Source organism: Granulicatella sp. 20925_1_28 (assembly GCF_041433575.1).
GTDB lineage: Bacteria > Bacillota > Bacilli > Lactobacillales > Aerococcaceae > Granulicatella.
In genome coordinates this window covers 1-48,026 of record NZ_JAPWBS010000011.1, presented here as the reverse complement: position 1 = coordinate 48,026, position 48,026 = coordinate 1, and the positions used below count along the sequence as shown (strand labels likewise).

Sequence of the window (48,026 nt, the reverse complement as noted above, 5' to 3'; positions counted from 1 at the left end):
GAAAAGTGATTCACGTAAACAGGACAGATTTAGAACACTAAAAGTAACAAATGTTCACAGGGTTGTAGTTGACTTTCCGTACATTTGAATATACTATGAGGGCAAGTTGGAAGAGATAGCTTTTCCAGACTAAATGTTATAGATGATAGAGACCTGCACGCGATTCGAGCATGGCTTGAATAGGGTGCTTTTTTACTAAAGGAGATCTAATGAAATATTTTAAGCAGTTTGGCTGGATTATGATTGTGACCTGTATTGGTGAAATCATGAAATATTACATCCCTCTTCCAATTCCAGCAAGCATCTATGGACTTGTCTTAATGATGGCTTTATTAATGACGGGTGTTGTTAAAATTGAAAAAGTATATCAAGCAGGAACGTTTTTAATCGAGATTATGTCGTTAATGTTTATTCCGGCTGCCGTTGGAATTATCGAGTCGTGGGATCAATTGCATCGTATTATTGTGCCAGTATCCATCATCACGATTATTACAACATTTGTAGTGATGATTGTTTCGGGGAAAGTAACGCAATACGTCCTCGAGAAAGGAGCCCAAGATGGTGAATCAACTCGTTCTTAATACAGCAACAATCGGGCTCGTGATTAGTATTATCGGTTTTGAAATTGGCGTATTTTTACGTGACCGATACAAATGGCCGATCTTCAATCCGCTACTTGTAGCGATTGTTTTCGTCATTATTGTATTAAATGTCTTTAATATTGACTATGATAGCTATTATGCGAGTGCGGATAACTTAAGCTATCTCTTGACGCCCGCAACGGTCTGCTTAGCGATTCCGTTGTACCAGCAAATTGAACAATTGAAAAAGCATAAAGGTGCCATCTTTGCAGGGATTACGGCAGGGGTGTTGACGAGTCTTTGCACGGTTTGGGTGTTATCAATGCTTTTCCAATTAACGCACGAAGAATACGTAACCTTATTGCCAAAATCCATTACGACTGCCATTGGAATGGGCTTGTCTCAAGAGGCAGGTGGCTATGTGACAATTACTGTAGCGGTGATTATCCTGACAGGGGTTCTAGGAAATATGTTCTGTGAAATCATCTGTAAAGTAACAGGCATTACGCATCCAGTCGCAAAAGGGATTGCGATTGGAACGTCTTCCCATGCGATTGGGACAGCACGTGCCATGCAATTAGGGGAAGTCGAAGGTGCGATGAGTGGTTTATCCATCGTAATTTCGGGAATGATTACTCTCATTGGCACACAAATTTTTGCAGGATTTATTTAAGAAGTGGAGAAAGAGCAGAATTTCTGTTTTTTCTCCTTTTTATTTTGACTTTTGTCATACAAATTTAATGGAATAGTATTCGAAAACGTATAGTATTTATGCGGATTTAGGGCTATGATGGAGATGAACATACTTCATATAGAAAAGAGCGAGCGTTATGGAAAAACATTGGTGGCAAGAAGTCGTCGTTTATCAAATTTATCCACGTAGTTTTAAGGATTCAAACGGGGATGGAATTGGTGATTTAAGAGGGATTATTGAGAAGCTCGATTATTTACACACGCTAGGAATTGGAGCAATTTGGCTCTCTCCAGTATACAAGTCACCTAATGATGATAATGGTTATGATATTTCTGACTATGAAGACATCATGGACGAGTTCGGAACGATGGCGGATATGGAAGAATTGATTGCCGAAGCCGATAAACGCGGGATTAAAATCGTGATGGACCTCGTTGTGAACCATACGTCTGATGAACATCATTGGTTTATTGAGTCAAGAAAAGGAAAAGACAATCCATACCGTGATTACTATGTGTGGGCTGACCCTGCTGAAGATGGCGGTGTGCCGACGGAATTACAGTCAGTCTTTTTAGGTAGTGCATGGAAATACGATGAAGCAAGTGGTCAATATTTCTTGCATTTATTTAGTCAAAGACAACCTGATTTAAACTGGGAAAATGAAAAAGTGCGTCATGAAGTTTATGACATGATGAATTTCTGGATTGACAAGGGCGTTGGCGGATTCCGTATGGACGTAATTGATTTAATTGGGAAAATTCCATTAGAAGGGATTACTTCAAACGGACCAAAATTGCATGAATATTTACAAGAAATGAATGAGGCGACCTTCGGAGATAAAGATTTATTGACGGTTGGGGAAACATGGGGAGCGACACCAGAAATCGCGAAACTCTATTCAAACCCAGAGCGTCATGAATTATCGATGGTCTTCCAATTTGAACATTCACTCTTAGACAATGAGCCAGGGAAAGAAAAGTGGGACCTTAAACCGCTCGATGTAAGTGAATTAAAGGCGGTTCTTTCAAAATGGCAAACGGAACTTGGAAACGAAGGTTGGAATTCACTATTCTGGAACAACCATGATCTACCAAGAATCGTGTCACGCTGGGGAAATGATAAGGAATATCGTGTTCGCAGTGCCAAGGCATTCGCCATTCTGCTACATATGATGAAAGGAACTCCTTATATTTATCAAGGCGAGGAGCTTGGACTGACGAATACTCCAGTTTCTAGCATAGAAGAGTTGGATGATATTGAGTCCATTAATATGTATCATGATCGTATTGCTAGAGGATTTAGCGTTGAGTCGATTATGGAATCTCTAAATGCAAAGGGGAGAGACAATGCGCGTAGACCAATTCCGTGGACTGCCGAAGCGAACGGGGGATTTACAACGGGGACACCTTGGTTAGCTCTCAACCCAAACTACAAAGAGATTAATGTAGAAGCAGAGCTACAAAATCCAGACTCTGTATTCCATACGTATCGAAAACTCATTCATCTTAGAAAAGACCATCCAATCGTGGTTTGGGGCGATTATGAGCTTCTTGAAACGTCTTCTAATGTGTTCGCATATTATCGCACGCTTGGGGAAGAAAGATGGTTAACGGTCGTGAATTTATCAGATTCCGAGGAAGAAATCTCTGTAGATGCCCGATTTAATAAGGTTTTGGTGGCTAATACAGAAAATGAGGTTACAGATTTACACGCTTACAAACTTTCTCCATGGCAAGCCTTTGTAGTGGAATTGTCTGGCAATTGAAACAATTTTCATATATAATGTAAGTGCATAAAAATAGGTAAAATAAATTGTGAAATTTTTGTTAATAACTTTTCACAAACAAAGTTGCTAGATACTGTTGCAATAATAATTAAATTTGTGATAATATATATTTTTCATTCTACAAATGTGAAAAAATATGGTATAATAGTTTGAATAAAAATAAAAGGAGAAAGGGGATGGACGATGAAAGCATTTTTAGTGAAAATACAAGAAGGTTTTAAATCATTAGGTTTAGCGAGTCAATTGGGAATTACGTTAGGCCTATCTTTAGCGATGCTAGCAGGTGTATATGGTATTTCACAAGCGATGAGTCCGATGCAAAAAGTCACTCAAGTCGTAGAAGTACAAACAAGTGCGCCGACAAATTCGTCAACTCCTTCAAGTAGTACTGAAAAGAAAGAAGTCGCCGAGAAAAAGAAAGAGACAACTCAAGCGCCAACAACTGAATCTGTAACCACAGAAAAACAAGTGGTCACTGAAGAAGAAAAGAACACAAGAGAAGTTCAAGGAAATGTTGCTCAGGCAACTCCAAGCCAAGAACGCAGAAGAGAAGAGTCAGAAAATGGTCCTCAGACAAGAGAAGCAACTCCAACTGAAGCACCTACAGTTACTTCAAGTTCAGAAACAGTAGCAACACCACCACAACGATTGAAACCGTTAGGGAATACGGGACAAGAATTTGCAACGTTGGAACAAGCTTTAGCGTGGATGAAAGATCAATTGGACCAATCTTCAAAAGCACAAGAAGCTGGAAAACAAAATTGGGTTTACTCTGGAAGAGCGTATGAAATTCCATGGAGTGACGGGTCTACGACAGCAACCGTTGATTTAACGAAAATTGAGTCTTACACACCAGCTCCTACACCAACAGAAACAACTTCTGCACAGACGTTCGAAACGCCTGGAACAGATCATTTATAAAATTGAGCACTTTGGTAGCAATGCCGAAGTGCTTTTTTGGTGCTTATAGGATAGGAAACAAAGCAGGTTTATGATAAAATAAGCTTATCTTATTATAGGAGTGAATATAAGTGGATAATAAAGGACGTCGTATTTTAAGCGCTATTATCTCGATTGTGATTATTGCAGTGTATGCATTTTTACGTTTCCAACGTTTTCAAGCAAAACAGGAACGCCAAAAAGCGCAGCAAGAGCAAGTGAAAAATTCTCAAGTGGTGCAACAAGCCTTGCAAGATAACCAAAATAAATTAAACGAAGCTGCTGCTAAAATTAAACAAGCAGCGGATAGCGTTAAAGACAAAAACTCAACAACTGAATCAGAAGAGTTGAAGAGTGCTGAAATGAATAAAGAAATCGGAGAAGGATATAATATCGTCAAAAAAGATGGTAAATTCTATATTGTTAAAAACAATGATTTCTCAAAAGCAGTTGAATTAACAGGAGTAACAGAAGCACTTGTAATTCCTACTACAGAAGAAGAGAAAAACTTAAAATATAATGTGCTAGTTGTTAAAAAAGACGGCGAATATCGAGTTGTTGATGAAACAAAAGATGGAAAAGACGTCTTAGTCTTAACAGGTGAAACTATCACTGAAGATACAACATTTGTGTTAAAAGGTGACACGCTGTATATCAAATAACAGGATGCGAGGCAGAAAGACAGAAGACAAAAAAGAGCTCACAGTGTGAGCTCTTTTTGCTTCGTTGTCTTTCGCCCACACAGTTTATTAGACATTCTTGAATCACGAGTGATGAAAAGAATGTCAATAAACCACTGCGTTGAAGTGGATGCGTATAAACATGGAATTGTATAGCAAGTACAAATAACTTCTATGGAAGTCGTTTCTGCCTTTTCGAGTTCAACTATAGGATGTGAGCAATCGCGCTCAGAAATGGAACGTTGGACCGGAACACCGGAAGGGACGTGAAACGTTCCGCGGATGTTTCGGGAAACGCACGCCATTTCTGCGATTGCGAGCTCAACTACACCAGGATGTGAGTCTTCCCATCCAACTACACAAGATAAAAGAAAGGACATCAGCAAATTTGCTGATGTCCTTTTTCGTATTTTATTTAGTATATTGTGATTGCTCACATCTTTATTTTTGCGCCAACATGGTCACAAATCTCATTTTAATACGATTGCCGTTTTCGTCCGTTTTATGCAGTTGGCCAAAGTTTTCATTATATTTATGCAATGTCCAGCCTGTGTAGTAGTCTTTCAATTCGCCGCTTGCAAAAGTCTTAGGGAAGTTCACTGGACATGGCGCGTCTTCTGTCGACATGGCCGCTACGATGAGGTTGAACCCGCCAGGTGCCGTATGGGATTGCATATTTTCAATCACATCAGGAATTGTATACGGATCTACAAACATCAAGACCACTGTTGAAATAATGACGTCATAGAGTCCTCCTGGAATATCTGCGCTCTCAATATTATAAGGTTGAATATCGATATTAAGCCCTTCTGCTTCCGCAATCTGAGATAATTTCGCAAGACTCATCGAGTTGATATCGAGCGAAGTCACATCGAAGCCTTTCTTCGCCAAGTATAAGCTATTTCTTCCTTCGCCACTTCCAAGATCGAGCACCTTTCCTTTAGGAAACTTCGGTGTTGCCTCAATCACTTCTGAGTGTGTACGCGTGAGGTCGTATTTTTTCGAAAAATAATCTTCAGGAGCGCAATAGAAAGTCAGATAACATTTCAAGTCATCACTTGCTGGAGAAACGCGGTGCCATGCTTGAGGTTCGACAAATGGGATTTCAGAATCTTTTGTAAAGAGATGCTGGGATAAAATATTTCCGTCTTCGTCTAGTTCATAGAAGGTAAGCGCGCCTTCTAAAATCGTGAGGTGTGCCCAAGTCCCTACTTTGGTATTATGCATTTTTTGGAAGGGCTCGGGTAAAGTTGTCGCCGTCCAAGTCGGCATTGTTTTATAAGGAATTAATTCGTGCTCCATAAGAAAGCTCCTTTCGAGGTTGTCATTCTCATTGTACAAGAAAATGAAAGGCTAGAAAAATATTAGCTATTATATAGTAGTTTTAAAACTGATATAACCAATAGTTATAACCGGCAATAAAAAAGTGTTAATTGACTAGAAGGTGGTTTGTTGGTATCCTATTAACATGTTTATAAGACACGTTGATGAGAAGAGTAAAAGTGGAACTTTTCAGTAGAGAGTCTCGGGTGGTGAAAAGAGACATGAGTGGAAGCTTTGAAGATGGCCTCGGAGTGTTAATCGTTGAATGATTAGGCGATTACGGGTAAGCCCGATACAGCTTTCTGTTTTGATTGAAACAGACGGAGATAGTATTTGTGAGAATACTATAAACAAAGGTGGTAACACGAGAATTTGACTCGTCCTTTTGCTAACCCATGTTAGCGAGGGACGATTTTTGTTTGAAGAAAAGAAAGGAGAACACATGATTAAATTAGAAAATATCGACGTGACCTTTACGCAAGGCAAGAAAGTCGTAAAAGCCGTTCGAAATGTTTCTGTCGATGTGGAAGACGGGGATATCTATGGAATTATCGGATATAGTGGCGCTGGTAAAAGTACTCTAGTTCGTACTATTAACTTACTGCAACGTCCTACTAGTGGAAATGTGGAAGTCAATGGCGTAGATTTATTGAAATTGAAACCAAATGAATTGCGTGATGCACGTAAGAAAATTGGGATGATTTTCCAACACTTCAACTTAATGAATACGTTAAGCGTCTTTGACAATGTGGCTTTCCCGCTGAAAAAAGCGAAGAAACCGCTAGTGGAAGAAGGAGAAACAGCTGTTGATCCAACCGCGGAACCAAAATTGGTGAAGTTAACGAAGAAAGAAATTAAAGAGAAAGTTGATTCTCTACTGCAATTGGTTGGTCTTGAAGATAAGGCAAATAGCTATCCAAGTCAACTCTCTGGGGGACAAAAACAACGTGTGGCGATCGCCCGTGCGTTAGCTAATGACCCAGACGTATTGCTCTGTGATGAAGCGACAAGTGCGCTTGACCCTAAAACAACATACTCAATCTTAGAGTTATTGAAGAAAGTTAATGAGCAATTAGGAATTACGATTGTGATTATCACGCATGAGATGCAAGTTGTTAAAGAAATCTGTAATAAGGTTGCCGTAATGGAAGACGGTGAAGTGATTGAGCAAGGAACAGTGCTTGATATCTTCACAAATCCACAACGCAACTTAACAAAAGACTTTATCGATACAGCAACGCATATCAACCAAGGAATTGAAACAGTTATCTCACACGAACAGTTATTGAATCTGAAAGATGGAGATTACTTAGTGAAAATTTCATTCGTCGGTGCTTCAACAGGGGAACCGTTGATTACGAAATTATCGACTCAATTCCAAGTAGCAGCGAACATCTTATTCGCGAACGTGGAAATCATCCAAGAGACTCCAGTTGGGACATTATTGGTTGGTCTCTCTGGTGAAAAAGAAAGCATCGAAAATGCACTTTCTTACATTAAAGGACAAGGTGTGTCTGTTGATGTTTTAGAAGAAGCAAAGGGAGGTGCCTAAGATGAATTTATTAGCCTTTATTGATTTTAAAACTTGGTTTCCAAACATCGATGCCAAAGTATGGGCGGAAATTCAAAAAGCCACATTTGATACATTAATCATGGTTGGTTTAACAGGTTTAATCGCCGGAATCTTAGGAATTGCCTTAGGGGTGACACTAGTTGTAACACGTGAAGGAAACATCCTTGAAAACAAACCATTGTACTTGATACTTGATAAAGTCGTGAACTTATTCCGTTCAATTCCATTTATCATTCTTGCCATGTTACTGATTCCAGTAACTCGTGCAATCGTAGGAACAACCATTGGTATTCCAGGAGCGATTGTTCCGCTAGTATTCGCAACCGTTCCATTCTATTCTCGTCAAGTGCAATTAGCGTTGACCGAAGTAGATAAAGGGGTTATCGAAGCGAGTGAAGCAATGGGATGTACACCGCTAGAAATTATCTTCCGTGTGTACTTAAAAGAAGGCTTGCCAAGCTTAATCCGTGCAAGCTCACTAACAATTATCAGCTTAATTGGTTTAACAACCATGGCCGGAGCGTTTGGTGCCGGCGGTATCGGTAACGTAGCCATCTCACGAGGTTATAACCGATTCCAAGGAGACGTAATCGTGGTAGCTACAATTATCATGTTAATCATCGTCTTCATCACCCAAGCAATCGGTGACTATTTAGAGAAAAAAACCACTAAATAACAGGATGTGAGTCTTCGCGGTTAGAAATCGACCACTGGACCAAACCAACGCAAGCATCGTTAAAAACGATGTGCGTATGGTTTGGGAAGTGGACGCGATTTCTGCGAAGACGAACTCAACTACACAGGATGTGAGCTTTCGAGCCCAACAGCCCGAGTTCAACTACACCAGGATGTGAGACATCTCATCCAAAAACAAAAAATCAAACCAACACAAAAAGGGGAAAAACAAAATGAACATTAAAAAATTATTCGTAGCTGCAGCGGCAGCATTAACATTAGCAGCATGTGGAGCTGCACAAACATCAAACTCATCAAGCTCAGCTTCATCAGAAGCAAAACAAGAAAACAAACACGTTAAAATCGGGGTTAACGCAGGGAACCACGAAGTTTGGGACGATGTAATTGCTCGCTTGAAAGAAAAAGAAGGTATTGAAGTTGAATTAGTAGAATTCACTGACTACGTACAACCTAACCAAGCGTTAGAAAACGGCGACGTTGACTTGAACTCATTCCAAACAATTATTTACTTAGAACGTTTCAACAAAGAACAAGGAACACACATCAAACCAATCGGATACACAGTTATTGCTCCAATGGGTGTTTACTCTAAGAAAATCAAAAACGTAAGTGAATTAAAAGATGGTGATACAATTGCTATTCCTGAAGATACTTCAAACAACTCACGTGCATTACGTTTACTACACGCAGCTGGCGTAATCAAATTAAAAGATCCTAACAACACTTTAGCAACTAAAGATGACATCGTTGAAAATCCTAAAAACATCCAAATCAAAGAATTACCTGCTGGACAAACAGCTCGTGCTTTAGATGATGTTGCTGCTTCATTAATCAACAATGGTTTCGCTGTTGAAGCTGGATTCCAACCAACAAAAGACTCTATCTTTATTGAACAAATTACTGATTCTTCACAACCTTACTACAACGTAATCGCTGCTAAAGAAGGTAACGAAAACAATGAAGTTTACAAAAAAATCGTAGAATACTACCAATCACCAGAAACAGCTAAGAAAATCGAAGAAGTTTCAAAAGGTGCTAACGTACCAGTTTGGGAAAAAGCTAAATTAAACAACTAGGATGCGAGAAAAAGCAAAATGTAACATATATGTTACATTTAGAAAAAACAAACCTTAAGAGGCGTGCTTAGCATGCCTCTTTATTCAATGAAAGAAGGCAAAGACGATGAGCGAAATTAAACAAAAAGCACAAGCGTTAAACGAATATCTTGTCGCAACAAGAAGACATTTTCACGAAAACCCAGAATCAAGCTTAAAAGAGTACGATACTGCTGCCTACATTCAAAAAGAATTAACTGCATTTGGAATCCCATTTGAAAAAGTGGCCGAAACAGGGACGTTAGCTATTATTAAAGGTGGTAAAGGAGAAGGAAAGACCGTTTTACTTCGTGCCGATATCGATGCACTAGAACTTCCTGACTGCACTGGTAAACCTTATGCGTCTAAACGTCCAGGATTAAACCATGCTTGTGGACATGATGCGCATACGACAATGGGTCTAGGGACGGCTAGAGTCTTGAATGAATTGAAAGATTCGTTTGCAGGAACTGTCTTAATCGCGTTCCAACCTGCAGAAGAAATCGGTGCGGGAGCGAAGCAATTTGTCGCTTCTGGAAAAATCGATAATATCGATGAATCTTTTGCGATTCACGTCAATTCAGGACTACCCGTTGGATCGTTTGCGGTGGAAGGTGGACCAGTGAATGCTTCGTGTGATATTTTCAAAATCAAAATCACAGGAAAGAGCGCTCACGTAGGTCGTCCTCATTTAGGACATGACGCGCTAGTAACAGCCAGTGAAGTTGTTGTTGCATTGCAAACCATCGTCGCTCGCGAAGTAAATCCAATCGACCGTGCTGTTGTCGGCATCGGTAAATTAAATGCGGGAACTCGCTACAATATCGTAGCAAACGACGCTGAAATCGAAGGGACGATTCGTGCATTTAGCCACGAAACACGTGCTCATTTGAAAGAAGCGGTAACGCGTATCGCTAAAGGAATTGCTGAACTCAATCGTTGCGAATTTGAAATCGATTGGTATGATGCGGCAGCTCCAGTGATTAACACACCAGAGTTAGCAGAAGAATTCCAAAAGGTAGTTGCAAAAGTAGAAGGAATCGACAACCTGATTACAAAATACGAATCATCTATGGGTGCCGATGATTTTGCGGACTACGTAGTGAATAAACCTGGTGTTTATGGCTTACTTGGTAGCCAATCTGGAGAAGAGACAGCTTATGGACACCACCATGAAAAATTCGATATCGATGAGCGTGTATTAGCGCTTGGTGTTGAAATTGAAGTGAAGTATTTCTTAAGCAGACTTGCTTAAAAATGAGTGGGAAGGGGCGAAATGGTTTTCGGCCTCTTTTTCATTTTAAAACGTTAAAAAACTATAATATTTCTTGAAATGTAATAGGCAAGAAAGAAGCCGTATGCTATAATTCTTTTGTGTCTGAAAATAGAACAGTTGTTTTTCAGAAAGAGATTTTAAAAAGGTGCTCGGGAGCGGATTATGAAACCATTATTAGAACAATTAGAACTAAATACGAAACAAGATAAAGTTGTTTACCGACACGATTTAATGCCGGAAGAAGAGTTGACAGCAAGCCTTGTCTGGGAGTATTCAGATAAGCTAGCGGCATACTTGCATGAGACATACAAAGGGGATAAATCTCCAATCGTAGTCTATGGTCATAAGCATCCGTTTATGTTGGTGTACTTTTTGGCTTGTGTAAAATCAGGTCATGCCTATTGCCCAGTTGATGTAAATACACCAATCGACCGCGTTGAAGATATTATCGCAACAGTGAAGAGTCCAGTCGTGCTCGTGAGTGAAGATATTTCACTAGATGCATCAACGTTGACAGTTCCTGAAGCTAAAGAAGTGATTGCTTCAACGACGGAACGTATTTCAAAAGAGCATTATGTTCAAGGGGAAGATATTTTCTATATTATCTTTACTTCTGGAAGTACAGGGAAGCCAAAAGGAGTTTCGATTACTTACAATAACTTGAACCACTTCTTAGATTGGTATACGGGTTATTACAAAGAGAAAGGACCACAAGTCTTTCTTGGACATCCGCCGTTCTCATTTGATTTATCAGTGATGTCACTTTGGCCAGCACTTTATATGCATGCACCACTTGTTCAAATTGATAAAGAGCACTTGCAAGATTTCAAAGTGTTATTTAAAACATTAGAAGTGTCTAAAGCAACGGTGTGGATTTCAACGCCATCGTTTGCGGAAATGTGCTTAGTGGATCCAAGTTTCAACCAAGATTTGCTTCCTGAATTAGAACAGTTCGTGTTCTGCGGAGAGAAGTTATTCAGTACAACCGTTGAAAAATTAATGGAACGATTCCCACGCGCAGAAGTGGTAAACACATATGGCCCAACGGAATCGACGGTTATGGTCACTTGGATGCCATTAACAAGAGAATTGTTAGAGAAGTATCCAGATAATCTACCAGTGGGTGTGATTAAGCCTGGAACAACCGTGTTAATTGATGGTCCAGAAAGCGGAGAAATTATCATTTATGGGAATACAGTAGCAAAAGGCTATTATGAAAATCCTGAAATGAATGCGAAACATTTCTTTGAAGTAGATGGTGAGCGTGCATACCGTACAGGGGACGTGGGACACTTTGAAGGAGATTTATTGTTCTGCGAAGGACGAATCGATTTCCAAATCAAATTACATGGTCACCGTATCGAGTTGGAGGATATTGACAATAACTTATTGAAGAATCCGAAAATTCGTCAGGCCGCAACGGTTCCTTCGATGGCAGATGGGAAAGTAAAATCCATTACTTCGTTTGTCGTGTATAATGAACCAATTGAAAAACGTTTTGAAACAGTTAAACTCGTGAAAAAAGAATTGGCGCAACATGTGCCGGAATATATGATTCCAAAGAAAGTCGTCTTCTTAGACGAGATGCCGTTGAACAATAACGGTAAAATTGATAAAAAACAATTAAAGGAGCTTGTGTAGTCGATGCATTATTTTGAAGGTCTCTCTTTCTTTATGACGCTAGGATTCGTATTAATCGTGGCGTTCATACTAAATGTCTTTCAAAAATCTACGTATTATCTATCATTACTATTCTCATTAGTGATGGTCTATTTCGTGTTTATCAAAACGCCAGACCAACTGATTGCGTTATTGGGATTTGTAGTGTTAGGGTATATTTTGATGCAGTTGACCTCTAAGCTTAAAGAGCGGAAGAAGACGATGCCGATGATGGTATTGCTAGCGGGATTACCGTTAATTGTGGTGAAATTATTGCCTGTATTTAAGGTGAATGGATTTGGATTTTTAGGAATTTCATATATGACCTTCAAATTAGTCCAAATCATTATCGAGATGTATGACGGGTTGATTGAAAAGCCGATCTCTGTTCTCGATTACACACATTTCTTGTTATTCTTTCCAGCGCTCAGTTCCGGACCGATTGACCGTAGTCGCAGATTTATGGACGATTGGCACAAACAAAGAAGCCGAGGAGAGTACTTAGAACTCGCAGGGACAGGTATTTTTAGATTAGTTTTAGGTTTATTCTATAAATTGGTATTATCCGGAATGGTATTCCAACATATGAATGGACCGATGGGGAAAGACGTGACCTATCTCATCGGGTATATGTATCTTTACACCGCATACTTGTTCTTTGATTTTGCTGGATATAGTTTAATGGCGGTAGGGGCAAGTAATATTCTTGGTGTTGAAACGCCAATGAACTTTAACTTCCCATTTATCAGTATCGATATTAAAGACTTCTGGAACAGATGGCATATTACGCTATCGACATGGCTGCGTGACTTTGTGTTCTCACGTGTTGTAATGCGATTCATGCGTAAGAAAGTCTTCAAGAAGAGACTGACGACGGCGATGGTGGCCTATATGATCAATATGACCTTCATGGGATTTTGGCATGGGGTGACGCTGGACTACATCATCTACGGTGTGTATCACGGAGTGCTGATGGCGTCATTTGAATGGTATCAGAAGAAGTCGAAGTTTTATAAGAAAAACAAGAATAAGACATGGTATAAAATCACAAGCTGGCTCATTACGATGCATTTAGTAATGTTAGGATTCTTGATTTTTTCAGGAAAACCATTATTATGGATAAGTAAATTAATTTCAATGCAATAGGAGGGATTTCCGTGGAAGAAAGAATTTTAGAAATTTTAGAAGAAATTTGCGAAGATGAAGTAGTATACGAAGATAAAGACATCAACTTAAAAGAAGAAGGGTTAATGGATTCATTAGCATTCGTTGAACTTCTTGTTCGCTTAGAAGAGTTCGGTATCGAAGTGGCTCCAACAGAAGTGACTTACGAAGAAATCGATACTCCAAATAAAATTATTAAACACGTTTCAGAACGTGTTGGTTAATTTGAAATAGTAAAAGGCGCTTCCTGTGAGGGGAGCGCCTTTTTGTGTGTTTAGAATTTAATATTTAATAGTTCGTTTACTTCGGTATAAGCAGATTGGATTCGCTCAAGCGTTTCTTTATCGACGGTATGCTCTAGAGGCCCGCCTGGGATATAGTTTTCAGCAAGAAAGACTTGGTAGTCGTAGGCAGGGCCTCCCATAAAACTGCGGTCAATTTCAGTCCGTGAAACCCATGTTGGATGAGCTTTAACACTTGTGAGTGTTGTCTTCCCATTTTCTTTTTCGATGGTGATGTCCATAATCACACCACGCTCGGTCCAGATATTTTCCAAAGTTTCGACGCGTTGATTCGAAAGAAGATTTCCCATTGAGTAGATGATAAATTTCTTTTCACCGTCTTTTGTGATCGTTTCGGTCGGTTCAATCACGTGTGGGTGTCCGCCAAAAATGACATCGGCACCCCATTCGATCATTTGGTGATACGTATCAATTTGTCCTTGTGTTGGATGAAGGTGGTACTCTTCTCCCATTTGTGGCAACACAATCGTAAAATCGGCAATTTCTTCAGCGCGCTGGATGAGCTGTTTCACCTTTTGCATGTTCAAATCGTATAAGTGGTTGTTATATTCTTCGTCGGTAAGGCTTGCTTCGATTCCGTTGAAGCCATACGCAAATCCAAGGATAGCGACTTTAATGCCATTGACTTCTTTTACAAGAATGCCTTCTGATGGGTCGACTTTTACCCCGAAAATATCAAGTCCGTTTTTGCGGAAAGCATTGGCTGTGTATTTCAACCCTTCGATGCCTGTATCAAGAATATGATTATGCGCTAAGTCGAGTACATCGTATCCGGCGTCCTTAATACTCTGAATCACTTCTTCGGGCGCGTTAAAAATCGGATAACCAGCAAGAGGTTCGTTTGGATTGATGGTTCCTTCGAAATCGCCGATTGCAAGGTCTGCGCTGGATACGAGAGGTGTAATTTGCTCGTAGTCGTTTTTGAAATCATATGATGTCCCATCAAATGCACTTCCATAAACAATATCATGATAGAGCATATCTCCGCTTGCGGTGATGCGAGCAACTTGCTTATTCGTTGGTGGTGACTGCGGGTTATTTGGTGTGGAAGCATCTTGATTTTGTTCAGAGGATGGTTTCGCGGTTTGAACGGTCTCTATATTTTCTTGTGCAGAAGGGCGCGTAACAAATCCTGCTGCAATCGTAAATACAGATAAGATACAAATCCCATAAAATTCCATTCGCTTTATTTTGTCGCTCTGTGAATTACCTCTCATAAATTCCCCTCCAATACCTGTTGTAACTGTATTATACTCCGAATTAATTCCTATTTAAATAGTAATTTTGGAATATGAAGAAATAAATAATTTAATCACAATCCCTCTAGAATTACTCGGTGGATAGCTATATAATTTAGTTGAAGGCAGTAGTTGATAGTTTTTTGTAGGAAATTGTTATAGGAAGGGTGTAGGGTGATGGATAAGTCAAATAGGTTTCTGATAAGAATTTTCTCTTGTTTTGCTGCTTTGATTATTTTAGTTCTAGTGCGGTTTAGAGTAGCTAGTGTGTATGGAGATACGGTAACCTCGATTCATTCTAGGGACGAGATTGTTCATCTAGAAGAAGAAATTCTTAATATGTCACGCGATGGTGACGAATATATAGAAGGTGTTGATTTTGAACATGCGGTCGAGACGTACTATGACGTTCCGCTGTTTAAAGAGGAAAAGAATCTAGATAGCGAAGAAATTGAACGTCTCGTAACAGATAGTCACTACAAATGGGTGGTCCCGATAAAGAATCCTTCATTGGAGAAAGAGGCGTATCTTTATATAGGAGGCCCAGCCAATTCTTCGGAAATAGAGACCAAAGTGAAGCAGGGATATTTGACAAAAGAAGAAGGAGAAAAACTGATTCAGTCACAAGGGAAATGGACGGTTGCCTATGTAAGCACTTATGAGAAGAATGCGCATTCAATTATAAAAGTGGCTCAGGAAGTGATTGCCAGAGAGGATTTGAATGTTGAAAAGATTTTGTTTGTTGTGCCAAAAGGACTACAAGTCCCGGTGGTGCTTATAAAAGTGGATGGAGTTTATAAAGTATTGTTTCATGAATTTCCTTTAGTAGAAGGAGGTATCTCAAATGTAAAAGGCGAGCTATCTCTAGATAAGTTCTATCCATTTAACGAGGCTAAGGAAGTAGTGCGTGAGTTTGCTAAGGAACGTCATATAGGTTCAACGAATGGTAATGCAAGTCCGAACGGAGTGGTTATTCCATGGAGAGAGTCTTCCATTGTTGTGGTAGGTATAGGGGTTGCTGGATTCGTCCTTTATAAACTGTTTCGAAAAAAAGAGAGCGCAACCAAAGCATGATAAACCTTAAGAAACTGTAATAAAACGACAAAGGGTGGAAAAATGAAAGAAAATAAGTTATAATAAGACCGTTAAAAATAAATGCTGTAAGCATCAAGGAGGAACTAAAACATGAGTCGTTTAGTAAGCATGACTGAAATGTTACAAAAAGCTAAAGAAGGTAAATACGCTGTTGGTCAATTCAACATCAACAACTTAGAATGGACACAAGCAGTATTAACAGCAGCTCAAGAAGCTAACTCACCAATTATCTTAGGTGTATCTGAAGGCGCTGGTAAATACATGGGTGGTCCTACAGTTGTTTCTGCTATGGTAAATGCATTATTAGATGCAATGAACGTCACTGTTCCAGTAGCATTACACTTAGACCACGGTTCTTCAGTAGAAGTATGTAAACAATACATCGACGCTGGATTCAGCTCAGTAATGTTTGACCACTCTCACTTCCCAATCGATGAAAACATCGAATTAACTAAGGAAGTTGTAGAATATGCACATCCAAAAGGAGTTTCAGTTGAAGCTGAAGTAGGTACTGTAGGTGGTACTGAAGATGGCGTAACTGGAGGAATCAACTACGCTGACTTAAACGAATGTGTACGTATGGTTAAAGAAGCTAAAATTGATGCATTAGCAGCAGCTTTAGGTTCAGTTCACGGAACTTACTCAGGCGAACCAGTTTTAGGTTTCGATGAAATGTTAGCTATCTCAGAAGCTACAGGTGCTCCATTAGTATTACACGGTGGATCAGGTATCCCAGAATACCAAATCAAAAAAGCAATCGAACGTGGACATGCTAAAATCAACGTTAACACTGAATTACAACAACAATGGACAGCAGCAGTTCGTGCTAAATTAAATGCAGACGCTGGTGTTTATGACCCACGTAAAATTATCAAACCTGGTTTCGATGCAATCGTTAAGATTACAAAAGAAACAATGGACATCTTCGGTTCAACAGGAAAAGCTTAATAATCACTATTTTGAGGCAGGCGATTTCGCCTGTCTCTTTTTAATTAGACCAATAAATATCCACTGGCTAAGCCGGTGGATATTTATTTGAGCAAAATAATACTATAAAAGAGCAAGATTATCATATGTGATAATTATCATATATGATAATTTTAAGGTGTGGAGGTGGGAGAGATGAAGCGCAAGTTTAAAATCGAAAAAGATATGGTAGATCAGCTAGATGAGTATTCATACGAAGAAAAAGTAAAGTATGCAGCCATATTAAAAATACTGCAAGAAGATGGATTAACAGAAGAGATGATTCAAAAATGGGGCCGATGGTATAAAGGGAAACACGGATTGCTAATAACCCTTTCAAAAAATGTTAAGGAGGAGATAGACGATGGGGACGTACCTAACTTCAAAACTTTGCAAGCTTTCATCAGAATATCCGACGTTTGAGTATGATTTAGAAAAGGAAATGATGATGCAGCGAGTTGCGTTACAAATGACAAAGTTACAAACGGTGACAGGACTTTCTTTAGAAGATTTTGCAAAAGAAGTCGATCTTAAAGCATCAAATCTTTCGAGATTGCAGAGCGGAGACCATAATCCAACTATTCTTACTCTGTTGGATTTAGCTTATCGATGTGGATATGATGTAGAAGTGAAAGTAAAAAAGAAAAAACTGCCTAAGTAGCATTACAAAATTACAATTGTTCACAGAAAAAATCTCTTAGAGCATAGCAATTTAACTCCTAAATTTGTTTTTATAAGTGTAAGACTTATTAGATTATGAATAGAAATGAGGAGGAAAAATTATGACACATCATACATTTGTTGAGAAGAAACTGCATTTACGATTCAAAGGGAGTGACAGAAAAACAAAGAACCTGATTATTTCACGTCCTAAGGATAAATTAAAGAAGGATTCAGCTAATATAGCAATGGAGAGTATTATAGAAGCTAATCTTTTTGAAAAAGACGGAGTACAATTGTATGAAGGCCGAAGAGATGCTTATTATAAGACGCGGAGAGTGGATGTCTTTCTTTAACAACAATAAATAATCGAATAAATATCCACCGGCTAAGCCGGTGGATATTTATTTGTGGAGTAAGTTACTTCTATATAGATTGTACCGAATAAGAGGGAACATTTTCTCTTAAGAAAATTCTTGACGTGTTGAAGGAGAAATGCTATTCTATTAGAGGTGCTTTTATACCTGATTCCTGATAAGTAATCAAATCAGTCGTGCTGACTGGTAAGAAGGCCATTTTATGAGACAGTGATGTCTTTTAATTTTTAACAAAAAATGGTCCGCCCGGAAGTGTGGACCAAGAAGAACCCGTTAGGGAAGGAGGAAGAGCTTAATGCCAACTATTAACCAATTAGTCCGTAAACCTCGTAAATCAGCAGTTGAGAAATCAGCTTCTCCAGCGTTAGGTAAAGGCTATAACAGTTTCAAAAAATCACAAACGAATACAAACTCTCCACAAAAACGTGGTGTATGTACTCGTGTAGGTACTATGACACCTAAAAAACCTAACTCAGCGTTACGTAAATACGCACGTGTACGTTTATCTAACTTAATCGAAGTAACTGCGTACATTCCAGGTATCGGTCACAACTTACAAGAACACAGCGTTGTGTTAATCCGTGGTGGACGTGTAAAAGACTTACCAGGGGTACGCTACCATATCATTCGTGGTGCTTTAGACACTGCAGGAGTTAACAACCGTATGCAAGGTCGTTCTAAATACGGTACTAAACGTCCTAAAAAATAATTTTAAAAAATAAAACACTCATTAAATGAAAGGAGGATTATAAATGCCTCGTAAAGGTCCTGTCGCAAAACGTGATGTTTTACCTGATCCAATTTATAATTCAAAATTAGTTACTCGTTTAATCAACCGTTTAATGGTAGATGGAAAACGTGGTAAAGCTGCAACAATCTTATATAACGCATTTGATATCGTTAAAGAAAAAACTGGAAACGATCCAATGGAAGTTTTTGAACAAGCAATGAAAAACATTATGCCTGTTCTTGAAGTTAAAGCTCGTCGTGTAGGGGGCTCTAACTACCAAGTTCCTGTGGAAGTTCGTCCAGACCGTCGTACTACATTAGGTTTACGTTGGTTAGTAAACTACTCACGTCTACGTGGTGAAGACACAATGGAAGTTCGTTTAGCTAAAGAAATTATGGATGCTGCGAACAACACTGGTGCTTCTGTTAAGAAACGTGAAGATACACATAAAATGGCTGAAGCGAACAAAGCGTTTGCTCACTATCGTTGGTAAGATTAAAAAGGTTTTTCAACCTTTTTGGTCTCACTTATTGTTAGAAATATAGAAAGAGGTGTAGAACGAAGATGGCAAAAAGAGAATTCTCTCTTGAAAACACTCGTAATATTGGTATCATGGCCCACATCGATGCAGGTAAAACTACAACGACTGAGCGTGTACTTTATTACACTGGTAAGATCCACAAAATTGGTGAAACTCACGAAGGAGCTTCACAAATGGACTGGATGGAACAAGAACAAGAACGTGGTATCACTATTACATCAGCTGCTACAACAGCACAATGGAAAGGTCACCGTATCAACATCATCGACACTCCAGGGCACGTGGACTTCACAATTGAAGTAGAACGTTCTCTACGTGTATTAGATGGTGCGGTAGCTGTACTTGATGCTCAATCTGGGGTAGAACCTCAAACAGAAACTGTATGGAGTCAAGCTACAACATACGGAGTTCCACGTATCGTATTTGCAAACAAAATGGATAAAATCGGTGCTGACTTCTTATATTCAGTACGTACAATCCACGAACGTTTACAAGCAAATGCACACCCAATTCAATTACCAATCGGAGCTGAAGACAACTTCACTGGTATCATTGACTTAATCAAAATGAAAGCTGAAATCTATACAAATGACTTAGGTACAGATATCCAAGAAACAGATATCCCTGAAGATTTACAAGATTTAGCTGAAGAATGGCGTGAAAAATTAGTGGAAGCAGTTGCTGAAACTGACGAAGCTTTAATGGAACGCTATTTAGAAGGTGAAGAAATTTCAGAAGCTGAATTAAAAGCAGCTATCCGTAAAGCTACATGTGCGGTAGAATTCTACCCAGTATTATGTGGTTCTGCCTTCAAAAACAAAGGGGTACAATTAATGTTAGATGCAGTAGTTGACTACTTACCATCTCCATTAGATGTTCCTTCAATTAAAGGGGTAGACCCTAACACAGACCAAGAAGTAGAACGTCATTCATCTGATGAAGAACCATTCTCAGCATTGGCCTTCAAAGTTATGACTGACCCATTCGTAGGTCGTTTAACATTCTTCCGTGTGTACTCTGGTACTTTACAATCAGGTTCATACGTTAAGAACTCAACGAAAGGTAAACGTGAACGTGTAGGACGTATCCTACAAATGCACGCGAACTCTCGTCAAGAAATTCCAGAAGTATTCTCAGGAGACATCGCTGCTGCAGTTGGTCTTAAAGATACAACTACAGGGGACACATTATGTGACGAAAAAGCTGAAGTTATCTTAGAATCAATGGAATTCCCTGATCCAGTTATCGAGGTTGCTATTGAACCTAAATCAAAAGCTGACCAAGATAAAATGGGTATTGCTTTACAAAAACTTGCAGAAGAAGATCCAACATTCCGTGCTTACACTAACCAAGAAACTGGTGAAACAGTTATCGCTGGTATGGGTGAGTTACACTTGGATATCATCGTTGACCGTATGCGTCGTGAGTTCAAAGTAGAAGCTAACGTAGGTGCTCCTCAAGTATCTTACCGTGAAACATTCCGTGCTTCTACACAAGCTGAAGGTAAATTCGTTCGTCAATCAGGTGGTAAAGGTCAATACGGTCACGTATGGATTGAATTTACTCCTAACGAAGAAGGTGCTGGATTCGAATTCGAAAACGCTATTGTCGGTGGGGTAGTTCCTCGTGAATACATCCCTGCAGTTGAAGCTGGATTGAAAGACGCTATGGAAAACGGGGTATTAGCTGGTTATCCATTAGTTGACATCAAAGCTAAACTTTACGATGGATCATACCATGATGTCGATTCATCTGAAACAGCCTTCAAAGTTGCCGCTTCTATGGCATTGAAAGCTGCTGCTAAGAAAGCTCAACCTGCTATCTTAGAACCTATGATGGCTGTTGAAATTACAGTTCCTGAAGAATACTTCGGAGATGTAATGGGACACGTTAACGCTCGTCGTGGACGTGTTGAAGGTTCTGAAGTTCGTGGTAACGCACAAATCGTTAAAGGTATGATTCCTTTATCAGAAATGTTCGGTTACGCAACTACATTGCGTTCTGCAACACAAGGTCGTGGTACTTTCAGTATGACATTTGACCACTATGAAGATGTTCCTAAGAGCATTGCAGAAGAAATCATTAAGAAAAACGGCGGTAACGGAGAATAATCTCTAGCACTGCATCCTATCAAATGAACTGAATCGACTGGTTATGTCAGTCATAACCAGTTGATTTTTAAGAGAGTTCTTTGGTATAATTACAATCGGTAGATACTGTTATAGAATCTAACAAAACTCAATTATTAGGAGGAATCATTTAAATGGCAAAAGAAAAATTTGACCGTTCAAAACCACACGTTAACATTGGTACAATCGGCCACGTTGACCACGGTAAAACAACATTAACTGCTGCTATTACAACTGTATTAGCTAAGAAAGGTTTCGCGCAAGCTCAAGATTACGGTTCAATCGATAAAGCTCCAGAAGAACGCGAACGTGGTATCACAATCAACACAGCTCACGTTGAGTACGAAACTGACACTCGTCACTACGCTCACGTTGACTGCCCAGGACACGCGGACTACGTTAAAAACATGATCACTGGTGCTGCTCAAATGGACGGTGCTATCTTAGTAGTATCTGCAGCTGACGGCCCAATGCCACAAACACGTGAACACATCTTATTATCACGTCAAGTAGGTGTTCCTTACATCGTTGTATTCTTAAACAAAGTTGACATGGTTGACGATGAAGAATTATTAGAATTAGTAGAAATGGAAGTTCGTGACTTATTATCAGAATACGATTTCCCAGGCGATGACACTCCAGTTGTTGCAGGTTCTGCTTTACGCGCTTTAGAAGGCGACGCTTCATACGAAGAAAAAATCTTAGAATTAATGGCTGCAGTTGACGAATACATCCCAACTCCAGAACGTGACGTTGACAAACCATTCATGATGCCAGTCGAAGACGTGTTCTCAATCACAGGTCGTGGTACTGTTGCTACAGGTCGTGTTGAACGTGGACAAGTTCGTGTTGGTGACGAAGTTGAAATCGTTGGTATTTCAGAAGAAACTTCTAAAACAACTGTTACAGGTGTTGAAATGTTCCGTAAATTGTTAGACTATGCTGAAGCAGGGGATAACATTGGTACATTATTACGTGGTGTTACACGTGACAACATCGAACGTGGACAAGTTCTTGCTAAACCAGGAACAATCACTCCACATACTAAATTCAAAGCTGAAGTTTACGTATTAACTAAAGAAGAAGGTGGACGTCATACTCCATTCTTCACTAACTACCGTCCTCAATTCTACTTCCGTACAACAGACATCACTGGTGTTTGCTTGTTACCAGAAGGCGTTGAAATGGTAATGCCTGGTGACAACGTAACTATGGAAGTTGAATTAATTCACCCAGTTGCTATCGAAAACGGTACTAAATTCTCTATCCGTGAAGGTGGACGTACTGTAGGTGCTGGTTCAGTAGCTTCTATCGAAAAATAATTTTTCTTAAAATTGATTTTCAAGACTATCCAATTTTGGATAGTCTTTTTTTATTAAAATTTTTTAAATTAAAATGTCAGACAATTGAAAGCGAAAAACAAAAATAGTAGTGAAATGTCAAAAACGTTGATTTAACAACGTTTGTAAAGGGTTTAAAACAAAATGAAACACACGGGCGCGTGTGCATAAATAAATGTTGTTAAATCAACGGTTTTCGCTTGCAATCAAAAAAAGAATCTTGTATACTATTAAAAGTGCCGCAGAGGAATGTAAATTCTAAAGCAGCATACCCCCTCTTAAAATAAGAAGGGGAGCTATGAAACGAGAGGTTGCGACACGCCCGGACGCTTTGCCACGAAAGGGTCAAGTCGGAAATTCGCGTGGAGCTAGTCTTATGACAACATTAGACGAAGGAGGAAAGACAATGGCAAAACAAAAAATCCGTATCCGTTTGAAAGCTTACGAACACCGTGCGCTTGATCAATCAGCGGAAAAAATCGTAGAAACAGCAAAAAGAACTGGTGCTAGCGTAGCTGGTCCAATTCCATTGCCAACAGAAAGATCGCTTTACACAGTTATTCGTGCGACTCACAAATATAAAGATTCTCGCGAACAATTTGAAATGCGTACACACAAGCGTTTGATCGACATCGTTAATCCAACGCCAAAAACTGTTGATGCCTTAATGAAGCTTGATTTACCAAGCGGCGTTGACATCGAAATCAAATTATAATAAATAGAAAAATGGAGGTGTAACCATGACCAAAGGAATCTTAGGCAAAAAAGTAGGGATGACTCAATACTTTACAGAAGCAGGTGAACTTATTCCTGTAACAGTAGTTGAAGTAACTCCAAACGTTGTTCTTCAATTAAAAACAATCGAAAACGACGGTTACGAAGCTGTTCAATTAGGTTTCGACGACTTACGTGAAGTTTTATCAAATCGCCCTGCTAAAGGTCATGTAGCAAAAGCAAATGCTACTCCTAAGCGCTTCATTCGTGAATTCAACAATGTCGAGCTTAGCGAGTACGAAGTAGGACAAGAAATTACAGTTGATGTATTCAAAGCAGGAGACATCGTTGACGTAACAGGTACATCTAAAGGGAAAGGTTTCCAAGGTGCTATCAAACGTCATGGACAATCTCGCGGACCAATGGCTCACGGTTCTCGTTACCACCGTCGTCCTGGTTCAATGGGTGGAGCATCATTCCCATCACGCGTTTTCAAAGGTAAAGCATTACCTGGACAAATGGGTGGCGACCGTATCACTATTCAAAACTTAGAAGTAGTGAAAGTTGATGCAGAACGCAATGTAATCTTAATCAAAGGTAACGTACCTGGATCTAAGAAATCATTAGTAGAAATTAAAACAGCAATTAAATCTAAATAATAAATAGGGAAGGAGGAACGAGAGAATGACAAAAGTTACATTATTTAAACAAGATGGAACAACAAACGGAGAAATCGAATTAAACTCAGAAATCTTCGGAATTGAACCAAACGAAAATGTAGTATTCGACGCAGTAATCATGCAACGCGCTTCATTACGTCAAGGAACACACGCTGTTAAAAACCGTAGTGCAGTAAGCGGAGGCGGCCGTAAACCATGGCGCCAAAAAGGAACTGGTCGTGCTCGTCAAGGATCAATCCGTTCACCACAATGGCGTGGCGGAGGTATTGTATTCGGACCAACACCTCGTTCATATAGTTACAAATTACCTAAAAAAGTACGTCGCTTAGCGATTAAATCAGTATTATCACAAAAAGTATTGGATAACAAGCTTGTTGTAGTGGAAGCATTACAATTTGACGCACCAAAAACAAAAGAGTTTGCACAAGTATTGTCTAACTTAAACGTTGATACAAAAGTGTTAGTAGTTGTAGAATCATCAAACGATTTCGCATTATTAGCAGCTCGCAACATTCCAAACGTTACAATCGTTGACGAAACAGATGTTACAGTATTAGACGTTGTAAACAACGACAAATTATTATTCACAAAAGCAGCTCTTTCTAAAGTAGAGGAGGGACTTCAATAATGGATGCACGTGACGTAATCAAACGCCCTATCATTACTGAAGCTTCAATGCTTGCTACTGACGAAAAGAAATACACTTTTGAAGTTGATGTACGTGCTAACAAAATTCAAGTACGTCAAGCCGTAGAAGAAATTTTTGGTGTTAAAGTTGAAAAAGTTAACATCTTAAATGTACGTGCTAAATTCAAACGTGTTGGCCGCTACGGTGGTTACACTAACAAACGTCGTAAAGCAATTGTGAAGCTTACAAAAGATTCAAAAGATATTCAATTATTCGCTGAAGAAGCTTAATCTTCAGAAAGAAAAAACTACTATAATAATAGGAGGAAATAGACGTGGCGATTAAAAAATATAATCCAACCTCAAACGGCCGTCGTAATATGACAGGTTATGACTTCAGCGAAATCACAAAGTCAACACCAGAAAAAACTTTGTTGGAATCATCAAAAAACAACGCTGGTCGTAACAGCCAAGGTAAAATCACTGTACGTCACCAAGGTGGCGGACACAAACGTGCTTACCGTGTGATCGACTTCAAACGTAACAAAGATAACGTTGAAGGTGTAGTTCACTCAATCGAGTACGATCCAAACCGTACAGCAAACATTGCATTAATTCACTATGTAGATGGTGTTAAAGCATATATCATTGCTCCAAAAGGTTTACAAGTAGGACAACGTATCGAATCAGGAGAAAATGCTGATATTAAAGTAGGTAATGCTTTACCATTAGCAAACATCCCAGTAGGTACTGTTATCCACAACATTGAAACAAAACCAGGTAAAGGCGGACAATTAGTTCGTTCAGCTGGTACAAGTGCACAAGTACTTGGTCAAGAAGGTAAATACACTTTAGTTCGTTTGAACTCAGGTGAAGTTCGTATGATTCTTTCAACTTGCCGTGCAACAATCGGTACTGTTGGTAACGAACAACACGAATTAATTAACTTCGGTAAAGCAGGACGTTCTCGTTGGAAACGTAAACGCCCAACAGTTCGTGGTTCTGTAATGAACCCTAACGATCACCCACACGGTGGTGGTGAAGGTCGCGCTCCTATCGGACGTCCAACGCCTGTATCTCCATGGGGTAAACCAGCTCTTGGATACAAAACTCGTAGCAAGAAAGCTCGTTCTAACAAGCTTATTGTTCGTGGTCGTAAAAAATAATTAACTAGATAACAAATCTGATTCTATTAAAATTCTGGAAGGAGGATTTCCGTAATGGGTCGTAGTTTGAAAAAAGGACCTTTCGTCGATGATCATTTGATGAAAAAGGTTGAAGCTGCTCAAGGTAGCGACAAAAAAGTTGTGATCAAAACTTGGTCACGTCGTTCAACAATTTTCCCAAACTTTGTTGGACAAACAATTGCTGTATATGACGGCAGAAAACATGTTCCAGTATATATTCAAGAAGACATGGTAGGTCACAAATTAGGTGAATTCGCACCAACAAGAACTTACCGTGGTCACGTGAATGACGATAAGAAATCTAAACGCAAATAACGAGGGGAGGACTTGAAAAATGTCAGAACAAATCACATCTGCAAAAGCAGTTGCTAAAACAGTTCGTATTGCACCTCGTAAAGCTCGTCTTGTTGTCGATCTAATTAGAGGTAAAAAAATCGGTGACGCAATTTCAATCTTGAAATTTACACCACGTTCTGCATCACCAATCGTAGAAAAAGTTTTAATGTCTGCAATTGCTAACGCTGAACACAATTTCGACTTAGATGTTGAAAACTTATATGTAAGTGAAGCTTACGTTAACGAAGGACCAACTATGAAACGTTTCCGTCCACGTGCTAAAGGTTCAGCTTCACAAATCTTAAAACGCACAAGCCACATCACTGTAGTGGTATCAGAGAAGAAGGAGGGATAATCAGTGGGTCAAAAAATTCATCCATTAGGAATGCGTGTCGGAATCATCCGTGACTGGGATTCTAAATGGTACGCAGAAAAAGATTTCGCAGAATTCTTACATGAAGATTTAAAAATCCGTGATTATATCCGTAAACAATTAAACGAAGCTAGCGTTTCAACAATTGAAATTGAACGTGCTGCTAATCGTGTTAATGTTTCAATCCACACAGCTAAACCAGGTATGGTAATTGGTAAAGGTGGATCTGAAGTAGATAAATTACGTACAAACTTAAACAAACTAACAGGTAAACGAGTTCACATTAACATTGTTGAAATCAAAAAACCTGATTTAGATGCTAAATTAGTTGCTGAAGGAATCGCTCGCGACTTAGAACGTCGTATTGCTTTCCGTCGTGCACAAAAACAAGCAATCCAACGTACAATGCGCGCTGGTGCTAAAGGAATCAAAACAATGGTATCAGGTCGTTTAAACGGTGCCGATATCGCTCGTTCTGAAAGCTATTCAGAAGGAACAGTTCCATTGCATACATTACGTGCGGACATTGATTACGCATGGGAAGAAGCAGATACAACATACGGTAAATTAGGTGTTAAAACTTGGATCTACCGCGATGAAGTATTACCAACAAGAAAGAACAAAAACTCTGAGAAAGGAGGGAAATAAACATGTTAGTACCTAAACGTGTAAAACACCGTCGTGAGTTCCGTGGAAAAATGCGCGGGGAAGCTAAAGGTGGTAAAGAAGTAGTATTCGGTACATACGGTTTACAAGCAACAGAATCTCACTGGATTACAAACCGTCAAATCGAAGCAGCACGTATCGCTATGACACGTTACATGAAACGTGGTGGGAAAGTATGGATTAAAATTTTCCCTCACAAATCATACACAGCTAAAGCTATCGGGGTTCGTATGGGTTCTGGTAAAGGGGCACCTGAAGGATGGGTTGCACCGGTTAAACGCGGTAAAGTGATGTTTGAAATCGCTGGCGTATCAGAAGAAGTAGCACGCGAAGCTTTACGTTTGGCATCACACAAATTGCCAGTTAAAACAAAATTTGTGAAACGCGAAGAAAATGGTGGTGAATCGAATGAAGGTTAATGAACTTAAGAAAGAACTTAAAGGGTTATCCACTGCTGAACTTGTTGACAAAGAAAATGAATTAAAACAAGAACTATTCAACTTACGATTCCAACTTGCTACTGGGCAATTAGAAGGTACAGCACGCATTCGTGAAGTACGTAAACAAATTGCGCGTATCAAGACTGCATTGCGTCAAGAAGAATTGCAAAAATAATCATCAGCAAAGGAGGCAATGAACATGACTGTAGAACGTAACCAACGTAAAGTATATCAAGGACGCGTTGTTTCAGATAAGATGGACAAAACGTTAGTAGTTGCAATCGAAACTTACAAACGTCACTCAACTTATGGTAAACGTGTTAAATATACGAAAAAATTTGTAGCTCATGATGAAAATAACTCAGCAAAAGTTGGGGACATTGTTAAGATTATGGAAACTCGTCCATTGTCAAAAACAAAACGTTTCCGCTTAGTTGAAATTGTTGAAGAAGCAGTAATTATTTAATTTCAAATTGTGTATACATTTGAAAGGAGGAACCAATAGTGATTCAAACAGAAACTCGACTAAAAGTGGCTGACAACTCAGGCGCTCGTGAAGTGTTAACAATTAGAGTTCTAGGCGGATCTGGCCGCAAAACAGCTAATATCGGTGACGTAATCGTTGCATCCGTTAAACAAGCAACACCAGGTGGAGTTGTTAAAAAAGGGGATGTCGTTAAAGCTGTAATCGTTCGTACTAAATCAGGTGCACGTCGTAAAGACGGTTCATACATTAAGTTCGACGAAAATGCATGTGTAATCATTCGTGATGACAAGAGCCCTCGTGGAACACGTATCTTTGGACCAGTTGCACGTGAATTACGTGACAACAACTACATGAAGATCGTTTCATTAGCTCCAGAAGTATTATAATTCTCATCAAAATCGAAGGAGGTGTAACACATGCACGTAAAAACTGGTGATATCGTAAAAGTAATCTCAGGTAAAGACAAAGGTAAAGAAGGAAAAATCTTAAAGAGCTTTCCTAAAAAAGACCGTGTAGTCGTTGAAGGTGTTAACATTGTTAAGAAACATCAAAAACCATCTCAAGCGAACCAAACAGGGGGAATCGTTGAAGTGGAAGCTCCAATTCATGTTTCAAACGTAATGTTCGTAGACCCAACTACAGGTAAAGCAACTCGTACAGGCTTTAAAGTAGAAAACGGTGAAAAGGTACGCGTACCTAAAGGTCGTAACAAAGCATAATTCAGTAATTTGAGGAAGGAGGACCATCCTGCATGAATCGCTTAAATGCAAAATACAAAAACGAAGTAGTACCTTCATTAGTTGAGAAATTTAACTACAAATCAATTATGGAAGTACCAAAAGTAGAAAAAATCGTTATTAATATGGGTGTTGGTGATGCAACATCTAACGCTAAAAACTTAGAAAAAGCAGTTGAAGAGTTAACATTAATCTCTGGTCAAAAACCAGTTGTAACAACTGCGAAGAAATCAATCGCTGGTTTCCGTTTACGTGAAGGTATGCCAATCGGAACTAAAGTTACTCTACGTGGTGAACGTATGTATGACTTCTTAGACAAGTTAGTAACAGTTTCATTACCTCGTGTACGTGACTTCCGTGGGATTTCTAAAAAATCTTTTGATGGACGCGGTAACTACACATTAGGTGTTAAAGAACAATTAATCTTCCCAGAAATTGACTACGATCGCGTAGACAAAGTTCGTGGTATGGATATTGTTATCGTAACAACAGCTAATACAGACGAAGAAGCAAAAGAATTATTAACTCAACTTGGAATGCCTTTCCAAAAATAAAAATAAAACTCACAGGAGGCGAGTAGTTTGGCTAAAAAATCAATGATCGCAAAGAACAAACGTCCAAAAAAATATTCAACTCAAGAATATACTCGTTGTGAACGTTGTGGTCGACCACATTCAGTTTATCGTAAATTCAAACTTTGCCGTATTTGTTTACGTGAGCTTGCCTATAAAGGGCAAATCCCAGGAATGAAGAAAGCAAGTTGGTAATCATTACTACTTGATAAAGGAGGTACTCATTAATGGTTATGACAGATCCAATCGCGGATTTCTTAACTCGTATTCGTAACGCGAACATGGTTCGTCACGAATCACTAGAAGTTCCGTCATCAAACATGAAAGTTGCTATTGCAAACATCTTAAAATCTGAAGGATTCATCAAAGACTTCTCAGTTGAAGAAGATGGTAAACAAGGCATCATGAAAGTGTTCTTGAAATATGGAAAAAATAACGAACGTGTAATTACAGGATTGAAACGTATTTCTAAACCTGGTTTACGTGTTTATGCTAAAACAGGTGAAGTTCCTAAAGTATTAAACGGTTTAGGAATCGCTATTGTATCAACATCTGAAGGTGTTATTACAGACAAAGAAGCAAGAGCTAAAAACGTAGGTGGAGAAATTCTAGCATACGTTTGGTAATCTAGAAAACAAGGAGGTGCAGCCAAGTGAGCCGTATCGGTAATAAACCAGTCGTTATTCCTGCTGGAGTAACAGTAGACGTTAAGGACCATACAGTAACAGTTAAAGGTCCTAAAGGTGAATTAAGTTATACATTTAACCAAAACATTTCTTTAGAACAACGCGAAGGTGAAGTAGTATTCACTCGTCCAGATGATTCAAAAGAAAACAAAACAATCCACGGAACAACTCGCGCAGTTTTCAACAACATGGTAGTTGGTGTTACTGAAGGATTCCAAAAAGAATTGGAATTAATCGGGGTTGGGTATCGTGCTCAATTACAAGGTAAAAAACTTGTATTAAACGTTGGATATTCTCATCCAGTGGAGTTCACTCCAGAAGAAGGAGTAGAAATCGAAGTTCCTTCTAATACAAAAGTAATCGTTAAGGGTTATGACAAACAAAAAGTTGGCGAATTAGCTGCTAACATTCGTGGCGTACGTCCTCCAGAACCTTATAAAGGTAAAGGAATTCGTTACGTTGATGAATTTGTACGTCGTAAAGAAGGTAAAACAGGTAAATAATTTTAGTGATTATTTACCTTTTGTTGCGCTTATCGCAGCATGATTAATTAATAAGAGGTGAAAATTGTGATTACAAAACCAGACAAAAATAAAGTGCGTCAAACTCGTCACGCACGTGTTCGTCGTAAAATCTCTGGTACTGCTGAGTGCCCACGCTTGAACGTTTTTCGTTCTAACAAAAACATCTACGCTCAATTAATTGATGACGTAGCGGGTGTGACGCTAGCAAGTGCCTCTACTTTAGATACTAATGTAGAAAACGGAACAAAAACTGAGGAAGCTTCTGCTGTAGGTAAATTAATTGCAGAACGCGGACTTGAAAAAAATATTAAAGAAGTAGTCTTTGACCGTGGTGGATACTTATACCATGGACGTGTAAAAGCTTTAGCTGAAGCTGCACGTGAAAATGGACTAGTATTCTAGGAAAAGGAGGATCCACATTTCATGGTTAATATTGATGCAAGAAACTTAGAATTAGAAGATCGTGTTGTTGCGATTAACCGCGTTACAAAAGTTGTAAAAGGTGGACGTCGTTTACGTTTTGCTGCTTTAGTAGTTGTCGGTGACCATAATGGACATGTTGGTTTCGGTACTGGTAAAGCTCAAGAAGTACCAGAAGCTATTCGTAAAGCTATTGAAGATGCTAAGAAAAACCTTATTGAAGTTCCAACTAGTGGTTCTACAATTCCTCACGAAGTTATCGGTCGCTTCTGCGGTGGTAACGTATTGTTAAAACCAGCTCAAGCCGGTTCAGGAATTGCAGCAGGTGGACCAGTTCGTGCCGTTGTTGAATTAGCAGGTATTTCAGACGTAACTTCAAAATCTTTAGGTTCAAACACACCAGTTAACATGGTTCGTGCTACAATCGAAGGATTAAAACAATTAAAACGTGTTGAAGATGTTGCTGCATTACGTGGCAAATCAGTTGAAGAACTTTTAGGATAAGGAGGACATTAAAATGGCAGAATTAAAGATTACTTTAAAGAAAAGCTTGATTGGACGTCCTCAAAACCAAATCGATACTTGTAAAGCATTAGGCTTAACAAAAATTCGTTCAACAGTTGTTAAACCAGCTAACGTAGCTATCAAAGGCATGGTTAACACAGTTTCACATTTAGTGGATGTTGAGGAAGTTTAATTTAAAACTTATAAGAGGAGGTGCCCAGAACATGAAACTTCATGAATTACAACCAGCTGAAGGTTCTCGTAAAGAACGTAACCGTGTTGGTAGAGGTCAAGGTTCAGGAAATGGTAAAACTGCTGGACGCGGAAGCAAAGGACAAAAAGCTCGTTCAGGCGGTGGCGTTAGATTAGGATTCGAAGGTGGACAAACTCCATTATTCCGTCGTATTCCAAAACGTGGTTTCCAAAATATTAATCGTAAAGAATATGCAGTTGTAAATCTTGGAACATTAAATCGTTTTGAAGATGGTCAAGAAGTAACTGCAGCTGTACTAGTTGAGGCTGGTATCGTTAAAAACGAAAAAGACGGTATCAAAGTGTTAGCTAATGGTAAACTTGAACGCAAGTTAACTGTAAAAGCAAATAAATTCTCGCAAGCAGCAAAAGAAGCTATTGAAGCTGCAGGTGGAACTGTAGAGGTGATCTAATGTTCACTCTACTAAAGAATGCTGTTCAAATGAAAGACATTAGAAAACGTCTGTTATTTACATTGTCGATTCTAATTATCTTTCGTATTGGATCACAAGTTACTGTTCCTGGTGTAAATGCTGGAGCGATTCAGACATTTGCAACTACAGGGATTTTCGGATTGTTAAATACATTTAGTGGTGGGGCTTTATCGAACTTCTCATTGTTCTCAATGGGAGTTTCGCCTTATATCACTGCATCCATTGTTGTCCAATTGTTACAAATGGATATTCTACCAACGTTTGTTGAGTGGTCTAAACAAGGGGAAGTTGGTCGTCGTAAATTAAATTCGGCAACACGTTATTTAACAATTTTAATTGGATTTTTCCAAGCTTATGCAATTTCTTTTGGATTTAATGTTTGGTCAAATTATGGGTTAATTAACAACCCAGGGATCAAAACATTCTTAATGATTGCACTTGTGTTAACAGCTGGTTCCATGTTCTTAACATGGTTGGGAGATATGATTACCGTTAAGGGGATTGGTAACGGGGTTTCCGTTCTAATCTTCGCAGGTATTGTAGCAAGAATGCCACATGATATTTATGAATTCTATGTAAATCAAATTCAAGGTCGTACAGACACTGACTTTTATCGTGCAGTAGGATTCACAGTTGCATTAATCGTAGCGATTGTTTTAGTCGTTATGTTAGTAGTATATATTGAACAAGCGCAACGTCGCTTACCAATCTCATACTCAAAACGTGCAACTGGTTCAAGTGAAACATCTTGGTTACCTTTAAAAATCAACTCTGCAGGGGTAATTCCGGTTATCTTTGCTAGTTCATTTATGACATTGCCATCAACTATTTTAAGTTTGTATGCAAAAGATCATAGTGAATCTGGCTGGTACCAACTTGCCACGAACATTTTTGATTTTTCAAAACCTGCTGGTGCAACATTATACACAGTGTTAATTGTTGTATTTACATTTTTCTATGCTTTCGTTCAAGTGAACCCAGAGAAAGTAGCAGAAAACTTACAAAAATCAAGCGGATATATTTTAAGTGTCCGTCCTGGTAAAGATACAGAACAATTTGTTTCAGGTACTTTACTACGATTAAGTACAGTTGGTGCTCTTTATCTTGGTGGTATTTCAATTCTTCCGATGGTAGCTTCAGCATTATGGAACTTACCAAGAGGATTGATGCTTGGTGGTACAAACCTTCTAATCGTTGTTGGGGTAGCGTTAGAGTTAAGCCGACAAATTGAAGGACGTACAATCAAACGTAAGTATAAAGGATTTATTGAGGAATAATGGGAGAAATTGACAAGATGCAGCAATGCGTTTTGTCAGTTCTTCAGTTATGATTCTAGGAGGCAACTATGAACATTATCTTAATGGGTCTACCTGGTGCAGGTAAAGGTACTCAAGCAGAAAAAATCGTTGCTACATACGGAATTCCACATATTTCAACAGGAGATATGTTCCGTGCTGCTATGCAACAAGAAACTGAATTAGGACTTAAAGCTAAATCATTCATGGATAAAGGCGAATTAGTACCTGATGAAGTTACAAACGGCATTGTAAAGGAACGTTTACAACAAGCCGATACAGAAAAAGGATTCTTATTGGACGGTTTCCCACGTACTCAAGCACAAGCGGAAGCACTTGATAAAATCTTAGCGGAATTAAACCGCTCAATCGATGCAGTGATTAACATCGAAGTGAACCCAGACATCTTAATGCAACGTCTAACAGGAAGAATTATTTGTCGTAACTGTGGTGCTACTTACCACATAACAAATAATCCACCTAAAGTAGAAGGTACATGTGATCGTTGTGGTTCTCATGATTTCTATCAACGTGAAGACGACAAACCTGAAACAGTGGAAAATCGAATTCAAATTAACATTGAACAATCAAAACCAATCTTAAACTACTATAATGCAAAAGGCTTATTACGTAATGTTGATGGAGAAAGCGGCATTGACAATCTCTTCAAAACAATTCAATCAATTATGGGCGAACCTCGCTAGGAACTGCCTGTTATCTTGCAATTATGGTAGCTAAAATGGTATACTTAGAAAGTTAGATAACGGTAGAAGTCCGTCAAATAATCCGTAAAAACTTTTTACAAGTAAGGAGGATGAGACATGGCAAAGGAAGACGTAATTGAAATTGAAGGTATTGTTAATGAAACATTACCGAATGCGATGTTCAAGGTCGAACTTGAAAACGGTCATGAGGTTTTAGCGCATGTATCTGGAAAAATCCGGATGCACTACATTAAAATTTTACCGGGCGATAAAGTAACGGTTGAATTATCACCGTACGACTTAACGCGCGGAAGAATCACGTATCGCTTTAAATAATGGACTCCGTTAATGAAATAGAGGAGGGAACTTAAATGAAAGTTAGAGCATCAGTAAAACCAATTTGCGAAAAATGTAAAGTAATTAAACGCAATGGTAAAGTTATGGTGATTTGTCAAAATCCCAAACATAAACAACGTCAAGGATAATATATAAGGAGGTACTCATTAGTATGGCTCGTATTGCAGGTGTGGATATTCCACGTGAAAAACGTGTTGTTATTTCTTTAACCTATATTTACGGTATCGGTATTACTACTTCAAAACAAATCTTAGCAGCTGCTAACGTTAGTGAAGATACTCGTGTTCGCGATTTATCGAACGATGAGTTAGACCGTATCCGTGCTGAAGTGGATAAACTAAAAATTGAAGGTGACTTACGTCGTGAAGTGAACTTAAACATCAAACGCTTGATGGAAATTGGTTCATACCGTGGAGTTCGCCACCGTCGTGGTTTACCAGTTCGTGGTCAAAATACAAAAAATAATGCTCGTACTCGTAAAGGCCCAGCTAAGGCCATTGCAGGTAAGAAAAAATAATTTAGAGAAGAAGGAGGTTAATTCTTCATGGCAAAGAAAGTTGTACGCAAACGCCGCGTGAAAAAGAATATTGAATCTGGTGTAGCACACATCCGTTCAACATTTAATAATACAATTGTTATGATTACAGACGTTCATGGTAATGCTGTTTCATGGTCTTCTGCAGGTGCTTTAGGATTTAAAGGTTCTAAAAAATCAACACCATTTGCTGCTCAAATGGCTGCTGAATCTGCTGCAAAAGGTTCAATGGAGCATGGAATGAAAACTGTAGAAGTTTCTGTTAAAGGTCCTGGTTCAGGTCGTGAAGCTGCTATTCGTTCATTACAAGCTACTGGATTAGAAGTGACAGCAATTCGTGACGTAACACCAATCCCTCATAATGGATGTCGTCCTCCAAAACGCCGTCGTGTGTAATGGATTGTTATTGTTGAATTTTGTCGGACAATCGCACATTGAACGTACGTTTTGAAAGGGGTAAAAAACATGATCGAAATTGAAAAACCAAAAATTGAAACGATCGAAATCAGCGAAGATGCAAAGTTTGGTAAATTCGTTGTTGAGCCACTTGAACGCGGTTATGGTACTACCTTAGGGAACTCATTACGCCGAATCTTATTATCGTCACTCCCTGGTACTGCAGTAACAGATATCCAAATGGATGGCGTTTTACATGAATTTTCAACAATAGATGGCGTGGTTGAAGACGTAGCTGCAATCATTTTAAACATTAAAAAAATTGCATTGAAGTCTTTCACTGAAGATGAAAATAAAGTATTAGAAATTGATGTTAAAGGTCCAGCGGTAGTAACTGCAGGCGATATCAAACATGATAGCGACATTCAAGTTCTAAGCCCTGATTTATATATCTGTACAGTAGCTGAAGGATATCACTTCCATGTTCGTATGAATGCTAAAAATGGTCGTGGATATGTTCGCTCTGACTACAATAAATCTGATAATATGCCAATTGGTGTAATCCCAATTGATTCTATTTATACTCCGATTAGTAAAGTGAACTACCAAGTCGAAAACACTCGTATTGGTCAAAAAAATATTTATGATAAACTAACTCTTGATGTATGGACAGATGGTTCAATCGCTCCTCAAGATGCTGTTAGTTTAGCGGCTCGTATCTTAACTGAGCACTTAAATATCTTTGTTAATTTAACAAATGAAGCACATCCTATGGAAATCATGGTCGAAAAAGAAGAAACTCAAAAAGAACGTCTTCTTGAAATGACTATTGAAGAACTAGATTTATCAGTTCGTTCATATAACTGCTTAAAACGTGCTGGAATTAACACAGTACATGAATTAACAAGCAAGTCTGAAGCGGAAATGATCAAAGTTCGTAACTTAGGTCGTAAATCGCTTGAAGAAGTGAAACAAAAATTAATCGATTTAAATTTAGACTTACGTCGTGAAGACTAATAGAAACTCTTAAGAAGGAGGAATATTAAAAATGGCTTATCGTAAATTAGGACGTACAAGTTCACAACGTAAAGCGTTATTACGTGACTTGACAACTGACTTAATTATTAACGAACGTATCGTTACAACTGAAGCTCGTGCTAAAGAAATCCGTTCTACTGTAGAAAAAATGATTACTTTAGGTAAACGTGGAGATTTACATGCTCGTCGTCAAGCAGCTGCATTTGTACGTAACGAAGTAGCAGATGTTCGTGAAGAAGGCGAATCAATCGTTGTTGAAACAGCGTTACAAAAATTATTTAATGATTTAGCATCACGTTACAGCGAACGTCAAGGTGGATACACTCGTATTCTTAAAACTGAACCTCGTCGTGGCGATGCTGCACCAATGGTTATCATTGAATTAGTTTAATAAACATTCAATCGAACACTTTTCGATGGTTGAAAAGAGCGTCATGATGGTAATAATCATCTTGCTTATAAGATGGAAAGTCTGGGGCTACTGAAAAGGTAGCCTTATTCTTTCTCAGATTATTTAGTCTAGCTCGTTGTTTTCCCGCCAAGTTTTTGGCGGGGGAGCACTTCATCATGAAAAAGTGTATTTTTTTATTTATACATATTTTTATACATAGTTATAAGGGAAGGGGTGTCCCCGTTGCAATCAACAATTATTGAGTTAAATAATATTCATTACCGTTATCACGAAGAAGATGCTAGAGAAGCTCTAGCTGGAGTTTCTTTAAAGGTTAACCGTGGGGAGTGGTTAGCGATTATCGGCCACAATGGTTCTGGGAAATCAACACTAGCAAAAGTCATGAATGGTCTTATCGAAGCAGGTAGCGGAGAAGTCTTCATTAATGGCGTTCTTTTAAATGATGAAACGGTATATGACGCTAGACGCGCAGTTGGAATGGTATTCCAAAATCCTGATAACCAATTTGTTGGGACAACGGTAGAAGACGATATTGCTTTCGGATTAGAAAATATCGGATTACCTCGAGAAGAAATGCTAGAACGTGTGACACGTGTTCTTGAGATGGTAAAAATGAGCGACTTCAGAACAAAGGAACCAGCTCGACTCTCAGGAGGACAAAAGCAACGTGTAGCGATTGCGGGTGTAACAGCCTTGGAACCTTCTGTCATTATTCTCGATGAAGCCACTTCTATGCTAGATCCTAAAGGGCGCATGGAAGTTATCGGGACGATTCAAAAATTACACAAAGAGAAAAACATTACGGTCATTTCGATTACACATGATTTAGATGAAGCAGCACAAGCAGACCGTATTGTGTTAATGGAACAAGGTCAAATTCAACAAATCGGAACTCCTGAAGAAATCTTCAAATTAGGTACGAAGCTTGTTGAAAAGGGACTCGATGTGCCGTTTGCAGAGAAATTAATCGAAGTACTTCGCGAAAAGGGCTTAGAAGTTCCTGAAGCGTATCTTGATGAAGAAGGGTTGGTGGAATGGTTATGGACATCCGTTTTAACGAAGTAAATTTCGCATACCAAGCAAACACACCTTTTGAAACACGTGCGCTTTTCGATGTGAACTTTAATATTCCATCAGGAAAGTACACGGCTATCATCGGACATACAGGCTCTGGAAAATCGACTATTTTACAACATTTAAACGCGTTACTGAAACCAACATCGGGTACGGTAACACTTGGAGAGCGTGTAGTAGACTCTGAAACGAGCAATAAAGACTTGAAGCCACTGCGCCAAAAAGTCGGTATCGTATTCCAGTTTCCGGAATCACAACTCTTCGAAGAAACGGTTGAAAAAGATATTGCTTTTGGGCCAAAAAACTTCGGAGCAAGTGAGGAAGAAGCAAACCAGCTAGCGAAAGAAACGCTAAAGATTGTGGGACTTCCTGAAGAGGTCTTACATAAGTCACCATTCGATTTATCTGGAGGCCAAATGCGACGTGTAGCGATTGCTGGCGTGTTAGCGATGCAACCAGAAGTATTAGTCTTAGACGAACCGACAGCAGGATTAGATCCTAAAGGACGCTTTGAGATGATGGAGATGTTTGCGCAACTCCAACGTGAAAAAGGCATTACAATCGTCCTTGTAACACACCAAATGAATGATGTTAGCGATTATGCGGATTACGTGATTGTGTGTGAAAAAGGTACTGTTGTAAAAACAGGGACTCCTGAAGAAGTGTTTGCGGATGCTGCTTGGTTACAAGAAAAACAACTAGGTTTGCCTTCGACTGTTCAGTTTGTCGAAAAATTGAAAGCGAAAGGATTCCAAACAGACGCTCGTCCAATGAACTTGGAAGCTTTAGCAGACTTACTTGTATCACATTCGAAAAACGGGGGTGACACAAGTGCTCGATAAACTTATTTTAGGTCGCTACTTACAAGGCGATTCGTGGATTCATAAACTCGATCCAAGAACAAAATTAATTGGAACATTTGCATTCGTGTTAGTCATTTTCTTAGCGAATAACTGGGTGACCTATGGCTTATTAATTGCTTATACGCTGATTGCATTACTCTTATCCAAGATTCCATTAGGGTTCTTCTGGAAAGGGATTAAACCGTTAATTTGGGTGATTCTATTTACAGTAGCACTCCAAATCTTGTTTACAAGCGGTGGAGACGTCTACTTCCAATGGGGATTCATTCAAGTAACATCTGAGGGGATTATTAATGCGGTATTCATCTTCTTACGATTCGTATTAATCATCTCGTTCTCAACGCTATTAACACTAACAACCGCACCATTACAATTAACGGATGCGATTGAAGCGGTGATGAAGCCATTAGCTGTTGTGAAATTCCCAGTGCATGAAGTGGCATTAATGTTATCCATTGCACTTCGTTTTGTACCAACATTAATGGACGAAGCACAAAAGATTATGAACGCGCAACGAGCTCGTGGGGTTGATTTTGGAGAAGGAAATCTCTTCGAACAAATGAAGGCGATTATCCCAATCTTAATTCCGCTGTTTGTTAGTTCATTAAACCGTGCCGAAGACTTGGCAACAGCCATGGAAGCACGTGGATACCAAGGCGGAGACGGACGTAGTAAGTACCGTGTTCTAAACTATGAAATGCGTGATGCCATTGCGGGATTATCTCTTGTGGCCGTAACGATTTTATTATTTGTATTAAAAGCATAAAAAAATAAGGAGCTTGACTTGTCAAGCTCTTTTTTGAAAGAAGGGAAAAGGATGCAGCGATATAAACTCGTCATTCAATATGATGGTACGCCCTATGTTGGATTTCAAGTGCAAGAGAATGGGAATAGCATTCAAGCAGAACTGAATAAAGCCTTGAAGAAGATGACAAAGGGCCAATACATTCCTGTTAGTGGATCGGGTCGTACAGACTCTGGAGTGCATGCCAACGCTCAAGTCGTTCATATCGACTATCTAAAAGCCATCGAAGCAGCGTCTCTCGTTCGAGCGATGAATAGTTTATTACCTACTTCGATTCGGATTGTCTCGGCCCAGGCAGTGTCGGATGACTTCCACGCGCGCTATAGTGTGACTGGAAAACGATACATCTATAAAGTAACAACTGCTGCTATACAGAGTCCTTTCCATCGTCAATATGAACTGCATCACCCATTCAAGACGGATGTCGAACGCATCAATAAGGCGTTTGAAGCGGTGATTGGAGAGTATGATTTCACGAGTTTTTGCTCGACCAAAAGCGATAAAGATTCTAAGGTTCGCGTTGTCACGAAAGCAGAAGTCGCTCGTCACGGCGATGAATTGATTTTCACGTTCGAAGGGAAAGGATTCCTTTACAATATGGTTCGAATTCTCGTTGGAACGGCGCTTCAAATTGGAGACGGCTTACGGGAAGTGGAAGAGATGAAGCAAATTCTAGAAGCCATGGATCGAAATGCGGCAGGACCAACAGCACCTGCTCATGGACTGTACTTAGATGAAGTGTTTTATAAGAATTTCGACTAGAAATATGATAGGATGAAAGTAGTTATATTAAAAGGAGTGTCAATATGGTATTAAAAGATTTCGACAAAAACTTAGAAAAATATGCTAAATTATTAATCTCTACAGGGATTAACGTGCAACCAGGTCACACAGTGAATATTGTGATTGACGTAGACCAAGCACCTTTAGCTCGTTTATTAGTAAAAGAAGCTTATGCACACGGAGCAAGCGAAGTAATCGTATCCTGGGCTGACGATTTTGTAGGCCGTGAACGCTTATTACACGCTGCTGAAGACCGTATCACAAACGTTCCAGAATACCGTGTAGCAGAAATGAACTACTTATTAGAGAAGAAAGCAAGCCGCTTAAACGTTCGCTCAGCAGATCCAGATGCATTCGCTGGCGTATCAGCAGAACGCCTTCAAAAATCAACAAAAGCATTAAGCCTTGCATTAAAACCATTACGTACAGCGACACAAGCCAACAAAGTGAGCTGGACTGTAGCTGCAGCAGCTGGTAAAGAATGGGCGAAGAAAGTTTTCCCTAATGCAGCAACTGATGAAGAAGCAGTAGATTTATTATGGGATCAAATCTTCAAAACTTGCCGTGTTTACGCTGATGATCCAGTGGCAGCATGGAAAGAACATGAAGAAAAATTAGATGCAAAAGCAGCTATCTTAAACAAAGAACAATTCGTGAAATTACACTACACTGCACCAGGGACAGACTTAACTCTTGGAATGCCTAAAAACCATGTTTGGGAGAGTGCTGGAAGCATCAATGCTCAAGGAGAACACTTCATCGCAAACATGCCAACAGAAGAAGTCTTCTCAGCTCCTGACTTCCGCGTCGCTGACGGATATGTATCAAGTACAAAACCATTAAGCTACAACGGTAACATTATCGAAGGAATCAAAGTTACTTTCAAAGACGGTCAAATCACAGAAGTATCTGCTGAAAAAGGCGACCAAGTAATGAAAGACTTAGTATTCGAAAACAATGGTGCTCGTGGATTAGGTGAAGTTGCGTTAGTAAGTGACCCATCACCAATCTCACAATCAGGCATTACATTCTTCAACACATTATTCGATGAAAATGCATCAAACCACTTAGCAATCGGTTCTGCTTACGCAACAAGCGTTAAAGGTGGAGAAAACTTCGAAACTGAAGAAGAATTAAGAGAAGCTGGATTAAACCGTTCTGATGTTCACGTGGACTTCATGATCGGTGGACCAGAAATGAACGTGGATGGTATCCGTGAAGACGGTACTGTTGTTCCAATCTTCCGTAACGGAGACTGGGCTATCTAATTTAATAGATTAAAAAGTAAAAGGAACGAACTTTGAGAGAAGTTCGTTCCTTTTTTTTGTTGTTATAAGAAAAATTAATACGTCTATAAGAAAATTCAATTGGTAAAAACTTCACAAGGAGGGTACAATAAAAACAGAAGAATCCTTATAAAGTTCGTAATAATTCAATGAGTTCTAAGATGTTTTGCGAATATGTTTCATTTGGACGATAGGCAACTCCGATTGGGAAGAATCCATTTTTATCGATGAGGGGAATCCATACGAGTTCGTCATCTGAATAAAATTCTTTATATTCCAGCGCCATGATGCAAACGGAGTTAAAGGTTGCAAGACTGGCAAGGAGTACTTCCCAGTTATCGTCCACATAAACAATATTCGGTTCAAAGCCAAAATGTCTTGAGCGTTGATGTAATAACTTACCAAGCATAAAGTGTTTAGACAACGTGCTGAAACGTTCACCCTTTAAGTCTTCGAAGGTGACGGAGTCTCTGGTAGCCAATGGATGCCCTTTAGGAACGACAAGGCTTGCGTGATAACCTACGAAGTTTTGCTGGAATGGTTCAATCACAATGTCGGACTCAATCTTTGGAAAAGAGAGAACACCGAGGTCGATTTCTTCGTTTACAAGAGCGTTTTGAAGCTCACGCGAACCGCCTTGTACCATCGTTAAGTGAATCGAAGGATGAGACATCATAAAACGCGAGAACTCAGGCATTAATTTGATCGCAAAAAGTGTCGGTAGCCCAATTCGAATCGTTTCTTTTTGAGGCTGATTAAGCTCATGAATTTGAGCCACGGTCCCTTCCATGAGAGAAATGATTTTCTTACCATTATCGTATAAGAGCTGTCCAGCTTCAGTCAGTCGAATACTATTGTTAGTTTGCTGAATAAAAAGCGGAGTATGTAATTCGGATTCTAATTTTTTAATGGTTTGAGAAAGGGTCGGTTGCGTAATGAATAAGCTACGAGCGGCATTGGAATATCCGCCATGGTCAACGATACTAATAAAGTAGTGTAGGTGTTTAATATCCATTTGACATCTCCTGATTTTTTAAGTGAAATACTACACAATTATTGTAACAAAGAATAAAGACGGAAACAATAAGGTTTTTTAAATATAAAGGAGGAATTACGATGAAAATTACAATCGCAGGTGCTGGCGCCATGGGAAGTCGCTTTGGGTTAATGCTCCATCAAGCAGGGCATGAAGTGCTTCTAGTTGATGGATGGAAAGATCATGTGGACGCCATCCAAAAAGAGGGACTCAAGGCAAACTATAATGGGGAAGAAGTCGTTGTGAAGTTGCCAGCTGTGCTTCAAAGTGAAGTCACAGAAGATATGACGAGTGACCTCATTATCTTATTTACAAAAGCGATGCAACTAGAAAGCATGCTAACCGACTTGAAACCAGTCATTCATGATGAAACAAGAGTGCTGTGCTTACTCAATGGTATTGGACACGAAGAAGTGATTGAACAGTTTGTTCCAAAAGAAGATATCTTTATTGGAAATACGATGTGGACTGCTGGAATGGAAGGTCCTGGCCGCGTGAAACTCTTTGGTAGTGGAACAGTCGCCTTGAAGAACTTGGTGGATACACCAAAAGCACAAGCCAATGCCGAAGAAATCGTGAATGTTTTGAATAGTGGAGGATTGAATGCAAGCTATTCTGAAAATATTCTATTTGCCATTTATAAGAAAGCATGTGTGAATGGAACGATGAACGGACTTTGTACTATCTTGATGAGTAATATGTATGAATTTGGCTCTACAACGCCTGCTCATATGATAGTTGAAAATATTGTGAAAGAATTTTCAGAAGTTGCAAAAAATGAAAATATTCTGTTAAATGTTTCAGAAATTGTAGATTTTATTGAAAATAATTGTTATAATCGTGAAACAATTGGGCTTCATCACCCATCGATGTATCAAGATTTAAATGAAAACAATCGTTTAACAGAAATCGATTATATCAATGGAGCGGTAGTGCGTAAAGGACAAAAATATGGCGTTCCAACACCATATTGTGAGTTTTTAACAGCATTGGTTCATTGTAAAGAACAAATTCTTGGAGCAAAATAGCTCACAGTAAGAGGGGGAAAACACTATGGAAGCACAAGCACAACCAAAAATGACGGCTTCAGTTTTTATCAATAAAATCTTAGCAGGGACAGCTCTCGGGGTTATCGTCGGACTGATTCCAAATGCCGTTCTTTCAGCAATTTTAAAATATTTTAGTCAATATCCTATCGCAGTAACAATTACACAAATCGCGGTTATTTTCCAATTAGCAACACCACTCATTATTGGGGGCTTAATCGGATTACAATTCGGCTTCAAGCCAATGCAAATGATGGTCGTTGCAGGGGCCTGCTTCGTAGCTAGTGGGGTTGTTACGTATAATGCAGAACTTCAAAAATATGTTGGTGCTGGAACAGGGGACTTAATTAATACAATGGTCACTGCTGGTATCGCTGTTGGAATGTTAATGCTAATCAAAGATAAATTTGGTTCAACAGCCGTTGTAGCAATGCCAATCGTTGTCGGTGTGGGTTCTGCCTTTATCGGGTTGCTATTATTACCACACGTTAAAATGATTACTACTGCTATTGGTACAGTTATCAACGAGTTCACAACATTACAACCAATCTTGATGTCAATTTTAATCTGTTGCTCATTTGCAACATTAATTATCTCTCCAATTTCTACAGTAGCAATTGGGTTAGCGATTCAATTAAACGGCGTGTCTGCCGGGGCGGCTGCTATGGGGGTTGCCGCAACAGCCGTAGCATTAGTAGTACACTCATGGAAGGTCAATAACTCAGGGGTAACATTAGCCATCGCTCTAGGGGCAATGAAATTAATGATGCCTAACTTATTCAAATATCCAGTAATCTTGATTCCATGTTTATCAACAGCGATTCTTTCAGCGATTCCAGTAGCGCTATTCTCAGTAAGTGGTACTCCACAATCTGCAGGGTTCGGTATCGTAGGATTGGTAGGACCGTTAGCTTCTATCGATGCTGGATTGAATGTTGCCTTAGCAGCTATTGTATGGTTCGTTGTTCCAATTGCAGCAGCGATTGCAAGCAAAATTTTATTTGAAAATGTATTAAAATTATACGATTCTTCAGTAGTATTCAAATTCCAAGAGTAATCAATGTAATTCCTATCGACTCCTTCATGCATTTGCATGGAGGAGTTTATTTTTATTTTCGCTAGAAGATGGTACAATAAGCGTAATAGAAGGGAGTGGTCGGATGAGAATTCAACAATTAATTTATTTTGAGAAGATCGTTGAAAAAGGCTCCATGAATGAAGCCGCAAAAGACTTATATGTCAGCCAACCAAGTTTATCAAAGGCCATTCGTGAGTTGGAATTAGAAATGGATATTACCCTCTTTCAACGGGGGAATACCGGAATTACATTGACGGGAGAAGGGCGTGAGTTTCTTGTCTATGCTCGCCAAGTGTTAGACCAAGTCAATTTGATGGAAGAGAAATATAAACGACAAACAAAACGGAAACGGACATTCTCCGTATCCGCACAACACTATGCGTTTGTGGTGCATGCCTTCGTTGATTTTATTCAAAAGGAAGCAGGAGACGAATATCAATTCACGCTTCGTGAAACAGAAACACAAAACATTTTAGAAGACATCACGAACTATAAGAGTGAGATTGGTGTCTTGTATTTGAATGATTTCAACCGCAAAGTCATGGAAAAATTATTCAAAGAAAAGAACTTAGTATTCACGCCACTCTTTACAGCGAAACCACACGTGTTCTTAAGTACACAAAATCCACTTGCAGAAAAAGAGAGCATTACTCTAGAAGAACTAGAAGATTACCCTTATTTGTCATATGAGCAAGGGGAAGAAAACTCATTCTACTTCTCAGAGGAAATCCTCAGCACGATGGAACATAAGAAGAGCATTAAGGTAAGTGACCGTGCGACCATCTTTAACCTAATGATTGGTCTAAATGGATACACCATCAGTTCAGGGATTATTAGTAGTAAGCTAAATGATGATAAGATTGTTGCGGTGCCGCTGGACGTAGAAGATACAATGGAACTCGGAATCCTGCAACACGATCAACGCAAATTATCCAAAGAAGCAGGGCGATTCTTGCATATGCTGAAAACACATATTCAGGAATACGGCTTCGAAGTTCAAAATCTTGATTTTTAGTTCACAAAGAAGTTGAAACTATTCGGAAAATCAGGGATAATAAAAGAACGTAAGAAATGATTACTCAGTAGAAGGAGACGAATGCAAATGAGTTGGAAAGAAACAGCAAAATTATGGGAATCTTTTGAGGCACTTGAAGAAGGATTAAAAGTGCAATTACAATCAATGGATGACACACAAAAAGAGGAAGCCTTCTATACACCATTAGAGTTTGGTACTGCGGGAATGCGTGGAATTGTGGGACCTGGGATTAATCGAATGAACACTTACACAGTGCGTCAGGCAACAGAAGGATTATCACGCTTAATTGAAAGTTACGGGGAAGAAGCGAAAAAACGTGGGGTAGCGATTGCTTACGACTCACGTCATTTTTCACCAGAATTCGCAATGGAGTCTGCACGTACTTTAGCGACTCATGGGATTAAGTCATATGTATTTGAAAGCTTACGTCCAACGCCAGAATTATCATTTGCAGTACGTCACTTGCATACATTTGCCGGAATTATGATTACAGCTAGTCATAACCCAGCAGCTTACAACGGATATAAAGTATATGGTGAAGACGGCGGTCAAATGCCTCCAAAAGATGCGGATGCTTTAACAGCATATGTGCGCCAAGTAGCTAATCCGCTTGAACTTAAAGTGTTAGATGATGAAGCATTAGAAGCATCAGGACTTGTAACGATTATCGGAAAAGACGTTGATGATGCGTACTTGAAAGAAATTAAAACAGTCTCTGTAAATCCCAAACTTCTTAGCGATGTGGAAGGATTATCAGTGGTGTATACACCATTACATGGTACTGGTTTAATGCTTGTTGAAAAAGCATTAGAACAAGCAAACTTCAAAGGCTTGCACGTTGTTGAAGAACAAGCAGTGCCAGATGGAGACTTCTCAACAGTTAAATCTCCAAACCCTGAAGAAGCAGGCGCATTTGAGTATGCGGTAGAATTAGGGAAAAAAGTGGGTGCTGATGTATTATTAGCGACTGACCCGGATGCAGACCGTATGGGTGCAGCCGTACGCTTGCCAGATGGAAGCTACCAAGTGATTACAGGAAACCAAATCGCGGCAATTTTAGTTGATTACTTATTATACGCTCACCAACAAGCAGGAACTCTTCCAAGTAATGCGCTTGTCGTGAAATCAATCGTAAGTAGCGAACTTCCAACAGCAGTTGCTAAGAGTTATGGCGCTGAAATGATGAATGTATTAACAGGATTCAAATTCATCGCAGAACAAATCCAACATGACGAAGAAACTGGAGATCATACTTTCATGTTCGGTTTCGAAGAAAGCTACGGATACCTAGTGAAATCATTCGTACGTGATAAAGATGCCGTTCAAGCAGTGTTATTACTTACAGAAGTAGCAGCACACTTCAAGAACGAAGGCAAGACTTTATACGACGGACTTCAAGCATTATATGCAAAACACGGTTACTTCTTAGAAAAAACAATTTCTGTAACAGTAGCTGGTTTAGAAGGTCCACAAAAAATCAAAGCCTTATTAGACGGCTTACGCGCTTCAGTTCCAACAAGCTTTGGAGGCTTGAAAGTAGCTCTAGCACAAGACTTCGCAGTAAATGAACAAAAAGATGCGAACGGAGTCGTTTCTGAAATCGGACTTCCAACTTCTAACGTATTGAAATACATCTTAGAAGACGGATCTTGGATTGCGGTTCGCCCAAGTGGTACAGAACCAAAAATCAAGTTCTACATCGGTGCTAAAGCGGATAGCGAAGAAGCGGCAAAAGAAAAAGTTGCAGCCTTACAAGCCGACTTAGAAAAATTACAATAATCAATGAAGCGAGCACTCTCA

62 protein-coding genes and 1 other annotated feature are annotated in these 48,026 nt (G+C 39.2%); of the genes, 59 read left to right on the top strand and 3 right to left on the bottom strand.

Features of this window, described 5'->3' with window-relative positions; translation table 11 throughout:
- Positions 1–209: 209 nt before the first annotated feature.
- From O3793_RS06470 to O3793_RS06450, 5 genes are all read left to right on the top strand, one after another.
- Positions 210–581: a CidA/LrgA family protein gene (locus tag O3793_RS06470; protein WP_048782867.1), complete on the top strand. Its 372-nt coding sequence runs from the start codon at positions 210–212 to the stop codon at positions 579–581.
- Positions 559–1,254 (top strand): LrgB family protein, encoded by a 696-nt coding sequence (locus O3793_RS06465; protein WP_371446325.1) that lies wholly within the window; start codon positions 559–561, stop codon positions 1,252–1,254. Before O3793_RS06470 ends, O3793_RS06465 begins: the two co-directional genes overlap by 23 nt.
- 157 nt (positions 1,255–1,411) lie before the next feature.
- The gene (locus O3793_RS06460) at positions 1,412–3,040 is read left to right on the top strand and encodes an alpha-glucosidase (protein WP_371446324.1); all 1,629 of its coding nucleotides are present in this window, start codon (positions 1,412–1,414) and stop codon (positions 3,038–3,040) included.
- Positions 3,041–3,244: 204 nt separating this feature from the next.
- Positions 3,245–3,982, top strand: coding sequence for a hypothetical protein (locus O3793_RS06455; RefSeq protein WP_371446323.1), 738 nt, complete (start codon positions 3,245–3,247; stop codon positions 3,980–3,982).
- Between the two features lie 110 nt (positions 3,983–4,092).
- Positions 4,093–4,662 (top strand): hypothetical protein, encoded by a 570-nt coding sequence (locus O3793_RS06450; RefSeq protein WP_371446322.1) that lies wholly within the window; start codon positions 4,093–4,095, stop codon positions 4,660–4,662.
- A gap of 459 nt (positions 4,663–5,121) precedes the next feature.
- On the opposite strand, the gene tehB is transcribed toward O3793_RS06450, so the two are convergent.
- On the bottom strand, positions 5,122–5,982 hold the full coding sequence (gene tehB, locus O3793_RS06445; RefSeq protein WP_371446321.1) for an SAM-dependent methyltransferase TehB: 861 nt from the start codon (positions 5,980–5,982) through the stop codon (positions 5,122–5,124).
- Between the two features lie 173 nt (positions 5,983–6,155).
- Positions 6,156–6,391 (top strand) — a binding site (T-box leader).
- A 54-nt stretch (positions 6,392–6,445) separates the two neighbouring features.
- Between tehB and O3793_RS06440 the strand changes: the two genes are divergently transcribed.
- From O3793_RS06440 to dltC, 7 genes are all read left to right on the top strand, one after another.
- The gene (locus O3793_RS06440; RefSeq protein WP_371446320.1) at positions 6,446–7,555 is read left to right on the top strand and encodes a methionine ABC transporter ATP-binding protein; all 1,110 of its coding nucleotides are present in this window, start codon (positions 6,446–6,448) and stop codon (positions 7,553–7,555) included.
- 1 nt (position 7,556) lies between these two features.
- The gene (locus O3793_RS06435) at positions 7,557–8,252 is read left to right on the top strand and encodes a methionine ABC transporter permease (protein ID WP_371446319.1); all 696 of its coding nucleotides are present in this window, start codon (positions 7,557–7,559) and stop codon (positions 8,250–8,252) included.
- Between the two features lie 232 nt (positions 8,253–8,484).
- Positions 8,485–9,348, top strand: a complete 864-nt coding sequence (locus tag O3793_RS06430; protein WP_285251632.1) for a MetQ/NlpA family ABC transporter substrate-binding protein — start codon at positions 8,485–8,487, stop codon at positions 9,346–9,348.
- Positions 9,349–9,454: 106 nt separating this feature from the next.
- On the top strand, positions 9,455–10,621 hold the full coding sequence (locus O3793_RS06425) for a M20 family metallopeptidase (protein ID WP_371446318.1): 1,167 nt from the start codon (positions 9,455–9,457) through the stop codon (positions 10,619–10,621).
- 183 nt (positions 10,622–10,804) lie between these two features.
- Positions 10,805–12,283, top strand: coding sequence for a D-alanine--poly(phosphoribitol) ligase subunit DltA (gene dltA / locus O3793_RS06420; protein WP_371446317.1), 1,479 nt, complete (start codon positions 10,805–10,807; stop codon positions 12,281–12,283).
- A 3-nt stretch (positions 12,284–12,286) separates the two neighbouring features.
- The gene (dltB, locus tag O3793_RS06415; protein ID WP_371446316.1) at positions 12,287–13,447 is read left to right on the top strand and encodes a D-alanyl-lipoteichoic acid biosynthesis protein DltB; all 1,161 of its coding nucleotides are present in this window, start codon (positions 12,287–12,289) and stop codon (positions 13,445–13,447) included.
- 11 nt (positions 13,448–13,458) lie between these two features.
- Complete coding sequence (gene dltC / locus O3793_RS06410; protein ID WP_371446315.1) at positions 13,459–13,689, top strand: D-alanine--poly(phosphoribitol) ligase subunit DltC; 231 nt, start codon at positions 13,459–13,461, stop codon at positions 13,687–13,689.
- Between the two features lie 50 nt (positions 13,690–13,739).
- Here the strand turns inward: dltC and O3793_RS06405 are convergent, their stop codons facing one another.
- Positions 13,740–14,984, bottom strand: coding sequence for a CapA family protein (locus tag O3793_RS06405; protein WP_371446314.1), 1,245 nt, complete (start codon positions 14,982–14,984; stop codon positions 13,740–13,742).
- A 198-nt stretch (positions 14,985–15,182) separates the two neighbouring features.
- On the opposite strand from O3793_RS06405, the gene O3793_RS06400 reads away from it, so the two are divergent.
- The 43 genes from O3793_RS06400 (at position 15,183) to O3793_RS06190 (ending at position 42,012) form a co-directional block, all read left to right on the top strand.
- Positions 15,183–16,079 (top strand): hypothetical protein, encoded by an 897-nt coding sequence (locus O3793_RS06400; protein WP_371446313.1) that lies wholly within the window; start codon positions 15,183–15,185, stop codon positions 16,077–16,079.
- 111 nt (positions 16,080–16,190) lie between these two features.
- Positions 16,191–17,048, top strand: coding sequence for a class II fructose-1,6-bisphosphate aldolase (gene fba, locus O3793_RS06395; RefSeq protein ID WP_371446312.1), 858 nt, complete (start codon positions 16,191–16,193; stop codon positions 17,046–17,048).
- Positions 17,049–17,222: 174 nt separating this feature from the next.
- The gene (locus O3793_RS06390; protein WP_371446311.1) at positions 17,223–17,489 is read left to right on the top strand and encodes a tryptophan synthase alpha chain; all 267 of its coding nucleotides are present in this window, start codon (positions 17,223–17,225) and stop codon (positions 17,487–17,489) included.
- A complete protein-coding gene (locus O3793_RS06385) occupies positions 17,431–17,727 on the top strand; it encodes a helix-turn-helix transcriptional regulator (protein ID WP_239681736.1) in 297 nt (98 codons plus the stop codon). The genes O3793_RS06390 and O3793_RS06385 overlap by 59 nt, the downstream gene beginning before the upstream one ends.
- Positions 17,728–17,848: 121 nt before the next feature.
- Positions 17,849–18,082 (top strand): DUF2922 domain-containing protein, encoded by a 234-nt coding sequence (locus tag O3793_RS06380; RefSeq protein ID WP_298730590.1) that lies wholly within the window; start codon positions 17,849–17,851, stop codon positions 18,080–18,082.
- 316 nt (positions 18,083–18,398) lie between these two features.
- Complete coding sequence (gene rpsL, locus O3793_RS06375) at positions 18,399–18,812, top strand: 30S ribosomal protein S12 (protein WP_005607493.1); 414 nt, start codon at positions 18,399–18,401, stop codon at positions 18,810–18,812.
- A 43-nt stretch (positions 18,813–18,855) separates the two neighbouring features.
- Entirely contained in the window at positions 18,856–19,326 is a 471-nt protein-coding gene (gene rpsG, locus O3793_RS06370; RefSeq protein ID WP_005607491.1) for a 30S ribosomal protein S7, read from the top strand.
- A gap of 71 nt (positions 19,327–19,397) precedes the next feature.
- Positions 19,398–21,485 (top strand): elongation factor G, encoded by a 2,088-nt coding sequence (gene fusA / locus O3793_RS06365; protein ID WP_371446310.1) that lies wholly within the window; start codon positions 19,398–19,400, stop codon positions 21,483–21,485.
- Between the two features lie 152 nt (positions 21,486–21,637).
- The gene (gene tuf / locus O3793_RS06360; RefSeq protein WP_288295285.1) at positions 21,638–22,825 is read left to right on the top strand and encodes an elongation factor Tu; all 1,188 of its coding nucleotides are present in this window, start codon (positions 21,638–21,640) and stop codon (positions 22,823–22,825) included.
- Positions 22,826–23,249: 424 nt separating this feature from the next.
- Positions 23,250–23,558, top strand: a complete 309-nt coding sequence (rpsJ, locus tag O3793_RS06355) for a 30S ribosomal protein S10 (RefSeq protein ID WP_039849279.1) — start codon at positions 23,250–23,252, stop codon at positions 23,556–23,558.
- 25 nt (positions 23,559–23,583) lie between these two features.
- Positions 23,584–24,216: a 50S ribosomal protein L3 gene (rplC, locus tag O3793_RS06350; protein ID WP_005607483.1), complete on the top strand. Its 633-nt coding sequence runs from the start codon at positions 23,584–23,586 to the stop codon at positions 24,214–24,216.
- A 25-nt stretch (positions 24,217–24,241) separates the two neighbouring features.
- Positions 24,242–24,865 carry a 50S ribosomal protein L4 gene (gene rplD / locus O3793_RS06345; RefSeq protein WP_048710367.1) on the top strand — a complete coding sequence of 208 codons (624 nt, stop codon included), beginning with the start codon at positions 24,242–24,244 and terminating at the stop codon, positions 24,863–24,865.
- The gene (gene rplW / locus O3793_RS06340; RefSeq protein ID WP_005607479.1) at positions 24,865–25,155 is read left to right on the top strand and encodes a 50S ribosomal protein L23; all 291 of its coding nucleotides are present in this window, start codon (positions 24,865–24,867) and stop codon (positions 25,153–25,155) included. Before rplD ends, rplW begins: the two co-directional genes overlap by 1 nt.
- Positions 25,156–25,199: 44 nt before the next feature.
- The gene (rplB, locus tag O3793_RS06335; RefSeq protein WP_175814556.1) at positions 25,200–26,030 is read left to right on the top strand and encodes a 50S ribosomal protein L2; all 831 of its coding nucleotides are present in this window, start codon (positions 25,200–25,202) and stop codon (positions 26,028–26,030) included.
- 54 nt (positions 26,031–26,084) lie between these two features.
- Positions 26,085–26,366, top strand: a complete 282-nt coding sequence (rpsS, locus tag O3793_RS06330; protein WP_048710361.1) for a 30S ribosomal protein S19 — start codon at positions 26,085–26,087, stop codon at positions 26,364–26,366.
- Positions 26,367–26,385: 19 nt separating this feature from the next.
- Positions 26,386–26,742: a 50S ribosomal protein L22 gene (gene rplV, locus O3793_RS06325; protein WP_005607473.1), complete on the top strand. Its 357-nt coding sequence runs from the start codon at positions 26,386–26,388 to the stop codon at positions 26,740–26,742.
- 3 nt (positions 26,743–26,745) lie between these two features.
- The gene (gene rpsC / locus O3793_RS06320; RefSeq protein ID WP_005607471.1) at positions 26,746–27,408 is read left to right on the top strand and encodes a 30S ribosomal protein S3; all 663 of its coding nucleotides are present in this window, start codon (positions 26,746–26,748) and stop codon (positions 27,406–27,408) included.
- Positions 27,409–27,410: 2 nt separating this feature from the next.
- On the top strand, positions 27,411–27,845 hold the full coding sequence (gene rplP, locus O3793_RS06315) for a 50S ribosomal protein L16 (RefSeq protein WP_005607470.1): 435 nt from the start codon (positions 27,411–27,413) through the stop codon (positions 27,843–27,845).
- A complete protein-coding gene (gene rpmC, locus O3793_RS06310) occupies positions 27,835–28,041 on the top strand; it encodes a 50S ribosomal protein L29 (RefSeq protein WP_371446309.1) in 207 nt (68 codons plus the stop codon). The genes rplP and rpmC overlap by 11 nt, the downstream gene beginning before the upstream one ends.
- A gap of 24 nt (positions 28,042–28,065) precedes the next feature.
- Positions 28,066–28,332 carry a 30S ribosomal protein S17 gene (gene rpsQ, locus O3793_RS06305; RefSeq protein ID WP_039849226.1) on the top strand — a complete coding sequence of 89 codons (267 nt, stop codon included), beginning with the start codon at positions 28,066–28,068 and terminating at the stop codon, positions 28,330–28,332.
- A 38-nt stretch (positions 28,333–28,370) separates the two neighbouring features.
- Positions 28,371–28,739, top strand: coding sequence for a 50S ribosomal protein L14 (rplN, locus tag O3793_RS06300; RefSeq protein WP_005607465.1), 369 nt, complete (start codon positions 28,371–28,373; stop codon positions 28,737–28,739).
- A gap of 30 nt (positions 28,740–28,769) precedes the next feature.
- On the top strand, positions 28,770–29,072 hold the full coding sequence (gene rplX, locus O3793_RS06295; RefSeq protein WP_371446308.1) for a 50S ribosomal protein L24: 303 nt from the start codon (positions 28,770–28,772) through the stop codon (positions 29,070–29,072).
- Between the two features lie 32 nt (positions 29,073–29,104).
- A complete protein-coding gene (gene rplE, locus O3793_RS06290) occupies positions 29,105–29,644 on the top strand; it encodes a 50S ribosomal protein L5 (protein ID WP_005607461.1) in 540 nt (179 codons plus the stop codon).
- Between the two features lie 27 nt (positions 29,645–29,671).
- On the top strand, positions 29,672–29,857 hold the full coding sequence (locus tag O3793_RS06285; RefSeq protein WP_005607459.1) for a type Z 30S ribosomal protein S14: 186 nt from the start codon (positions 29,672–29,674) through the stop codon (positions 29,855–29,857).
- A gap of 32 nt (positions 29,858–29,889) precedes the next feature.
- Positions 29,890–30,288, top strand: coding sequence for a 30S ribosomal protein S8 (gene rpsH / locus O3793_RS06280; protein ID WP_048710352.1), 399 nt, complete (start codon positions 29,890–29,892; stop codon positions 30,286–30,288).
- A gap of 26 nt (positions 30,289–30,314) precedes the next feature.
- A complete protein-coding gene (gene rplF / locus O3793_RS06275; protein ID WP_048782830.1) occupies positions 30,315–30,851 on the top strand; it encodes a 50S ribosomal protein L6 in 537 nt (178 codons plus the stop codon).
- Between the two features lie 66 nt (positions 30,852–30,917).
- Positions 30,918–31,274, top strand: coding sequence for a 50S ribosomal protein L18 (gene rplR / locus O3793_RS06270; protein WP_048710346.1), 357 nt, complete (start codon positions 30,918–30,920; stop codon positions 31,272–31,274).
- 21 nt (positions 31,275–31,295) lie between these two features.
- A complete protein-coding gene (gene rpsE / locus O3793_RS06265) occupies positions 31,296–31,796 on the top strand; it encodes a 30S ribosomal protein S5 (RefSeq protein ID WP_048710342.1) in 501 nt (166 codons plus the stop codon).
- A 13-nt stretch (positions 31,797–31,809) separates the two neighbouring features.
- Positions 31,810–31,989 carry a 50S ribosomal protein L30 gene (rpmD, locus tag O3793_RS06260; protein ID WP_005607451.1) on the top strand — a complete coding sequence of 60 codons (180 nt, stop codon included), beginning with the start codon at positions 31,810–31,812 and terminating at the stop codon, positions 31,987–31,989.
- A gap of 31 nt (positions 31,990–32,020) precedes the next feature.
- Positions 32,021–32,461 (top strand): 50S ribosomal protein L15, encoded by a 441-nt coding sequence (rplO, locus tag O3793_RS06255; RefSeq protein WP_048710340.1) that lies wholly within the window; start codon positions 32,021–32,023, stop codon positions 32,459–32,461.
- On the top strand, positions 32,461–33,759 hold the full coding sequence (secY, locus tag O3793_RS06250) for a preprotein translocase subunit SecY (RefSeq protein ID WP_175814558.1): 1,299 nt from the start codon (positions 32,461–32,463) through the stop codon (positions 33,757–33,759). The genes rplO and secY overlap by 1 nt, the downstream gene beginning before the upstream one ends.
- 68 nt (positions 33,760–33,827) lie before the next feature.
- Complete coding sequence (locus O3793_RS06245; protein WP_371446307.1) at positions 33,828–34,481, top strand: adenylate kinase; 654 nt, start codon at positions 33,828–33,830, stop codon at positions 34,479–34,481.
- A gap of 117 nt (positions 34,482–34,598) precedes the next feature.
- Positions 34,599–34,817 (top strand): translation initiation factor IF-1, encoded by a 219-nt coding sequence (infA, locus tag O3793_RS06240; protein WP_005607446.1) that lies wholly within the window; start codon positions 34,599–34,601, stop codon positions 34,815–34,817.
- A 35-nt stretch (positions 34,818–34,852) separates the two neighbouring features.
- The gene (rpmJ, locus tag O3793_RS06235) at positions 34,853–34,966 is read left to right on the top strand and encodes a 50S ribosomal protein L36 (RefSeq protein ID WP_005607444.1); all 114 of its coding nucleotides are present in this window, start codon (positions 34,853–34,855) and stop codon (positions 34,964–34,966) included.
- A gap of 23 nt (positions 34,967–34,989) precedes the next feature.
- The gene (gene rpsM, locus O3793_RS06230) at positions 34,990–35,355 is read left to right on the top strand and encodes a 30S ribosomal protein S13 (protein ID WP_048710330.1); all 366 of its coding nucleotides are present in this window, start codon (positions 34,990–34,992) and stop codon (positions 35,353–35,355) included.
- A 27-nt stretch (positions 35,356–35,382) separates the two neighbouring features.
- The gene (gene rpsK / locus O3793_RS06225) at positions 35,383–35,769 is read left to right on the top strand and encodes a 30S ribosomal protein S11 (protein ID WP_005607440.1); all 387 of its coding nucleotides are present in this window, start codon (positions 35,383–35,385) and stop codon (positions 35,767–35,769) included.
- 69 nt (positions 35,770–35,838) lie between these two features.
- Positions 35,839–36,786: a DNA-directed RNA polymerase subunit alpha gene (locus O3793_RS06220; RefSeq protein WP_371446306.1), complete on the top strand. Its 948-nt coding sequence runs from the start codon at positions 35,839–35,841 to the stop codon at positions 36,784–36,786.
- Between the two features lie 31 nt (positions 36,787–36,817).
- Complete coding sequence (gene rplQ, locus O3793_RS06215) at positions 36,818–37,198, top strand: 50S ribosomal protein L17 (RefSeq protein WP_048782821.1); 381 nt, start codon at positions 36,818–36,820, stop codon at positions 37,196–37,198.
- Between the two features lie 243 nt (positions 37,199–37,441).
- Positions 37,442–38,284, top strand: coding sequence for an energy-coupling factor ABC transporter ATP-binding protein (locus O3793_RS06210; RefSeq protein WP_371446305.1), 843 nt, complete (start codon positions 37,442–37,444; stop codon positions 38,282–38,284).
- Positions 38,260–39,135 carry an energy-coupling factor ABC transporter ATP-binding protein gene (locus O3793_RS06205; RefSeq protein ID WP_371446326.1) on the top strand — a complete coding sequence of 292 codons (876 nt, stop codon included), beginning with the start codon at positions 38,260–38,262 and terminating at the stop codon, positions 39,133–39,135. Before O3793_RS06210 ends, O3793_RS06205 begins: the two co-directional genes overlap by 25 nt.
- Positions 39,125–39,922: an energy-coupling factor transporter transmembrane protein EcfT gene (locus O3793_RS06200; protein ID WP_048710318.1), complete on the top strand. Its 798-nt coding sequence runs from the start codon at positions 39,125–39,127 to the stop codon at positions 39,920–39,922. The genes O3793_RS06205 and O3793_RS06200 overlap by 11 nt, the downstream gene beginning before the upstream one ends.
- Positions 39,923–39,973: 51 nt before the next feature.
- On the top strand, positions 39,974–40,723 hold the full coding sequence (gene truA, locus O3793_RS06195) for a tRNA pseudouridine(38-40) synthase TruA (RefSeq protein WP_371446304.1): 750 nt from the start codon (positions 39,974–39,976) through the stop codon (positions 40,721–40,723).
- Between the two features lie 44 nt (positions 40,724–40,767).
- Complete coding sequence (locus tag O3793_RS06190) at positions 40,768–42,012, top strand: aminopeptidase (RefSeq protein WP_371446303.1); 1,245 nt, start codon at positions 40,768–40,770, stop codon at positions 42,010–42,012.
- Positions 42,013–42,157: 145 nt separating this feature from the next.
- Here the strand turns inward: O3793_RS06190 and O3793_RS06185 are convergent, their stop codons facing one another.
- The gene (locus O3793_RS06185; protein ID WP_371446302.1) at positions 42,158–43,045 is read right to left on the bottom strand and encodes a LysR family transcriptional regulator; all 888 of its coding nucleotides are present in this window, start codon (positions 43,043–43,045) and stop codon (positions 42,158–42,160) included.
- A 101-nt stretch (positions 43,046–43,146) separates the two neighbouring features.
- Here O3793_RS06185 and O3793_RS06180 point away from each other — a divergent pair, with 101 nt between their 5' ends.
- The 4 genes from O3793_RS06180 to O3793_RS06165 all read left to right on the top strand — a co-directional run bounded on the left by O3793_RS06180 (position 43,147) and on the right by O3793_RS06165 (position 48,005).
- On the top strand, positions 43,147–44,094 hold the full coding sequence (locus O3793_RS06180) for a 2-dehydropantoate 2-reductase (RefSeq protein WP_371446301.1): 948 nt from the start codon (positions 43,147–43,149) through the stop codon (positions 44,092–44,094).
- A 25-nt stretch (positions 44,095–44,119) separates the two neighbouring features.
- Positions 44,120–45,169 (top strand): PTS sugar transporter subunit IIC, encoded by a 1,050-nt coding sequence (locus tag O3793_RS06175; protein ID WP_048710300.1) that lies wholly within the window; start codon positions 44,120–44,122, stop codon positions 45,167–45,169.
- Positions 45,170–45,272: 103 nt separating this feature from the next.
- On the top strand, positions 45,273–46,205 hold the full coding sequence (locus tag O3793_RS06170; protein ID WP_371446300.1) for a LysR family transcriptional regulator: 933 nt from the start codon (positions 45,273–45,275) through the stop codon (positions 46,203–46,205).
- An 87-nt stretch (positions 46,206–46,292) separates the two neighbouring features.
- Complete coding sequence (locus tag O3793_RS06165; protein ID WP_371446299.1) at positions 46,293–48,005, top strand: phospho-sugar mutase; 1,713 nt, start codon at positions 46,293–46,295, stop codon at positions 48,003–48,005.
- Positions 48,006–48,026 lie beyond the last annotated feature (21 nt).

Coding starts and splice junctions, on each gene's coding strand:
- rpmC (WP_371446309.1), top strand. CDS start 27,835: ATGAAGGTTAATGAACTTAAGAAAGAACTTAAAGGGTTATCCACTGCT.
- truA (WP_371446304.1), top strand. CDS start 39,974: ATGCAGCGATATAAACTCGTCATTCAATATGATGGTACGCCCTATGTT.
- fba (WP_371446312.1), top strand. CDS start 16,191: ATGAGTCGTTTAGTAAGCATGACTGAAATGTTACAAAAAGCTAAAGAA.
- O3793_RS06465 (WP_371446325.1), top strand. CDS start 559: ATGGTGAATCAACTCGTTCTTAATACAGCAACAATCGGGCTCGTGATT.
- rplX (WP_371446308.1), top strand. CDS start 28,770: ATGCACGTAAAAACTGGTGATATCGTAAAAGTAATCTCAGGTAAAGAC.
- O3793_RS06390 (WP_371446311.1), top strand. CDS start 17,223: ATGAAGCGCAAGTTTAAAATCGAAAAAGATATGGTAGATCAGCTAGAT.
- O3793_RS06185 (WP_371446302.1), bottom strand. CDS start 43,045: ATGGATATTAAACACCTACACTACTTTATTAGTATCGTTGACCATGGC.
- O3793_RS06180 (WP_371446301.1), top strand. CDS start 43,147: ATGAAAATTACAATCGCAGGTGCTGGCGCCATGGGAAGTCGCTTTGGG.
- O3793_RS06380 (WP_298730590.1), top strand. CDS start 17,849: ATGACACATCATACATTTGTTGAGAAGAAACTGCATTTACGATTCAAA.
- rpsS (WP_048710361.1), top strand. CDS start 26,085: ATGGGTCGTAGTTTGAAAAAAGGACCTTTCGTCGATGATCATTTGATG.
- rpsM (WP_048710330.1), top strand. CDS start 34,990: ATGGCTCGTATTGCAGGTGTGGATATTCCACGTGAAAAACGTGTTGTT.
- O3793_RS06460 (WP_371446324.1), top strand. CDS start 1,412: ATGGAAAAACATTGGTGGCAAGAAGTCGTCGTTTATCAAATTTATCCA.
- rplC (WP_005607483.1), top strand. CDS start 23,584: ATGACCAAAGGAATCTTAGGCAAAAAAGTAGGGATGACTCAATACTTT.
- rplE (WP_005607461.1), top strand. CDS start 29,105: ATGAATCGCTTAAATGCAAAATACAAAAACGAAGTAGTACCTTCATTA.
- O3793_RS06470 (WP_048782867.1), top strand. CDS start 210: ATGAAATATTTTAAGCAGTTTGGCTGGATTATGATTGTGACCTGTATT.
- rplQ (WP_048782821.1), top strand. CDS start 36,818: ATGGCTTATCGTAAATTAGGACGTACAAGTTCACAACGTAAAGCGTTA.
- rpsJ (WP_039849279.1), top strand. CDS start 23,250: ATGGCAAAACAAAAAATCCGTATCCGTTTGAAAGCTTACGAACACCGT.
- dltA (WP_371446317.1), top strand. CDS start 10,805: ATGAAACCATTATTAGAACAATTAGAACTAAATACGAAACAAGATAAA.
- rpsH (WP_048710352.1), top strand. CDS start 29,890: ATGGTTATGACAGATCCAATCGCGGATTTCTTAACTCGTATTCGTAAC.
- O3793_RS06190 (WP_371446303.1), top strand. CDS start 40,768: ATGGTATTAAAAGATTTCGACAAAAACTTAGAAAAATATGCTAAATTA.
- dltB (WP_371446316.1), top strand. CDS start 12,287: ATGCATTATTTTGAAGGTCTCTCTTTCTTTATGACGCTAGGATTCGTA.
- O3793_RS06205 (WP_371446326.1), top strand. CDS start 38,260: ATGGACATCCGTTTTAACGAAGTAAATTTCGCATACCAAGCAAACACA.
- rpmD (WP_005607451.1), top strand. CDS start 31,810: ATGGCAGAATTAAAGATTACTTTAAAGAAAAGCTTGATTGGACGTCCT.
- rpsE (WP_048710342.1), top strand. CDS start 31,296: ATGGTTAATATTGATGCAAGAAACTTAGAATTAGAAGATCGTGTTGTT.
- rplW (WP_005607479.1), top strand. CDS start 24,865: ATGGATGCACGTGACGTAATCAAACGCCCTATCATTACTGAAGCTTCA.
- rplP (WP_005607470.1), top strand. CDS start 27,411: ATGTTAGTACCTAAACGTGTAAAACACCGTCGTGAGTTCCGTGGAAAA.
- O3793_RS06405 (WP_371446314.1), bottom strand. CDS start 14,984: ATGAGAGGTAATTCACAGAGCGACAAAATAAAGCGAATGGAATTTTAT.
- O3793_RS06220 (WP_371446306.1), top strand. CDS start 35,839: ATGATCGAAATTGAAAAACCAAAAATTGAAACGATCGAAATCAGCGAA.
- O3793_RS06455 (WP_371446323.1), top strand. CDS start 3,245: ATGAAAGCATTTTTAGTGAAAATACAAGAAGGTTTTAAATCATTAGGT.
- tehB (WP_371446321.1), bottom strand. CDS start 5,982: ATGGAGCACGAATTAATTCCTTATAAAACAATGCCGACTTGGACGGCG.
- rpsQ (WP_039849226.1), top strand. CDS start 28,066: ATGACTGTAGAACGTAACCAACGTAAAGTATATCAAGGACGCGTTGTT.
- rplV (WP_005607473.1), top strand. CDS start 26,386: ATGTCAGAACAAATCACATCTGCAAAAGCAGTTGCTAAAACAGTTCGT.
- fusA (WP_371446310.1), top strand. CDS start 19,398: ATGGCAAAAAGAGAATTCTCTCTTGAAAACACTCGTAATATTGGTATC.
- rplD (WP_048710367.1), top strand. CDS start 24,242: ATGACAAAAGTTACATTATTTAAACAAGATGGAACAACAAACGGAGAA.
- rpsL (WP_005607493.1), top strand. CDS start 18,399: ATGCCAACTATTAACCAATTAGTCCGTAAACCTCGTAAATCAGCAGTT.
- O3793_RS06435 (WP_371446319.1), top strand. CDS start 7,557: ATGAATTTATTAGCCTTTATTGATTTTAAAACTTGGTTTCCAAACATC.
- O3793_RS06430 (WP_285251632.1), top strand. CDS start 8,485: ATGAACATTAAAAAATTATTCGTAGCTGCAGCGGCAGCATTAACATTA.
- secY (WP_175814558.1), top strand. CDS start 32,461: ATGTTCACTCTACTAAAGAATGCTGTTCAAATGAAAGACATTAGAAAA.
- O3793_RS06245 (WP_371446307.1), top strand. CDS start 33,828: ATGAACATTATCTTAATGGGTCTACCTGGTGCAGGTAAAGGTACTCAA.
- O3793_RS06165 (WP_371446299.1), top strand. CDS start 46,293: ATGAGTTGGAAAGAAACAGCAAAATTATGGGAATCTTTTGAGGCACTT.
- rpmJ (WP_005607444.1), top strand. CDS start 34,853: ATGAAAGTTAGAGCATCAGTAAAACCAATTTGCGAAAAATGTAAAGTA.
- O3793_RS06170 (WP_371446300.1), top strand. CDS start 45,273: ATGAGAATTCAACAATTAATTTATTTTGAGAAGATCGTTGAAAAAGGC.
- infA (WP_005607446.1), top strand. CDS start 34,599: ATGGCAAAGGAAGACGTAATTGAAATTGAAGGTATTGTTAATGAAACA.
- rplO (WP_048710340.1), top strand. CDS start 32,021: ATGAAACTTCATGAATTACAACCAGCTGAAGGTTCTCGTAAAGAACGT.
- O3793_RS06440 (WP_371446320.1), top strand. CDS start 6,446: ATGATTAAATTAGAAAATATCGACGTGACCTTTACGCAAGGCAAGAAA.
- O3793_RS06385 (WP_239681736.1), top strand. CDS start 17,431: ATGGGGACGTACCTAACTTCAAAACTTTGCAAGCTTTCATCAGAATAT.
- rpsG (WP_005607491.1), top strand. CDS start 18,856: ATGCCTCGTAAAGGTCCTGTCGCAAAACGTGATGTTTTACCTGATCCA.
- O3793_RS06400 (WP_371446313.1), top strand. CDS start 15,183: ATGGATAAGTCAAATAGGTTTCTGATAAGAATTTTCTCTTGTTTTGCT.
- tuf (WP_288295285.1), top strand. CDS start 21,638: ATGGCAAAAGAAAAATTTGACCGTTCAAAACCACACGTTAACATTGGT.
- O3793_RS06425 (WP_371446318.1), top strand. CDS start 9,455: ATGAGCGAAATTAAACAAAAAGCACAAGCGTTAAACGAATATCTTGTC.
- O3793_RS06175 (WP_048710300.1), top strand. CDS start 44,120: ATGGAAGCACAAGCACAACCAAAAATGACGGCTTCAGTTTTTATCAAT.
- rpsK (WP_005607440.1), top strand. CDS start 35,383: ATGGCAAAGAAAGTTGTACGCAAACGCCGCGTGAAAAAGAATATTGAA.